The organism is Symbiopectobacterium purcellii (assembly GCF_019797845.1).
Lineage (GTDB): Bacteria > Pseudomonadota > Gammaproteobacteria > Enterobacterales > Enterobacteriaceae > Symbiopectobacterium > Symbiopectobacterium purcellii.
The window spans coordinates 3510263-3567507 of record NZ_CP081864.1 but is presented as its reverse complement, the minus strand read 5'-3'; the positions used below and the strand labels follow the sequence as shown (position 1 = coordinate 3567507).

53 protein-coding genes, 1 tRNA gene and 1 pseudogene (1 of these 55 cut by a window edge) are annotated in these 57245 nt (G+C 54.4%); 28 read left to right on the top strand and 27 right to left on the bottom strand.

The annotated features are described in order from the left end of the window. The first annotated feature begins 287 nt into the window (after nucleotides 1–287). Nucleotides 288–1694, top strand: coding sequence for a tRNA/rRNA methyltransferase (locus tag K6K13_RS16725; protein WP_222157997.1), 1407 nt, complete (start codon nucleotides 288–290; stop codon nucleotides 1692–1694). A gap of 347 nt (nucleotides 1695–2041) precedes the next feature. On the opposite strand, the pseudogene emrB reads toward K6K13_RS16725, so the two are convergent. From emrB to hpxX, 12 genes and pseudogenes are all read right to left on the bottom strand, one after another. After that, nucleotides 2042–3584: pseudogene (gene emrB, locus K6K13_RS16720) on the bottom strand (multidrug efflux MFS transporter permease subunit EmrB). Nucleotides 3585–3595: 11 nt separating this feature from the next. Next, nucleotides 3596–4771, bottom strand: a complete 1176-nt coding sequence (gene emrA / locus K6K13_RS16715) for a multidrug efflux MFS transporter periplasmic adaptor subunit EmrA (protein ID WP_222157995.1) — start codon at nucleotides 4769–4771, stop codon at nucleotides 3596–3598. 336 nt (nucleotides 4772–5107) lie between these two features. After that, the gene (locus K6K13_RS16710; protein WP_222157231.1) at nucleotides 5108–6031 is read right to left on the bottom strand and encodes an IS5 family transposase; all 924 of its coding nucleotides are present in this window, start codon (nucleotides 6029–6031) and stop codon (nucleotides 5108–5110) included. A 100-nt stretch (nucleotides 6032–6131) separates the two neighbouring features. Continuing rightward, nucleotides 6132–6617, bottom strand: coding sequence for a transcriptional repressor MprA (gene mprA / locus K6K13_RS16705; protein WP_244665038.1), 486 nt, complete (start codon nucleotides 6615–6617; stop codon nucleotides 6132–6134). A 264-nt stretch (nucleotides 6618–6881) separates the two neighbouring features. Then, nucleotides 6882–7226, bottom strand: coding sequence for an L-valine transporter subunit YgaH (gene ygaH, locus K6K13_RS16700; protein WP_222157993.1), 345 nt, complete (start codon nucleotides 7224–7226; stop codon nucleotides 6882–6884). Next, on the bottom strand, nucleotides 7223–7981 hold the full coding sequence (locus K6K13_RS16695; protein WP_222157992.1) for an AzlC family ABC transporter permease: 759 nt from the start codon (nucleotides 7979–7981) through the stop codon (nucleotides 7223–7225). The genes ygaH and K6K13_RS16695 overlap by 4 nt, the downstream gene beginning before the upstream one ends. A 96-nt stretch (nucleotides 7982–8077) precedes the next feature. Beyond that, the gene (locus K6K13_RS16690) at nucleotides 8078–9256 is read right to left on the bottom strand and encodes an MFS transporter (RefSeq protein ID WP_222157991.1); all 1179 of its coding nucleotides are present in this window, start codon (nucleotides 9254–9256) and stop codon (nucleotides 8078–8080) included. A gap of 139 nt (nucleotides 9257–9395) precedes the next feature. Beyond that, nucleotides 9396–10394, bottom strand: coding sequence for a glycine betaine/L-proline ABC transporter substrate-binding protein ProX (gene proX, locus K6K13_RS16685; protein ID WP_222161148.1), 999 nt, complete (start codon nucleotides 10392–10394; stop codon nucleotides 9396–9398). Between the two features lie 31 nt (nucleotides 10395–10425). After that, on the bottom strand, nucleotides 10426–11568 hold the full coding sequence (gene proW / locus K6K13_RS16680; RefSeq protein WP_222157990.1) for a glycine betaine/L-proline ABC transporter permease ProW: 1143 nt from the start codon (nucleotides 11566–11568) through the stop codon (nucleotides 10426–10428). Next, the gene (gene proV / locus K6K13_RS16675; protein ID WP_222157989.1) at nucleotides 11561–12763 is read right to left on the bottom strand and encodes a glycine betaine/L-proline ABC transporter ATP-binding protein ProV; all 1203 of its coding nucleotides are present in this window, start codon (nucleotides 12761–12763) and stop codon (nucleotides 11561–11563) included. Before proV ends, proW begins: the two co-directional genes overlap by 8 nt. Before the next feature lie 699 nt (nucleotides 12764–13462). Further along, nucleotides 13463–14854, bottom strand: coding sequence for an AtzE family amidohydrolase (locus K6K13_RS16670; protein ID WP_222161147.1), 1392 nt, complete (start codon nucleotides 14852–14854; stop codon nucleotides 13463–13465). A 14-nt stretch (nucleotides 14855–14868) separates the two neighbouring features. Continuing rightward, entirely contained in the window at nucleotides 14869–15060 is a 192-nt protein-coding gene (gene hpxX / locus K6K13_RS16665; protein WP_222157988.1) for an oxalurate catabolism protein HpxX, read from the bottom strand. Between the two features lie 180 nt (nucleotides 15061–15240). On the opposite strand from hpxX, the gene K6K13_RS16660 reads away from it, so the two are divergent. The 7 genes from K6K13_RS16660 to hpxK all read left to right on the top strand — a co-directional run bounded on the left by K6K13_RS16660 (nucleotide 15241) and on the right by hpxK (nucleotide 21739). Further along, nucleotides 15241–16080 carry a MurR/RpiR family transcriptional regulator gene (locus K6K13_RS16660; protein ID WP_222157987.1) on the top strand — a complete coding sequence of 280 codons (840 nt, stop codon included), beginning with the start codon at nucleotides 15241–15243 and terminating at the stop codon, nucleotides 16078–16080. A 220-nt stretch (nucleotides 16081–16300) separates the two neighbouring features. After that, a complete protein-coding gene (locus K6K13_RS16655) occupies nucleotides 16301–17095 on the top strand; it encodes a transporter substrate-binding domain-containing protein (protein WP_222157986.1) in 795 nt (264 codons plus the stop codon). 24 nt (nucleotides 17096–17119) lie between these two features. Beyond that, nucleotides 17120–17788, top strand: coding sequence for an amino acid ABC transporter permease (locus K6K13_RS16650; RefSeq protein WP_222157985.1), 669 nt, complete (start codon nucleotides 17120–17122; stop codon nucleotides 17786–17788). Continuing rightward, nucleotides 17788–18441 (top strand): amino acid ABC transporter permease, encoded by a 654-nt coding sequence (locus K6K13_RS16645; RefSeq protein WP_222161146.1) that lies wholly within the window; start codon nucleotides 17788–17790, stop codon nucleotides 18439–18441. Before K6K13_RS16650 ends, K6K13_RS16645 begins: the two co-directional genes overlap by 1 nt. Next, on the top strand, nucleotides 18422–19165 hold the full coding sequence (locus K6K13_RS16640) for an amino acid ABC transporter ATP-binding protein (RefSeq protein ID WP_222157984.1): 744 nt from the start codon (nucleotides 18422–18424) through the stop codon (nucleotides 19163–19165). Before K6K13_RS16645 ends, K6K13_RS16640 begins: the two co-directional genes overlap by 20 nt. Before the next feature lie 49 nt (nucleotides 19166–19214). Further along, on the top strand, nucleotides 19215–20462 hold the full coding sequence (locus K6K13_RS16635) for a pyridoxal-phosphate-dependent aminotransferase family protein (protein ID WP_222161145.1): 1248 nt from the start codon (nucleotides 19215–19217) through the stop codon (nucleotides 20460–20462). Further along, nucleotides 20459–21739: an allantoate amidohydrolase gene (gene hpxK / locus K6K13_RS16630; protein ID WP_222157983.1), complete on the top strand. Its 1281-nt coding sequence runs from the start codon at nucleotides 20459–20461 to the stop codon at nucleotides 21737–21739. The genes K6K13_RS16635 and hpxK overlap by 4 nt, the downstream gene beginning before the upstream one ends. 332 nt (nucleotides 21740–22071) lie before the next feature. Here the strand turns inward: hpxK and K6K13_RS16625 are convergent, their stop codons facing one another. Both K6K13_RS16625 and K6K13_RS16620 read right to left on the bottom strand, forming a co-directional pair. Next, entirely contained in the window at nucleotides 22072–22839 is a 768-nt protein-coding gene (locus K6K13_RS16625) for an amidohydrolase (protein ID WP_222157982.1), read from the bottom strand. After that, nucleotides 22827–23984, bottom strand: coding sequence for a pyridoxal phosphate-dependent aminotransferase (locus K6K13_RS16620; RefSeq protein ID WP_222157981.1), 1158 nt, complete (start codon nucleotides 23982–23984; stop codon nucleotides 22827–22829). Before K6K13_RS16620 ends, K6K13_RS16625 begins: the two co-directional genes overlap by 13 nt. A 183-nt stretch (nucleotides 23985–24167) precedes the next feature. Between K6K13_RS16620 and K6K13_RS16615 the strand changes: the two genes are divergently transcribed. The 3 genes from K6K13_RS16615 to K6K13_RS16605 are packed head-to-tail and all read left to right on the top strand — an operon-like array spanning nucleotide 24168 to nucleotide 26028. Continuing rightward, complete coding sequence (locus K6K13_RS16615; RefSeq protein WP_222157980.1) at nucleotides 24168–24782, top strand: methylthioribulose 1-phosphate dehydratase; 615 nt, start codon at nucleotides 24168–24170, stop codon at nucleotides 24780–24782. After that, a complete protein-coding gene (gene mtnC / locus K6K13_RS16610) occupies nucleotides 24779–25474 on the top strand; it encodes an acireductone synthase (protein ID WP_222157979.1) in 696 nt (231 codons plus the stop codon). The genes K6K13_RS16615 and mtnC overlap by 4 nt, the downstream gene beginning before the upstream one ends. Before the next feature lie 11 nt (nucleotides 25475–25485). Further along, nucleotides 25486–26028 (top strand): 1,2-dihydroxy-3-keto-5-methylthiopentene dioxygenase, encoded by a 543-nt coding sequence (locus tag K6K13_RS16605; RefSeq protein WP_222157978.1) that lies wholly within the window; start codon nucleotides 25486–25488, stop codon nucleotides 26026–26028. 42 nt (nucleotides 26029–26070) lie between these two features. On the opposite strand, the gene mtnA is transcribed toward K6K13_RS16605, so the two are convergent. Continuing rightward, nucleotides 26071–27099: an S-methyl-5-thioribose-1-phosphate isomerase gene (gene mtnA / locus K6K13_RS16600; RefSeq protein WP_222157977.1), complete on the bottom strand. Its 1029-nt coding sequence runs from the start codon at nucleotides 27097–27099 to the stop codon at nucleotides 26071–26073. A 149-nt stretch (nucleotides 27100–27248) separates the two neighbouring features. Here mtnA and mtnK point away from each other — a divergent pair, with 149 nt between their 5' ends. Beyond that, nucleotides 27249–28451 carry an S-methyl-5-thioribose kinase gene (mtnK, locus tag K6K13_RS16595; protein WP_222161144.1) on the top strand — a complete coding sequence of 401 codons (1203 nt, stop codon included), beginning with the start codon at nucleotides 27249–27251 and terminating at the stop codon, nucleotides 28449–28451. Between the two features lie 80 nt (nucleotides 28452–28531). Here mtnK and K6K13_RS16590 read toward each other — a convergent pair whose 3' ends face one another. The 7 genes from K6K13_RS16590 to fadE form a co-directional block, all read right to left on the bottom strand. Then, nucleotides 28532–29716 carry an acetyl-CoA C-acetyltransferase gene (locus K6K13_RS16590; RefSeq protein ID WP_222157976.1) on the bottom strand — a complete coding sequence of 395 codons (1185 nt, stop codon included), beginning with the start codon at nucleotides 29714–29716 and terminating at the stop codon, nucleotides 28532–28534. Between the two features lie 30 nt (nucleotides 29717–29746). Next, entirely contained in the window at nucleotides 29747–31069 is a 1323-nt protein-coding gene (locus tag K6K13_RS16585) for a TIGR00366 family protein (RefSeq protein ID WP_222157975.1), read from the bottom strand. Next, the gene (locus tag K6K13_RS16580; RefSeq protein WP_222157974.1) at nucleotides 31066–31731 is read right to left on the bottom strand and encodes a 3-oxoacid CoA-transferase subunit B; all 666 of its coding nucleotides are present in this window, start codon (nucleotides 31729–31731) and stop codon (nucleotides 31066–31068) included. Before K6K13_RS16580 ends, K6K13_RS16585 begins: the two co-directional genes overlap by 4 nt. 2 nt (nucleotides 31732–31733) lie before the next feature. Next, nucleotides 31734–32393, bottom strand: a complete 660-nt coding sequence (atoD, locus tag K6K13_RS16575) for an acetate CoA-transferase subunit alpha (protein WP_222157973.1) — start codon at nucleotides 32391–32393, stop codon at nucleotides 31734–31736. Nucleotides 32394–32601: 208 nt separating this feature from the next. Continuing rightward, on the bottom strand, nucleotides 32602–34008 hold the full coding sequence (atoC, locus tag K6K13_RS16570) for an acetoacetate metabolism transcriptional regulator AtoC (protein WP_222157972.1): 1407 nt from the start codon (nucleotides 34006–34008) through the stop codon (nucleotides 32602–32604). After that, the gene (gene atoS, locus K6K13_RS16565; RefSeq protein ID WP_222157971.1) at nucleotides 34005–35855 is read right to left on the bottom strand and encodes a two-component system sensor histidine kinase AtoS; all 1851 of its coding nucleotides are present in this window, start codon (nucleotides 35853–35855) and stop codon (nucleotides 34005–34007) included. Before atoS ends, atoC begins: the two co-directional genes overlap by 4 nt. Nucleotides 35856–36031: 176 nt before the next feature. After that, nucleotides 36032–38470, bottom strand: coding sequence for an acyl-CoA dehydrogenase FadE (gene fadE, locus K6K13_RS16560; RefSeq protein WP_222157970.1), 2439 nt, complete (start codon nucleotides 38468–38470; stop codon nucleotides 36032–36034). A 359-nt stretch (nucleotides 38471–38829) separates the two neighbouring features. Here fadE and lpcA point away from each other — a divergent pair, with 359 nt between their 5' ends. Next, entirely contained in the window at nucleotides 38830–39414 is a 585-nt protein-coding gene (gene lpcA / locus K6K13_RS16555; protein ID WP_222157969.1) for a D-sedoheptulose 7-phosphate isomerase, read from the top strand. A gap of 38 nt (nucleotides 39415–39452) precedes the next feature. Continuing rightward, nucleotides 39453–40220 (top strand): class II glutamine amidotransferase, encoded by a 768-nt coding sequence (locus K6K13_RS16550; RefSeq protein ID WP_222157968.1) that lies wholly within the window; start codon nucleotides 39453–39455, stop codon nucleotides 40218–40220. Here K6K13_RS16550 and dpaA read toward each other — a convergent pair. Beyond that, complete coding sequence (dpaA, locus tag K6K13_RS16545; protein WP_222157967.1) at nucleotides 40191–40913, bottom strand: peptidoglycan meso-diaminopimelic acid protein amidase; 723 nt, start codon at nucleotides 40911–40913, stop codon at nucleotides 40191–40193. The genes K6K13_RS16550 and dpaA overlap by 30 nt on opposite strands. Nucleotides 40914–41137: 224 nt before the next feature. After that, the gene (locus K6K13_RS16540) at nucleotides 41138–41908 is read right to left on the bottom strand and encodes a class I SAM-dependent methyltransferase (protein WP_222157966.1); all 771 of its coding nucleotides are present in this window, start codon (nucleotides 41906–41908) and stop codon (nucleotides 41138–41140) included. A 191-nt stretch (nucleotides 41909–42099) separates the two neighbouring features. On the opposite strand from K6K13_RS16540, the gene K6K13_RS16535 reads away from it, so the two are divergent. Together K6K13_RS16535 and dinB are read left to right on the top strand one after the other, a co-directional pair. Further along, nucleotides 42100–42909, top strand: coding sequence for a helix-turn-helix transcriptional regulator (locus tag K6K13_RS16535; protein WP_222157965.1), 810 nt, complete (start codon nucleotides 42100–42102; stop codon nucleotides 42907–42909). A 56-nt stretch (nucleotides 42910–42965) separates the two neighbouring features. Continuing rightward, a complete protein-coding gene (gene dinB / locus K6K13_RS16530) occupies nucleotides 42966–44012 on the top strand; it encodes a DNA polymerase IV (RefSeq protein ID WP_222157964.1) in 1047 nt (348 codons plus the stop codon). A 55-nt stretch (nucleotides 44013–44067) separates the two neighbouring features. Here the strand turns inward: dinB and pepD are convergent, their stop codons facing one another. Next, the gene (gene pepD, locus K6K13_RS16525) at nucleotides 44068–45528 is read right to left on the bottom strand and encodes a beta-Ala-His dipeptidase (RefSeq protein ID WP_222157963.1); all 1461 of its coding nucleotides are present in this window, start codon (nucleotides 45526–45528) and stop codon (nucleotides 44068–44070) included. Nucleotides 45529–45945: 417 nt separating this feature from the next. Here pepD and gpt point away from each other — a divergent pair, with 417 nt between their 5' ends. From gpt to K6K13_RS16480, 9 genes are all read left to right on the top strand, one after another. Continuing rightward, nucleotides 45946–46404, top strand: coding sequence for a xanthine phosphoribosyltransferase (gene gpt, locus K6K13_RS16520; RefSeq protein ID WP_222157962.1), 459 nt, complete (start codon nucleotides 45946–45948; stop codon nucleotides 46402–46404). A 170-nt stretch (nucleotides 46405–46574) separates the two neighbouring features. Next, a complete protein-coding gene (gene frsA / locus K6K13_RS16515) occupies nucleotides 46575–47825 on the top strand; it encodes an esterase FrsA (protein ID WP_222157961.1) in 1251 nt (416 codons plus the stop codon). 97 nt (nucleotides 47826–47922) lie between these two features. Further along, the gene (crl, locus tag K6K13_RS16510; protein ID WP_222157960.1) at nucleotides 47923–48297 is read left to right on the top strand and encodes a sigma factor-binding protein Crl; all 375 of its coding nucleotides are present in this window, start codon (nucleotides 47923–47925) and stop codon (nucleotides 48295–48297) included. A 141-nt stretch (nucleotides 48298–48438) separates the two neighbouring features. Continuing rightward, complete coding sequence (gene proB, locus K6K13_RS16505; RefSeq protein WP_222157959.1) at nucleotides 48439–49542, top strand: glutamate 5-kinase; 1104 nt, start codon at nucleotides 48439–48441, stop codon at nucleotides 49540–49542. Nucleotides 49543–49552: 10 nt separating this feature from the next. Next, on the top strand, nucleotides 49553–50806 hold the full coding sequence (gene proA, locus K6K13_RS16500; protein ID WP_222157958.1) for a glutamate-5-semialdehyde dehydrogenase: 1254 nt from the start codon (nucleotides 49553–49555) through the stop codon (nucleotides 50804–50806). A gap of 188 nt (nucleotides 50807–50994) precedes the next feature. Continuing rightward, nucleotides 50995–51070 (top strand) — tRNA-Thr (locus tag K6K13_RS16495). A gap of 330 nt (nucleotides 51071–51400) precedes the next feature. Further along, nucleotides 51401–52000, top strand: coding sequence for a GNAT family N-acetyltransferase (locus K6K13_RS16490; RefSeq protein ID WP_252120329.1), 600 nt, complete (start codon nucleotides 51401–51403; stop codon nucleotides 51998–52000). An 84-nt stretch (nucleotides 52001–52084) separates the two neighbouring features. Beyond that, the gene (locus K6K13_RS16485; protein WP_222157957.1) at nucleotides 52085–52537 is read left to right on the top strand and encodes an NUDIX hydrolase; all 453 of its coding nucleotides are present in this window, start codon (nucleotides 52085–52087) and stop codon (nucleotides 52535–52537) included. Nucleotides 52538–52667: 130 nt separating this feature from the next. After that, nucleotides 52668–53483 (top strand): isocitrate lyase/PEP mutase family protein, encoded by an 816-nt coding sequence (locus tag K6K13_RS16480; protein ID WP_222157956.1) that lies wholly within the window; start codon nucleotides 52668–52670, stop codon nucleotides 53481–53483. 1006 nt (nucleotides 53484–54489) lie between these two features. On the opposite strand, the gene K6K13_RS16475 is transcribed toward K6K13_RS16480, so the two are convergent. Then, entirely contained in the window at nucleotides 54490–55392 is a 903-nt protein-coding gene (locus K6K13_RS16475) for a LysR family transcriptional regulator (protein WP_222157955.1), read from the bottom strand. Between the two features lie 138 nt (nucleotides 55393–55530). On the opposite strand from K6K13_RS16475, the gene K6K13_RS16470 reads away from it, so the two are divergent. From K6K13_RS16470 to K6K13_RS16460, 3 genes are all read left to right on the top strand, one after another. Continuing rightward, a complete protein-coding gene (locus K6K13_RS16470) occupies nucleotides 55531–56106 on the top strand; it encodes an NAD(P)H-dependent oxidoreductase (protein ID WP_222157954.1) in 576 nt (191 codons plus the stop codon). Between the two features lie 14 nt (nucleotides 56107–56120). Continuing rightward, nucleotides 56121–56363: a YciI family protein gene (locus K6K13_RS16465; protein ID WP_222157953.1), complete on the top strand. Its 243-nt coding sequence runs from the start codon at nucleotides 56121–56123 to the stop codon at nucleotides 56361–56363. 132 nt (nucleotides 56364–56495) lie between these two features. Further along, nucleotides 56496–57098: an NAD(P)H-dependent oxidoreductase gene (locus K6K13_RS16460; RefSeq protein ID WP_222157952.1), complete on the top strand. Its 603-nt coding sequence runs from the start codon at nucleotides 56496–56498 to the stop codon at nucleotides 57096–57098. Nucleotides 57099–57186: 88 nt separating this feature from the next. Here the strand turns inward: K6K13_RS16460 and K6K13_RS16455 are convergent, their stop codons facing one another. Then, a protein-coding gene (locus K6K13_RS16455; RefSeq protein ID WP_222161142.1) for an acyl carrier protein crosses the window boundary here: on the bottom strand, nucleotides 57187–57245 show its end. It continues 163 nt past the right edge of the window; 59 of the gene's 222 nt are visible here — the last part of the coding sequence; the start codon falls outside the window, past its right edge; its stop codon occupies nucleotides 57187–57189.

Genomic DNA, 57245 nt, shown 5'->3' with positions numbered 1-57245 from the left:
CATAAAAAGGCTAAAATAGATGTGCTGTAGTCAACGCTGTGCCGAAACCCTAGGGCAGGCTGAAAAACCACAGCATGTTACATAAGTGTAAAGGTATTATGGTTATGGCTTACAGGGGAAACAACGTGGTTTCCTCAATGATTACAATAGCCATCACCGTTGTGATTCAGGTTTCGGTGTCATCGTTTGCCGAGGTGTCACGGAAACTCCGCTTTTATGCCCGAAGTCGGTAGCGTCGCGGGTGTACATCAGGTAATCTTCGCGCCAGCGCGTTGGTGGAGAAAATAATGAGCGATTCAGCGGGTAGTAAGAGCGGAAAGGTCCGCGTGATGTACGTCCGTAATGAGGACGAAAAGAAAAATTCGCGTACCGGAGACGGTGCACGCGATCGCCGTAATGATAACGAAAAAACCGGGCGGCGCGACAACCGGGACAAAGATGGGCGCAGCAAAGGACCCTATGAGTCCCGTGACAACCGGGATAAAGAAGGGCGCAGCAAAGGACCCTATGAGTCCCGTGACAACCGGGATAAAGAAGGGCGCAGCAAAGGACCCTATGAATCCCGTGACAACCGGGATAAAGAGGGGCGTAGCAAAGGGCCCTATGAGTCTCGCGACAACCGGGATAAAGACGGGCGCAGTAAAGGACCGTATGCGTCTCGCGATAGCCGTGACAAAGACGGGCGTGGCAAGCCACGTGATAATCGCGATAACCGCGATAAAGATGGCCGCACCAAGCCGCGCGATCCGCGCGACATGAACCCGCGCTATGTGCGTGAAAATCCGCACCGCAACAATGACAACGCTGGGCGCGACGATCGTGCAGATTATGGTCGCGGCAGTGATTCGCCGTGGAAAACCGTGTCGCGCGCACCGGATGCCGCCGAGACGCCAGACCACGGCGGAATTGTGGGTAAGAGTCACCTCGATCCCGAGCAGATTCGCCGTCAGCGTCAGGAAGAGACGCGGGTTTATGGTGAGAACGCCTGTCAGGCGCTGTTTACCAACCGTCCGGACGCCATTGTGCGCGCCTGGTTCCTGCAAGAGGTGACACCGCGTTTCCGTGAAGCGTTACGCTGGATGGCGGCGAACCGTAAAGCCTACCATGTGGTGGATGATGAAGAACTCACCAAGGCGTCTGGCACCGATCATCACGGTGGCGTGTGCTTCCTGATCAAGAAACGTCAGGGCTCTGATGTGAATGATTATCTGGCACAGGTACAGACAAAGGAAACAGACTGCGTGCTGGCGCTGGAAAATGTGGGTAACCCGCATAATCTGGGTGGTATCGTGCGTTCCTGCGCGCACTTTGGTGTTGAAGGTGTGCTGATTCACGATCCCTCGTTGCTGGAATCCGGCGCAGCAGTGCGCACGGCAGAAGGCGGTGCAGAGCATGTGAATGCCATTCAAACCGACAGTTTCCCTTCCGCGCTGGATGCGTTCCGTGCCGCAGGCTATACCATCGCAACCACCTCCAGCCACAAAGGGCAGCCGCTGGCACAAACCGCATTGCCTAAGAAAGTGGTATTGGTGGTAGGGCATGAAGGTGATGGCCTGACGGACAGCACCTGGCAGCAGGGCGATTTGCCACTGTCTATCGGTGGCACGGGTAAAGTGGAAAGCCTGAATATCTCCGTTGCGACGGGGATTCTGCTGTCGGAATGGTGGCGGCAACATAGCATCACTGAAGCGTGATGCATTAGAGAATGAACTGGCAGACTGGGGGGGGGGTGACCTCCCGCGTCCAATGGCGCTGAGGAAAAAGATGGGGCCAGGATGAGCAGCATGGATGCTGCGAAAGTCCCCGCCGCGTCTGGAACGCGTCGGGGACGGTCCGTCCGGCACCAGCTGTTTCCGAAGGTATCGCGAAGCGACGACATTGCGCAAAGAGCCTGGGGTCGAGGGGAATGGGTGATTGCATTCCCCTCGTCGGGCGCGTGCCATGCAAGTGGCAGATAGACACGGGTGCGATCGCGCACGAAACCTTACTCAGTTATAAACATAACCTACGCTGTTATGTTTTAGCCTGCAGGCTAATGCTCTCAGTGGGCACCGCCACCACCCCCCCCCGGTAGTAAACGGAGGCCGCGCAAACCATACCAATATCATCAGCACCAGAAAGACTGCCGCCGCTGCCCAAAAGATCTCATTGGCCGAAATGATCAACCCTTGATTGGTGATCTGTTGGGCGATATAGGCGGAAGCCTGCTTCTCACTCATCCCCATCTCCATCAACTGCTGATAGGATCCCTGCGCTATGGGGTTGTAAGGGGTCACCGATTCAGTGAGATGCGCGTGGTGCAGTGATTCTCGCTGTGTCCACAGTGTCGTCGTGATCGAGGTACCGATGGAGCCAGCCAGCGTACGCGCAAAGTTCGAAAGGCTCGATGCCGCCGCCAGTCGCTCTGGGGGTAACCCGGAGAGGGTAATGGTAGTGAGCGGCATAAAGAAGCAGGCGACGGCGAACCCTTGCACAAATTGCGGCCAGGCCGACGCGCCGAAATCCATCCCCGGTTCAAAAGTATACGCACGCCAATAAAAGCACACGGCATACATGATGAAGCTGAATGTCACCAGCTTGCGCATATCCAAACGTGGTGCAAAGCGCCCAATGATCGGGGAGAGCAGCACGGGCATCAAACCGACTGGCGCCGAGGCAAACCCTGCCCAGGTTGCGGTGTAGCCATAGACGGTTTGCAACAGCTGCGGTAACAGCACGATGGAGCCGAAATAGAACATGTAGGCCAGGCTGATACACAAGCAGCCAATGGTGAAGTTGCGTGATTTAAACAGCGATAAATCCACCACCGGATGGTCGTCGGTCAGCTCCCAGACAATCAGGAAGGCAATGGCGACCACCGCCACCACGGTCAAGATGATAATCTCGTTGGAGCTGAACCAGTCCAGCTCTTTACCGAGGTCCAGCATCATTTGCAGGCTGCCGATCCCGACAATCAACAGTGCCAGACCGATGGTATCGATCGGTCGGATTTCAGTTTTGGTTTCGCGTCCCTTCAGGGTTTGCATCGCGATGACCACCACCAAAATGCCTAACGGCACGTTGATAAAGAAGATCCAACCCCAGTGATAATTATCGCTGATCCAGCCGCCAAGAATCGGACCACAAATGGGTGCCACTACCACTGTCATCGACCAGAGCGCGAGTGCAATACTGCGTCGGGCGGGCGGGTAGTTGCTCAGTAACAAGCTTTGCGACAGGGGGATCAACGGACCTGCCACGATCCCCTGAAGCACACGGGCGAAAATCAGCATTTCCAGGCTGGTGGACACGCCGCACAGCCATGAGGTGAAAGCAAACAATCCCGTTGACCATAAAAACAGGCGCACCTCACCAATACGTTTGGCAAGCCAACCGGTAATCGGAATGGAAATCGCATTGGCTACCCCGAAGGACGTGATAACCCAAGTACCCTGAGAGTTTGAGGCTCCCAGGTTACCGGCAATGGTGGGGATGGCCACGTTGGCGATGGTCGAATCCAGCACCTGCATAAAGGTCGCCAATGACAGCGCGACGGTCATCCAGGCCAGGGCCGAGCCTTCAAGCGGTTTTCTCTGCACGCTCATCTCCTGCGAGGTTATTCCGCATTAGCTCGAATGATGGTGTCGATCAGGGTATTGACCGGGGCCAGATCCAGCGTCAACGCATCGCTTTGATATGCCGGTGCGCTGCGCGGTGCATCGGAAAGCACTTTTCCGTCTACATTGGCCGTATCGACTTTCACCAGCGTGGAAAGGCCAATACGCAATGGGTGTTCCGCCAATTGCTGCGCATCCAGCTCAATACGTACGGGTAAACGCTGCACGACCTTGATCCAGTTACCGGTAGCATTTTGCGCCGGTAACAGGGAGAACGCGCTGCCTGTCCCCATGTCGAGGCCGACGACCTTGCCCTGGTACACCACATCGTCACCGTAGATATCACTGACCACCGTGACGGGTTGGCCGATACGCATATTGGCAAGCTGCGTTTCTTTAAAGTTGGCATCCACCCACAAATGGTGGGCGGACACCACGGCCATCAGTGCAGAAGCGGGGGTGATACGTGCCCCCACCTGTACGCTGCGACGAGAAATATAGCCATCCACCGGGCTGACAATGCGGGTTCTTTGCAGTGCCAACCAGGCGTCGCGCAGATCGGTCGCGGCCTGTTGTACGCCGGGTTGTTGCTCAAGCGGTGTATCGAGGATCATGGCGCGATTGGCCTGATATTGCTGCTTGGCGACTTCCAGTGAAGCACGCGCGCTGGCGACGGCATCGCGGGCGTGCTGCACATCTTCACGGCCGATGGCATTGACGTTGCCCAGCGCTTCACGGCGCGCAAGGTCGCCCGTGGCTTTATTGAGCTCCGTTTGATACAGATCGATGTTGGCCTGATATTGTTTGCTGTTGATCATCAACTGGTGCGTCTGGCGCACGCTGTTGGCCAGCGCGGTCTGCGCACGTTCGAAAGCCAGTTGCGCATCTGTCGCATCCAGTTCGACCAGAACCGCCCCCTGCTTGACGAAATCGGTGTTGTCCACGTTAACGCGGGTGACGCTGCCGCTCACCTGGGACATCAATTGCACCTGATTGCCTGCCACATAAGCATCGTCAGTTTCCTGATGGTGCCTGAGCACCTGATACCAGTAAACGAACCAGATGCAGCCAGCCAGTAAAAACAGCATGGTCAACAGGGTAAGTACCCGTTTGCGCTTGTATTTTTTATTCTTAGTAGGAGCCTGCGGCGTTGGGTTTTCCACGCTTGAACTCATGGTGTTTTCCTCTGCTTCAAATGTCATTTTTTCGTTATTTTTTATCGGAATACGGCGGATAACGATGGCCGATTCTTACACATGCACTGCGCGGCAGAGAAGCGGCCAACGCAGCCTTTACCCATGATGCAACTTATCGCTCCGGCTGCCGTGAGGCAGCGGAACGTGGTCCGTTTAATGAACGGTCATGATACGAACGGGTATTGATCTAAAAACACCAGGCATCTGGCAAACACGCCAGTGCGTGTGAAGATGTATTTAAGGTAAGACAGTATTGTTATGGCTTTGTTGAATAAATCAGAACTTGTGACTACAGCTCCCCTAGCAGATCGATTGTTATGCGATCCGGATGCTGTTCGGCATGCCTAACAGCGTCATTTTGTTAAGCGCTTTGACCATCGCCATTGCCTCACCTACCTGCGCATCATAGTCACGTAGACTTAGATGATCGCCCAGAAGCGTTTTGAACCGGAATATCGCTGTTTCAGCCACTGAGCGTCTATGATAGCCCACTTTCTTTTTCCAGACATCGTTACTGCCGCTTAGACGCTGATCCGCAACCGCGTGATTACGCTCATGGTATCGGTCTGGCCAATATTGCGCACCACGTCGTGGAGGAATAAGAGGCTTTATCCTCTTCCTCAGCAGCACATCATGACAGTAGCGGGTATCGTAAGCGCCGTCAGCCGACGCTTCCCTGATTTTCCGGTGGGTCTGGTTTATCAGGCCCGGTAGAGCCTGAGCATCAGTCGTGCCGCTGAGTGACAAATCAGCACAGATAATTTCATGCGTCACACTGTCTGTGGCCAGATGCAGCTTACGCCACACCCGCCGTCTTTCTGCACCATGCTGCCGGACTTTCCATTCGCCTTCGCCAAAGACCTTCAGGCCGGTTGCGTCAATGACCAGATGGGAGATTTCACCACGGGTCGGCGTTTTTATGCTGATTTTAACGGTCTTTGCTCGCTTGCTGAGCAGCGAGTAGTCTGGGCATCTTAGCGGCAGCCCCATCAGTTTAAAAATGGAGTCAACGAAGCCCTGTAAAGCCCTTAGCGAAAGGCCAAACACGCGTTTCATCATCAGAACAGTGGTGATAGCCATATCTGAGTAGTGACGCGGCCGGCCACGCCGTTCAGGCGTTGTTTTCTCCGTCCATGCAGAAACGGACGACTCATCCAGCCATATTGTCAGAGACCCGCGCAGCTTGAGAGCTTTGTTGTACGTAGACCAGTTGGTGATTTTAAATTTTTGCTTTGCCATGGGGTGCAGATGTTGAAATGACGGTAGTGATCTGAGCAGATGCTCACCTAAAAGTTCTATTTATTCAACAAAGCCTATTGTTATTATCGGTCTGACGAGATCATGGATTATCGATCTTGTCCATTTCGTCCAGTCGCACCAGCAATTTACGCATCAATACTTCCAACTGCTTCTGCTCATCTTTTTCCAATGCCGACCAGAGGAAATGCAAACTCTGGTGCTGCGGTGGCAACAGACGATCGAGAAACGCTTTGCCTTCATCGGTCATATGCAGGTGTAAGCAGCGACGATCGCTATCGCTTTCACGGCGTTCAATCCAACCGCGCTTTTCTAACTCATCGGCAATGCGGGTGGCATTGGTCCGCGAAGAGCCCAGTGCGGCGCTCAATTCTGATGGTTGAATGCTACGTGATTCCTGAGATTCCAGCGTAATCAGTGCCATAAACAACGTTTCGTTGATGCCCTGTTCCCGCAAAATCTTGTTGCGGTGCTCCAGAATCTTGTTCTGCATATGCATGCACAAACGCACCAGCAAAATTTCCTGTTGAGGAAACTCTGGATTGCGCGATGCGCGCAGATTGATCATTTGTTCGATGGGGGAGAAGGAACTGTTTTTATCGAACTCAGGTTTTTTGTCACGCGCGCCACTTTCAGTGAGCCCGCGCTTATGTACAGATGGACTATCCATTTTTTATGTGAACCTCATTAATCACGATCAGTATAATAACTAAAGTTACTAATCGGGTAAACGATATTTAGTCGCATTGTGTCGTCGACTTTGTGACAGAACGTAAGTGACCTTGTGTTAGCTAACGTGAACCACTAATAACGCACTGCTAACACAATGATATTAAATAATTCCCAATGAAAGGTATTTAAAAGCAATACCGTAACAAAACGCGCCCAACAATGTGGAGATGACAATGCTGCGTGTCCGGTAGAAACAGAGCGTGAGCGTCAGGCAACCGATGAGTGTGGGCAACAACTTGTTAGTATGCTGTTGAATCTCAGGGACGCTGGAAACGATCAGCAGGGCGCAGATAGACGCGATACCAATGCTGTCGAGTACCGCGCCTACTTTGCCGCGCTTGAGTGAGCCGGAGGCTCGGCTGGCTCCGAGACGCAGTGGCAGGTAGCGGAATAAAAAGTTCACCATGCCAACCAGCACACCAATCAGTAAAATTTGGCTACTCATGAGGATTTTTCCCCCTGTTGAGTCATGACGGGCGGTGTGAGAAACAGTGCGGCGGCACAGCCGCTGCCGATGCCGACTAAGATCGCGGCCGGAATGGAGAACAGCAGTAAGCCAAGTAGGGCGCCCCCCAGCGCGCACACCACGACCCCACTTTGCCGCTTTTTAAAAGAGGCCAGCAGAAAACTGAGGAACAGTGCCGGCAACATAAAGGTCAGCGCCGCCTCGACGGCGGGATACGCTTTCAGTGGCCCATTACCGAATAACGCGCCGATCACTGTGCCGCAGGCCCAGGAAATCCACGAGGCGGCAGCAACGCCCAGCATCCAGTTTTCACTCCAGCGGCGATTGTTTTGTGCCAGCCGCGCTGTCGCCGCGGCGAAGACTTCATCGGTCAGCCCAAACGCCCACAACGGTGTTTTGCGTGTTGGCAGGCGCTGCAAAATACGGTGCCGCAGCGCAGGGCCATACAGCACATGGCGCACATCCATGGCCATGACGGTAAACGCCGCCACCCAAATAGACATCCCGGCACTGAGCAGGGCGGTAATCACAAACTGACTGGCACCGGCGTAAATCACGCACGACATAAAGACGGCTTCCCACGGCGAATACCCGAGTTTGACCGCATTCAGGCCAAAAGCGAAGGCGACGGGAAGATAACCGATCACAATCGGCAGGCTACTGATCACCCCTTCGGCAAAGGTGGCGTGCGGAGAAGCGTGTTCAATGTGCTTCTCCTGCTGTTGGCTTATCATTGGCTAACGTGTCGTTTAATAGAATGGGTGGTCAATACCCTACCGATAAAACGGCGGATGTGCCAGAGATGTGACACATCCTTATTGACGGCCCTGTCAGCCGTGTTTTCGGCCGGGAATCCAGATAAGCAGCGTCAGCAGGCTCACTGCGGCACCCGCATAGCAAACGCCTGCCCAGCCTGCAACCTGATAGGTAGCCGCAGACAGCAAAGAGCCCGCCGCGCCGCCGATAAAGTAGCTGGTCATGTATCCGGCGGTGAGCCGGTTACGCGCTTCCGGCATCATCTGGTAGATCACGCTTTGGTTAGTGACGTGCAAGCCCTGCACGGCAAGATCGAGCACCACAATGCCGACAATCAGCGGTAGCAGCGCCGTGGCACCCATGGCGATCATGCCCCAAGACAGCAACAGCAGCACCAGACCCACCGTGGTGGTTACTGTGGCTTTTCCCTTATCGACCAGACGACCGGCGCGGGTGGCCGCCAGTGCGCCTGCCGCCCCAACTAAACCAAACAGCCCGATAATCCCCTCTGAATAGTGATAAGGCGGTGCCGACAGCAGAAACGCCATCGAGGTCCAAAGAATGCTGAAATTGGCGAAAGAGAGACACCCAAGCAGTGCACGCACCCGCAGCACGGGCGTGGTGGTAAACAGCCGAAAAATGGAGACGATCAACTGCTCGTATTGCAGGTTATTGCTGGGTGGTAAACGCGGCAGCGCACGCCACAGTACCAACGCCATGATGACCATCAGTGCGCTGGCTACCCAATACACGGTGCGCCATCCTCCCAGCGTGGCGAGTGCACCGGCAATGGTGCGTGCAAGCAGAATGCCGAGCAGCAGGCCGCTCATTATCGTGCCGACCACCTTGCCACGCGTTTCGGGGGTTGCCAGCGTTGCCGCGAGCGGCACCAACAGTTGGGCTACCACGGAGCACAACCCTGCGACCCCAATGCCCGCAAGCATCAGCGGTAATGTCGGAGCCAGTGCGGTAATCACCAGCCCCAGCGCGGTTAACAGCGTCATGGTGACAATCAGCGCACGCCGTTCAAACATATCGCCCATCGGCACCAGAAACATCAAACCTACCGCATAGCCCACCTGCGCGGCGGTGACAATAAGCCCTGCCTGATTAACCGAAAGCGCAAAGGCTCTGGCGATGGTGTCTAACAGCGGCTGAGCGTAGTAATTACTGGCAACGGCTAATCCGGTTGCCGTTGACATGATAAGTGTTAAAGGAAGGCTGAGGCCGGTCTGGGCCTGTTGAGAAGACATGAATACTCACTAGCGTTCTGAAAGGTGTGGGCGTGATTGTAGCAAATCCGTTAAGCGTGAGGGCGTTTACCGGGAACGCAATCTGAAAAACAGGCCCGAATGGGCCTGTGAGTAGTGAATAACAACGTGCGGCTATAGGTTACCTTGCCGCGTCAGCGGCGGTTTTTACCCAACCATCAAACTGTGCCTGATGTGCTTTGATCCAGCCATCCACATGGCGTTCGATATCTTTCTGGCTGCTCTCTCCGCTGCGCATCCGCATATTCTGCGCGTTGATGTCAGCCAACGGCAGTTTCATGATGGCAAACAGCTTGGCCGCTGCCGGATTTTTCTCGGCCCACGCTTTGTTCGCTGCGATGCGGATATTATTCACGGGGAAGCCGTAGTCGTTGCCGTTAGCAAGCTTGGTGCTGGAGCCTTTCATTTCTCCCGGTTGAGAAGAGAAAGGCACCTGTAGCCAGACAACATCGCGCCCCGGTACCAGAACATCACTGACCCAGTAGGGTGTCCACGTGTAATAGAAAACCGGCTTGCCTTCTTTATAGCGGGTAATGGCATCCGCGATCATCGCGGCGTAGTTACCCTGATTGTGCTCGACCGTATTGCTTAATCCGTAAGCCTGAAGGTGATGATTGATGGCGGCTTCACAACCCCAACCCGGCGCACAGCCGATCAGGTCCGCTTTGCCATCACCGTTGGTATCAAACAGCTTGGCGATCTCCGGATCTTTCAATTGCTCAACGTTGGTTATCTGGTACTTTTCCGCGGTCTTTTTGTCGATCAGATAGCCCTGCGCTGCGCCGCCAACGTAGACGCCGTCGCGATAAAATTTGACATCACCGCCCGCCGCTTTGTACATGTCTGCTTGAAGCGGATCCCAGTTGGCTGCGGTGAAGGTGGCATCGCCGGAGGCGATGGACATATAGGCGACGTTGTAATCCACTTCGCGGATCGGTTGCACGTCGTAGCCCAGTTTCTCCAGCGCGCGGCTGACCAGCAGCGTCTGGAAGGTTTCTTCCGAAATGGTGCTCTGCACGGGCTGAACACGGATACCTTTGCCCGGCTGATCGGCGGCATAGAGCGGCGAGCCTGTCAGCGCGGCAATCAGGGCAACAGCCCCGAATCCGGTTTTCTGCATCATGGTTTATCCCTCTTTATGTGTAATGTGATTAACGCGTGAACGGGCGCAAGATCAGCCCCAACGGACCGGTGCGATACCAGGATTGATTGCCACGGCTACGGCGGTCACGTCCCAGAGACTGAGTCAATCGGTCCAGAATGATGGCAAGAATAACGATCCCGACGCCGCCCACGGCGGCCAGTCCCATATCCAGACGCCCGATACCGCGCAGCACCATCTGCCCCAATCCGCCCACGGCGATCATCGAAGCAATCACCACCATGGAGAGCGCGAGCATCAGCGTCTGGTTAACCCCCGCCATGATGGTGGGCATTGCCAACGGTAACTGTACTTTGAACAGCATCTGGCGCGGACTGGCGCCAAAGGACTCCGCGGCCTCTACCAGATCGGCGGGCACCTGCCGGATACCGAGGATGGTCAAACGCACAATCGGCGGCAGTGCAAAGATAATGGTGACCACCACACCGGGGACATTCCCGATACCAAACAGCATGACAATCGGCACCAGATACACAAACGCCGGTGTGGTTTGCATGGCGTCGAGCAACGGGCGCACCACTTTTGCTGCACGCTCACTGCGCGCCAGCCAGATGCCGAGCGGCAGACCAAGCAGCATGCAAAAGAACAGGGCGGTTAATACCAGCGCCAGCGTGACCATGGCCTGTGACCAGGCACCGATAGCACCGATGGCGACCAACGATATCAACGTTGCGGCCCCCATACCCAGTGATGACATCTGCCAGGCGATAAGGGAGAACACCACAATGGCAATCGGTGCTGGCATACCTAACAGCGCCTGCTGGAAACCGTTGAGAATGATGTCAACCGGCACGCGAATGCCTTGAAACAGCGGACGGAAATGCAGCACCAGCCAGTCGATCCCTCCGGTGACCCAATGATCCAACGGAATCAACGTGTCTTTGAACGGATCTAACAGCGAAAAGTGTTCCTGAGCCGGTGCCGGGGCGCTGTTCAGCCAATCAGCGCCAGACTGGGCGGCATCCTGAGCGGGCGCACCCCAGGCATCTGCGCTGTTAGTCGCGGCGTCACCCGAAGCCGATGCACTCTGTGCTGCCGATGACCAGGGATCGCCATTGCTGCTGGTGGCTGCCTGTTCGGCAGCATTGACCGGTGTTTGCGTGGTGTCCCACGGATTGGTTGCGTTAGTCATTGTTGCTGCCCTCCTTGTCTAATGCCTGTAACAGCATGCCCTTGGAAATAATGCCGATATATTCACTGTTCTCACCGATGACCGGTACGGCGCAGGGGGCCTGCGCAACCTGTGAAATCAGCTCGTTAAGTGACATATCTGCGGGCACGGGGGCAGGGTCGGGCAGCAAAGCCTGTTCCAGCGGTTGTTGCGCGTGTAGTGCTTTTTTCAGCGAATCGATAGACACCACGCCGATAAATTTTTTGCCTTTTTCCAGCACGTAGCCATATTCACGGTCATCATCCTGTAGGATCTTGAGCGCCGAGCGCGGCCCAACGCCGGGCGTTTTGCGGATCAAAGTGACGGGACGACGACGCGCAATATCTTTGGCACTGAACACGTGGCTGATATCCACGCCGCGGAAGAAGGTACGCACATAGTCATTAGCCGGGTTGTTGAGAATTTCATCCGGCGTGCCTACCTGGATCACTTCACCACCGTGCATAATGGCGATGCGATCGCCGATGCGCATGGCTTCGTCCAGATCGTGGGAAATAAATACGATGGTGCGCTGGTGGCGCGATTGCAGTTTCACCAACTCATCTTGCATTTCAGTGCGGATCAGCGGATCGAGCGCTGAAAACGCTTCGTCCATCAGCAGGATATCGGGATCGTTTGCCAGTGCACGCGCCAGACCGACGCGTTGACGCATCCCGCCGGAAAGCTCATCCGGATACGTGTTGGCATAGGCTTCAAGACCCACCTGTTGCAGCGCTTCGAGCGCTTTCTGTTCGCGCTGTGCTTTATCGACGCCCGCCAACTCCATGCCAAACGCCGTGTTAGCCAACACGCTCAGGTGCGGCATCAAGGCGAATGACTGGAACACCATGCTGATTTTTTTGCGGCGCAGGGCGCGCAGTTCCGTGTCTGATACCTCAGCGATGTTTTCGCCGTCGATCAGTACCTGACCGCGAGTCGGTTCAATCAGACGATTGAGAAGGCGTACCAGTGTGGATTTACCCGAGCCGGATAATCCCATGATGACGAATATCTCGCCTTCTTCAATGGCCAGATTGGCGTCTTTCACGCCGACAGTGAGCCCGGTTTTTTCAAAGATCTGATCTTTGTTTAGCCCTTTGTCTATCAGTTTAAATGCCCTGTCAGGGTGCTCGCCAAATATTTTATAGAGATGCTTAACTTCGAGTTTTATTGCCATGAAATGATAAAATTCCTCTGTGATTTATCGTTCTATATTTCGTCCTGATGAAGGTGAAAACACGCCATACCCTACCATACTCAGATTCTGAGGCAACCCTTGATGCCGAGGATGGTGCTATGAGGATATTCATTTTCATGCCGTCTGATAGGCCATTATCCATTATTTTATGCTGTCTGGTTTTTATATTATTTGTTGGTGTTTTTTATTAATTTTTTCATGTATTTAAATTTTTTGTGTGTTTTGAAAATCGGTGTTTTAAATGGTTTTTACGTTTAGGTATATTGTGGGTAATAATGGGTGTGAATGATGTTTTGATTTTTTTTGAAATTACTTATGCCATTGCAGTGATAAAGGTGATTTATATCGCTATTTGGTGATGGTTATTTTCGGATTACACTGAAAATGATTACCCCATCGAAAGGGGAAAAATGCCACTGTCAATACTTTATATTTCCCCGTTACACGCATTGAAATAGAGGATGCCAACAGGCATCCCCCGATATACCCGTCATACTTCAAGCTGCAGGTGCGTTGGCGGCGTTCTCTCACCCGAATCACTTACCTGAGTAAGCTCATCGGGATTAATGAATCTCATCCCTGAGATTCACCCTGTGGGCCAGCGCAAGCGCTGTTCAAAACGTAAACGTTTTGTCCTGCAACTCGAATTATTTAGGGTATAAGACTCTTTCACCGTCTTTACTGGCAGGAAATGGCGCTGACCACGCCGGATTGTTCCAGTGCCCAGGCGGCACGCAGACAAATATCTTCCCGCCATGGGGCAGCAATAAGTTGCACGCCAATCGGTAACCCTTTTGTGGTCATCAACGGCACGGTGACGACGGGAAGCCCGACAAACGAAATAGGCTGGGTCAACATGCCCATACTGGCGCGTACGGGCAGATCGGTGTGATTGATTCGCATCGTTTCCTGGCCGATAAGGGTGGCGCAGCACGGCGTCGCCGGGGCAATCAGCAGGTCCACGTGTTCAAACAGCGGTAATACCTGACGGCGAAAGACGTCACGAAAGCGCTGAGCCTGTAGATACCAGGCCGAAGGCAACATGGCGCCCGCCGTCAGGCGTTCACGTGAATGCGGCTCAAATTTTTCAGGCGCGTGGCTTAGGGCGGAGAGATAACGGTTGCCCCCTTCGCTGGCCGAGAGAATAAAGGCGGCGGTGCGAGCCAGCTCGGCCTGGGCGATGATCCTTTCTTCGCTGGTCGCCAGCGCGTGTGCCACACGTTGCACGGCAGCGCGCGCATCATCATCGCAGGCCTCACTAAAGTAACCAGAAAGCACGGCACTGCGCAGGCCGTGGGCGCCCTCCTGCAAGCGGGATGCGCTAGAAAGGAGCGGCTGCGGGCACTGAAAGCGATCGTCACTATCCATGCCCTGTAAGGCATCGAACACCTGGGCCAAATCCTCCGTGCGACGTGCCATTGGGCCGATATGATCGAGGCTGGCAACAAACGGGTGGCTACCTTCACGCGATAAGCGGCCAAACGTCGGCTTCAGACCAAAAATGCCGCACAGCGACGCGGGCACCCGAATCGAACCATTGGTATCGCTGCCCAGTGAAAAGTGCACCAGTCCCGCGCCGACCGCAGCGGCGGAGCCACCGGAAGAACCTCCCGCGATGCGGGTTGGATCGAGTGGATGGCGAGTCGGTCCGTAGTGACTGTTTTCGGTGGTGAAACCGTAGGCGTAAGCATCCATATTCAGCATGCCGTAAAGCAGAGCACCGCTGGCGCTTAACTGGCGCAGCGCAAACGCATCGCGCTTGGCGGGAGGCTGGTCGGCAAACAGCTGTGCGCCTGCCAGCGTGGTTTCTCCGGCAACGTCAAACAGGTTCTTTACCGCATAAGGCACACCTGCCAACGCTGGCAAAACGTCGCCGCGCAGTCGCCTCGCATCCAGCGCATCGGCCTCTTGTTGCATACGTTGGCCTGTGACCTGGGTATAGGCATTTAACGTTGGGTGTCGCTGCGCGATGGCATCCAGCGTAATGTCGGCGATCTCACGGGCGGCAAGTTCTCCACGTTGCAGATGTTGTTGCAGTTGGGTGATGGATAATGCGGTGAGTTCCGCCATCGACAACGGGAGGGTCATAATTGATAAACCCCCGCGATCTCTTCCCGCATCTCCAGCGGATAGTCCATCAGCGGCTGCGCCATCTCTGCGATGCGCTGTAACTGGAGCAGCACCGCGTCATGGCGCTCCGGGGGGAGTGGCAGATTCAGCAGGGTTTCCATCTGTTGCAGATACGCGCTTAGGGTTTCAGGGGTATGAGAGGTCATCGGTTCTCCTGTTATTTCACGATGCAGAGGCGTTAGCGTGAAACGTGTGTTGCAAGAGTTGTTCCAGAATGGTGTCGAGACAGAGCGGGCAGACGTTTTTTCCTATTGTATGTCGGTGATGGGCTTGTGTTAGTGTGATTGCAACGAAAGTTGCAGTGACACAGAGAAAACGGAATCACCATGACACAAATTGATGAGCGGCTACGCAGTCGTTACAGCACACTCTCTGGGCAGGAACAGCGCATTGCCGATTTTATCTTTACCCATTTCGACGACGTGATTGGTTATAACAGTGCCGAACTGGCGCGGCTGAGCGGCGTGTCGAAAGCGACCGTCAGTCGCTTGTTCAAGCGGTTGGGGTATGCCAGCTACCGTGATGTGCGTGAAGAGCTAAGAACCTTGCGCCAAAGCGGGATGCCGCTGGCTGAGAGCCGTGATGCGGTTCAGGGCAATACGCTGCTGGCGCGCCACTGTAAACAGGAAATGGCGAATCTGGCGCAATGGATCAACCGTATCGATCCGGCACAGTTTGGTGCCATTATCGATGCGTTGCTGCGGGCCCGACAGGTCGCGATCGTCGGTCTGCGCAATAGCTATCCGGTGGCGCTTCATCTGCGCCAACAATTGATGCAGGTGCGTGCGCAGGTGGCGCTGCTGGCCCAACCGGGGCAGACGCTGTCGGAGGAGATTGCTGACCTGGGACCGCAGGATGTTGCGGTGATCGTGGCGTTTCGCTGCCGTCCGCGCGTTATCCAGCCGCTACTGGCACAGTTGCAGGCGCGTCAGGTGCCCGTGGTACTGATCTGTGAACCGCAGGCCAATGGCTTATTTCCGTTTGCCACCTGGTCACTATGTCTGCCATTGGACAGCGTTTCCGCCTTTGATAGCTATAGCGCGGCCATGAGTCTGGCCGGGTTGCTCAGCAATGCGTTACTGCATGAAATGTTGCAACAGGGCCGTCAACGTATTCATCAAATCGCCGATCTTTATACCCACCTGGATGAATTAGAGCAGCGCTAAGCGAGCGCCAAAAGAGTGCTTTTGCACTTTTTTGGTGCTCGCTTAGCGCTGCATTTTTTGCGCGTTTCAACCCCGGCTCGCTCAACTTCCCCCTTGCTACGCCTGATTAGCACACTTTTTAAGAGTGGCATGCCCTTTGCTTAGTGAATGAAACGATAGTTTCACTTATCGCTTGTTAAGAACTTTTGGTTTCATCTGACTCTCAACCAGGAGATACGCAATGGGCATCAAAAAACACTTTATCGCGCTGGCTGGCGCACTGCTGTTAGTCGCACAAGCGGGCAACGCGGTTGCCGATCAGCTTCAGGACATTGAACAGCGTGGTGTGTTACGCGTGGCAGTACCGCAAGACTTCCCGCCGTTTGGATCAGTCGGCACCGATCTGCAACCGCAAGGGTATGACATCGACGTCGCTCGCTATCTGGCACAGGAGATGAAACTAAAGTTGCAATTGGTGCCAGTGACCAGCGCCAACCGTGTGCCTTATCTGCAAACCAATAAAGTGGATCTGGTGATCTCCAGTCTGGGTAAAAACGCTGAACGTGAAAAAGTGATCGATTTCAGCCGCGCTTATGCACCGTTCTTTCTCGGCGTGTTTGGTCCGCAGGCTGGTACGGTGAGCGATGCGCAGCAACTGGCAGACAAAAGCGTCGGCGTAACGCGTGGTGCCGTAGAAGACATGGTGCTGAGTGAAATCGCCCCGAAAGCGGCGCAGATAAAACGCTATGAAGATAACAACACCACGCTGTCGGCGTATCTGTCCGGGCAGGTGGAGTACATCGCTACCGGTAACCTGGTGGTGGCAGCCATTGCGGCGCAAAACCCTGCCAAGGCACCGGTTGCCAAATTTATGCTGAAAGACTCACCGTGCTATATCGGCATCAAGAAAGGGGAAGCGGCGCTGCAAGCTAAGGTGGATACGCTGATTGCCCAGGCGTTGGCGGATAACACCCTGAATTCGCTCTCTGAAAAGTGGCTGAAAGCGCCATTGCCCGCCAGCCTGCTGACTGAATAACCGGGTGCTTAAGGGAGACATGCCATGACCTATCAACTGAATTTTGCCGCGCTGTGGCCTTATTGGCCCGAACTGCTCGCGGGGCTGTGGGTGACGGTCCAGTTGACGGCCATGGCGACCTTTGGCGGTATTGCCATCGGCATCTGTGGCGCGGCATTACGCAGTGGCCGCCCCTCGCTGCCAAGCCGCCTGTGGGGGCTGTACGTTGAACTGATCCGCAATACGCCGTTTGTTGTGCAGCTGTTTTTCATTGTTTTTGGCCTGCCAACGCTCGGCTGGAAACTGACGGCGGGTGAAGCCGCGCTGCTGGCGATGCTGATTAACCTCGGGGCCTACAGCACGGAAATTATCCGTGCGGGCATTCAGGTTACGCCGAAAGGGCAGTGGGAAGCCGCGCGCGTGCTGGGGCTGACGCGCATGCAAACCTTTGTGCGCGTTATTTTGCCACCGGCCATGCAGCGCATTTATCCGGCGCTGGTGAGCCAGTGCATTATCGTGATGCTCGGCTCCTCCGTGGTGTCGCAGGTCTCTTATGAAGAGCTAACCTTTGCCGCCAACCTGATTCAATCGCGCACCTTTCTCAGCTTTGAGGTGTATCTGGTCACCACGCTGTTTTATCTGGTGCTGTCGTTGTTGATGCGACAACTGCTGATGATGGCGGGCCGTCGTTTACTCGGGAGAACGCACGGGTGATGAACTTTACCGATTGGGATATCGTGCGCAACCTGCTGCTGGCGGCGCGTTGGACACTGCTGCTCTCGCTGACGGCCTTTTTCGGCGGTGCGTTGGTGACATTGCCACTGCTGTTGGTGCGGCTAAGCCAGCGCCGTTGGGCGGTACGTTTTACGCATTTCTATGCCGGTGTGTTTCAGGGAACGCCGCTGTTGATGCAGCTGTTTCTGGCCTTTTTCGGCCTTGGCCTGTTTGGCATTGATGTCAGTCCCTGGACCGCGGCGGCACTGGCACTGACGCTGTTTACCAGCGCATTTCTGGTGGATATCTGGCACGGCAGCATCGTGGCATTGCCAAAAGGGCAGTGGGAAGCGTCGCGCTGTCTCGGGCTGAGCTTTGGTCAAACGCTGTGCCGGGTGGTTGCGCCGCAAGCCATGCGCATCGCGATCGCACCCACGGTGGGGTTTTCGGTGCAGGTGATTAAAGGGACGGCGTTGGCATCGATCATCGGTTTTATCGAACTGACCAAGGCCGGCACCATGCTGAACAACGTCACCTATCAACCTTTCAAGGTCTTTGGCCTGGTCGCACTGGGCTACTTCCTGATGTGTTATCCGCTGTCCTACTACAGCCGCTATCTGGAGAAGAAATTCAATGCCGCTCATCACCATTAATCAGGTGCAGAAATACTACGGCCAGAATCACGTCCTGAAAGGCGTCGATCTGGATATCGATATGGGCGAGGTCGTTTCCATTATCGGGCGCAGCGGCTCGGGAAAAAGCACGCTGTTGCGCTGCATTAACGGCCTGGAAGGCTATCAGGAAGGCAGCATTAAACTCGGTGGCGTAACCGTGACCAATCGCGATTCACAAGCGCGTGAAATCAGCCGTTCCGTGGGCATTGTGTTTCAGAACTTTAACCTGTTCCCGCACATGAGCGCGCTGGAAAACGTGATGCTGGCCCCCCGTTTGGTACTGAAAAAAAGCGAAGCGGAGTGCCGTGCTTTGGGGGAGCAGATGCTGGCGAAAGTCGGGTTGAGTGAACGCCTGCACTACTCACCGGCCAACCTGTCTGGCGGCCAGCAGCAGCGCGTGGCGATTGCCCGCGCGCTGGCGATGAACCCCAAAGTGCTGCTGTGCGATGAAATCACCTCTGCGCTCGATCCTGAACTGGTGGGCGAAGTGCTGAAGGTGCTGGAGCAACTGGCAGCAGAAGGCATGACGCTGATTTTGGTCACACACGAAATGAACTTTGCCCGGGAAGTGGGCGATCGGGTGGTGTTTATGCATGAAGGCACCGTGTGGGAACAAGGCGACAGCCGCGCGCTGTTCGCGAACCCACAGACCCCCGAACTCAAACAATTTATTGCGTCGGTGCGTGGTTTGACGGAGGCCTGAGCCCCGTTGCTGGCAGCGAACGTTCCTGATTTTTTTGGAGTTGTGCATGATGAATAACGACTTATACGCGCAGATCAATCCGCCTCACCGTTTACTGATGGGACCCGGTCCGATCAATGCGGATCCCCGTGTACTGCGCGCCATGGCATGTCAGTTGATTGGTCAATACGATCCGGCCATGACGGAATACATGAACCAGACCATGGCCCTTTATCGTCAACTGTTCCGCACGGAAAACCGCTGGACCATGCTGGTGGATGGCACCTCGCGCGCGGGTATTGAGGCCATTTTACTCTCGGCGATCCGCCCCGGCGATCGGGTTTTGGTGCCGGTGTTTGGGCGTTTCGGGCATCTGTTATGTGAAATTGCGCGCCGCTGTCGCGCTGACGTTCATACCATCGAAGTGCCCTGGGGGGAAGTCTTTACCCCGGATAAAATTGAATATGCTATCCAACGGTTACGCCCACGTGCCTTGCTGACGGTGCAAGGCGATACCTCCACCACCATGTTGCAGCCGCTGGCCGAACTCGGGGATATCTGCCGTCGCCATGATGTGCTGTTTTATACCGATGCGACCGCCTCGTTCGGTGGTAACGCGCTGGAGACCGACGCCTGGGGATTGGATGCCGTTTCTGCCGGGTTGCAGAAGTGTCTGGGTGGCCCTTCAGGTAGCGCGCCAATCACCCTCAGTCCGAAGATGGAAGCGGCCATACGCCGTCGTCGCTGCGTGGAGCAGGGGATTCGTACGGCGGAACATCGCGACGGTGAAGAGGAGATGATCTACTCCAACTATTTCGATCTCGGCATGGTGATGGACTATTGGGGCCCCGAGCGCCTGAACCACCATACCGAAGCCACCAGCATGCTGTTCGCCGCACGGGAGTGTGCCCGAGTGATGCTCGAAGAGGGATTGGATAAAGGCATCGCGCGTCATGCGCTGCACGGTGAGGCGCTGGTCGCCGGTCTGGAAGGCATGGGGTTGCGCATTTACGGTGACAAGCAACACAAAATGAATAACGTGACCGGTGTGGTTATCCCTGAGGGCATACAGGGTGAGCAAATTCGCCACTGCTTGCTGAATGATTTTGCCATTGAAATCGGCACCTCATTTGGTCCGCTACAGGGGAAAATCTGGCGTATCGGCACCATGGGGTATAACGCCCGCAAAGATTGTGTGATGCAAACCCTGAGCGCGCTGGAAGCGGTGCTCAACCGCCACGGTTTCCGCACGGTGCAGGGCGCGGCATTGCAGGCGGCATGGGATCGTTATGACGCCAGTGCCGGAGTTACGCGATGAGTTCGCCGTGGTTATCGCACTTTACGGCGCAATCGGCTGCCGAGCGGGTCATGTGGCGCTGCGATACTTTGGCAGAGATCAGCGAAGACAGCGATCAGCTAACGCGGGTTTATCTGTCGCCACAGCATTTGCGCGCCAATACCTGCGTGGGTGAATGGATGCGGGAAGCGGGAATGCAGGTATGGCAGGATGCGGTCGGCAATATCTGTGGTCGCTATGAAGGCAATCTGCCCGATGTGCCTGCGGTAGTGTTAGGTTCGCACCTTGATACGGTGCGCAACGCCGGGCGCTACGATGGCATGCTGGGCGTTTTGGCGTCCATTGAAGTGGTGCGCTTTCTGCATCAGCAACAGATTCGCCTGCCAGTGGCGCTGGAAATTGTGGGATTTGGTGACGAAGAGGGCACGCGGTTTGGTATTACGCTGCTGGGCAGCCGAGGGCTGACCGGTACCTGGCCTGAAAGCTGGTTATCCTGTCAGGATGCGCAAGGTATAAGCGTGTCACAAGCGTTGACGCAGGCAGGATTATGCCCGGAAGGCATTGGGCGTGCGGCGCGCACGCCACAAAGCATCGCTGCCTATCTGGAAATGCATATTGAGCAAGGCCCTTGTCTGGAGCACGACGACGCCGCATTGGGCGTGGTGACAGCGATCAACGGTGCACGCCGGTTAAACTGTGTTTTTCAGGGAACGGCGGGTCACGCCGGTACGGTGCCGATGACGCAACGTCAGGATGCGTTGGCGGCAGCGGCACAATGGATGGTTGCGGTTGAACAACTGACACAAGAGCAGGGGGCCGGTTTGGTGGCAACCATCGGCACGTTGCAATGTGCGCCGGGGGCGGCGAATGTGATACCGGGCGAGGTCCGTTTAACACTGGACGTGCGCGGACCGGAGGAGCAGGCTCTGACCACGTTGCTGGCGAACTTATTGTCTCATGGCGAGCAGATTGTGCAGGCGCGCGGCTGCCGCTTTGCGGCTGAAGAGTATTACCGCATTGCGCCAACGCGCTGTGATGATGGATTACAGCGGTTGCTGCGTGAGGCGGTTACACAGGTGCAAGGGCGTGCTCCCGCTCTGCCGAGCGGTGCCGGTCATGATGCGATTGCGATAGCAGAGCGTTGGCCGGTCGGTATGCTGTTTGTGCGCTGCAAAGGGGGGATTAGCCACCACCCGGATGAGTCGATCACCACGGCGGATGTGGGGCAGGCGCTGCGCGCGTGGCTGGCGGTGGTGCTTAATTTTGGTGAAAATAGTGACTTGCGAGTCGGCGTTTAAAGCATCAGGGGCTTTTATGCTACGTCTGCGTAGAGTTTCGTGCGCGAAAATGTGTGGTTTATCTCTGCCACTTGCGTAGCACGCGCGCGACGAGGGGAATGCAATCGCCCATTCCCCTCGACCCCAAGCTATTTGCGTAATGCCGTCGCTACGCGATACCTTCGGAAAACGCTGCCGCCGGACGGACCGCCAGCGACGCGTTCCAGACGCGGCGCTGACTTTCGCAGCATCCATGCAGCTCATCCTGGCGTCATCCTTTTCCTCAGCGCCATTCAACGCGGGGGGAAACCCCAAATACCTATGAGAAATAGCGGCCTGAGCCGTCTCACCTACTACAGAGTGAACCTGTCCGCGTCATGCCATGCCGGAAACGCTTCACGGTAGCTTTGCAGGGCTTCCAGAGACAGTTCTGCGCTGATGTGCGCGGACTGATTCTCCGGCGCTCGCGCGACGATCTCACCCAGCGGGTTGATTATCTGACTGTCCCCCTGATAACTGTGATCGTTGCCATCCGCGCCGACACGGTTGCATCCAGCTACATAGGCCTGATTTTCAATGGCGCGTGCTGCGAGCAGCGTACGCCAATGGTGCGCGCGCGGGGCGGGCCAGTTCGCCACGTACAGCGCCAGATCGTAGTCCTGGCGGTTGCGTGACCACACCGGGAAACGCAGGTCATAGCAAATCTGCGGCAATATCCACCAGCCACGCCATTCGATAATCAGGCGCCCTTGTCCGGCTTCAAAATGGTGATGCTCGTTGGCCATGCGAAACAGGTGGCGTTTGTCATAGTGGTAAACGTCGCCCAACGGTGAAACCAGCACAAAGCGGTTTACCGCGCCCTTGGGCGTGGAAACCGCAATGCTGCCGCCGATGAGCGCATTGGTCTCTTTGGCCCATTCTTGCAGCCAGGTTTCCACCACTGATTTTGACAGCCCCTTGCCCGCGGCATTCATGGCGAATCCGGTGGTAAACATTTCTGGCAACACGATAAGATCGCTGCCGCGCACCGTTTCCAACTCGGCATCGAAATGGCTCAGGTTGGCTGGCCCATCGAGCCATACCAAGGGCTGTTGTAGTAGCGTGATAGTTAAAGTCGACATAAGCGCTCCGCTGCTGCTTGCAAGGTAGATTCCTGTTTAGCAAAGCATAGCCGAATCAATTTGTGTGGGAAGGGATCGGCGCAGAAAACCGAGAGCGGAATCGCCGCCACGCCAGCGTGTTCCGTTAGCCAGCGACAGAAAGTGACATCATCGAGATCAGAAATGGCACTGTAATCCGCCAGCAGGAAGTAGGTCCCTTCACAGGGCAGCACTTCAAAACGGCTGGCGGAGAGCGCATTGACCAGAAAATCACGGCGTGCCCGATAGAATTCCGGCAGTTCCTGCCAGTGCTCTGGTGCATGGCGCAGCATATCGGCAATGGCTAATTGTGCCGGCGTATTGACGGAGAACGTGAGGTACTGGTGTACCTTGCGAATTTCTGCGCTGATGGCGTCAGGCGCAATGCAATAACCCACTTTCCAACCGGTCATGTGGTAGGTCTTGCCGAAGGAAGAGACTGCGATAGCGCGCTGGCGCAGTTCGCTGTGGCGCAGCACGCTGGCGTGTCCTTCCGGTGCAAAGCAGATGTGTTCATAGACTTCATCGCTCAACACGTAGATTTCCTGGTTGGCTATCGCCTGCCATAAATGCTCGAAATCGCTCTGACGCCACACGGTGGCAGACGGATTGTGTGGCGTGTTGAGGATCACCAGACGAGTACGGACGCTTAACAGCGCGCGAAACGCCGCCCAGTCCACGCTAAACAGCGGTGGCTGTAGCGCTACGCGTTTAACCACACCGCCCGCCAGCTCAATAGCTGGCGCATAGCTGTCATAGCTGGGATCAAAACAGATAACTTCATCACCGGGCCGTACCAGCGCAGCGATGGCGGCAAACAGTGCTTCGGTGGCCCCAGCCGTGACTGTGATTTCCTTGTCGGCATCGGGCTGCCAGCCATATTGTGCCGCAGTTTTTTCGCCGATCGCGCTGCGCAGCGGTGCAGCACCGGTCATCGGTGCATATTGGTTTGCCCCTTGGGCAACGTGATAGGCCAGACGTTGTTGCAGGTAATCGGGTCCGCTGAAATCCGGGAACCCCTGCGACAGGTTGATCGCCTGATGCTGCTGCGCCAACGCGCTCATTTGAGTAAAGATGGTGGTGCCCAATGCGGGCAGTTTGCTTTCGGGAAAAAGTGCGGCACTCATGGTAGAAATGAACTCCTGCAAACCTGCTGTATTGCGAGCCAATATAACACGATGCTAGTATTTGGCAATCAAGACGCATAGACGTTTAAACGGCTAAATTCCATTGACGTCTAACCTATAACAAAACGTACTAACCACGGTGCGAAACGCTGTGGTGAAGAGCACACCTGCACAGGATGAACGATGAGTGAAAACCCAGAACTGGCGGCGTTAGTCGCGGCCTGTCATTGGATTGGGCAAAAAGGATGGTGTCCGGCAACCGGCGGTAATATGTCGGTGCGTCTGGATGAAGACCGTTGCCTGATCTCTGAATCCGGTAAGGACAAAGGCAGTTTGCATCAGGATGATTTTTTACGGGTGAATATTGCCGATAACCATGTCCCCAGCGGGCGCACGCCGTCGGCTGAAACCGGTTTGCACACCTTGCTCTATCGCCGCTTTGCGTCAGTCGGAGCCGTGTTGCATACCCATTCCGTGAACGCGACAGTGCTCTCCCGCGTCGAGAAAAGCGATGCGCTGGTGCTGGAAGGGTATGAGATGCAGAAATCTCTGCAAGGGCAACATACCCATCTTGACCGCGTTGCCATTCCCATTTTCGCCAACGATCAGGATATTCCCGCACTGGCAGCTCGCGTGGCGGCGTACGCCGATACTCAGGCGCTGCGCTACGGTTTTTTAGTGCGTGGTCATGGGCTTTACTGCTGGGGAGACGATGTTGCACAGGCGCGCCGTCATCTGGAAGGGCTCGAGTTTCTGTTTCAGTGTGAACTGCAACGACGTCTGCTGGAGGCTAAATGATCAAGGCCATCGTGACGGATATTGAAGGCACCACCAGCGATATCCGTTTTGTGCATAACATCCTGTTCCCCTACGCGCGGGCGCGTTTAGCCGAGACCGTCGCGCAGGCTGACACGCAGCCAGAAATCGCCGAAACGCTGGCGTTGTTACGCGAAGAGCTCGGTCAGCCGCAGGCGCACGCGTTCACCTTGCTGGAAGCTCTAAATCAATTTATGGAGCAGGATCGCAAATCAACGGCATTAAAACGTCTGCAAGGCATTATCTGGCGCAATGGCTATCTCAACGGCGATTTCCGTGGCCATGTCTATGACGACGTTGCGCCGCAGTTGCGCAGATGGCGCGAGCAGGGTATCGTGCTCTACGTCTACTCATCGGGGTCGGTGGAAGCACAGCAACTGCTGTTCGGTTACAGCGATGCAGGGGACTTACGTCCGTTGTTCAGTGGTTACTTTGACACCCGCGTTGGGGCCAAGCGCGAAGCGGGCTCATACCACCATATTGCACAGGCAATTGGGCTGCCGGGAGAACAACTGCTGTTTTTGTCTGATATTCATCAAGAGCTGGATGCTGCTGCCGAGGCTGGTTGGCAAACGTGTCAGTTGATCCGTGATGAAGCTGATGTAGAAAGCTTCCATCGTCAGGTGGTACGTTTCGACCAGATTGACCCATCCCAGGCCACTCGCGCCGTTTAAGGAGCCTTGCCATGAGTGCATTAACCATTTTTAACGACAATGACGCCAGCCAATCGGTATGGGACAGCCGCGATGCGGAGGCCATCCAAACGGCGCTTGCCGCGATTGGGGTGCGTTTTGAACGCTGGCAGGCCGATCGTACGCTGAGCGTCTCTCCGTCAGCGGAAGAAGTGCTGGCGGCGTATCAGCATGAGATTGATAAACTGGTGGCAGAGAAGGGCTACCAAAGCTGGGATGTGATCAGTCTGCGTGCCGACAACCCGCAGAAAGAGGCATTGCGCACCAAATTTCTGTCTGAGCATACACACAGCGAAGATGAAGTGCGCTTTTTCGTCGAAGGTGCCGGGCTATTCTGCCTGCACCTGAACGGCAAGATTTACCAGATATTGTGTGAGAAGAACGATCTGCTGTCGGTACCCGCGGGTACCGCACACTGGTTCGATATGGGCGCCGAGCCGCATTTTACCGCAATTCGCCTGTTCGATAATCCCGACGGTTGGGTGGCGCATTTTACCGGTGATGCCATTGCCGATGCTTATCCAAAACTGGCATAGTCGTGCTGATTTTTCCTCCAGCCATTGGCTGGAGGAAGGGCATTACCGTAATGCCTGAGTGAAGATCCCTGCTTGCACCTGTTCGGGTGTGATCACGCCGCTATCCAGCACCCAACCGCTAATCAGCGAAGCGGGTGTGACATCAAAAGCCGGGTTATAGACCTGTACGTCTTGCGGTGCCCACTGACAAATGCCAAAGCTGCCCGCCACGCCGGTCACCTCGCTGGCGGCGCGTTGCTCAATGGGGATCGCCTTGCCATCCGGGCAGGCTGCATCGTGCGTCGTGTGCGGTGCGGCGACATAGAACGGGATACCATGATAATGGGCCAGCACCGCCAGGCTGTAAGTGCCAATTTTGTTGGCAATATCACCGTTTGCGGCAATGCGATCGGCGCCGACCCAGACGGCATCGACTTGACCCTGTGCCATCAGGGTGGCGGCCATCGAATCACAAATCAAACGATAGGGAATGTTTAATTCCCCCAACTCCCAGGCGGTTAGCCGCCCCCCTTGTAATAAGGGGCGCGTTTCATCCACCCAGACCCGCTCCACATGCCCTTGGCGGTGCGCATGGTGAATCACCCCGATGGCGGTGCCGACGCCCGCGGTGGCTAATCCTCCGGTATTGCAGTGGGTAAGCAGACGGCTGCCGGGTTTGACCAATGTCGCTCCGTGCTGAGCAATCTGTTCACACAGTGCGCGATCCTCCTCGATCAGACGCAATGCTTCCTGTACCAGTGCGGGAACATGCTGAGGCTGCTCCAGTGCCCGTTTCATACGATCCAGATTGTTCATCAGATTGACGGCAGTTGGGCGCGTGGCACGCAGGGTTTCCAATGCGTGCTCGAGTGCGGTTACTGGCATGCCATTTTCTGCCAGCAGCGCTAACAGCACGCTGGCGGAAAGCCCGATCAGCGGTGCGCCGCGCACCCGCAAAGTACGAATATGTTCAACCAGCGCCGCCACATCCGGGCTAGGGTGCCACACCGTTTCCTGGGGTAAAGCCTGTTGGTCGAGGATCCAAAGTTGATTATTCGTCACCTTCAGGCTCAGTGTGTTAAAGCTCTGCATGGGTCGTTAAATTCCTGTTGCGTATTGCGTTGATTTTCTTATTCTGCCAATATGAAAAACAGAAGTATAGACGTCCAAACGCTTTTATGTCTAAAACCGGATGGCGGATAGCGAATTAATCGATGGTCGAGTTACAAGAAGAGGTGGTGATGTCCCTATATCGTACCTTTAGCGCGGTAGATGCCGTTGAATATGCCCGTCAATTTGGTGCGGTGCCGGACCCGCATACGCTGGTGGTCGCCGATGAAATTGGTGATGGCAACCTTAATCTGGTGTTTAAAATCCGCGATACGCAGGGCGTGAGCCGTGTCATTGTGAAACAGGCGTTGCCTTATGTGCGCTGCGTTGGGGAATCCTGGCCGTTAACCCTCGACAGAGCGCGTATTGAAGCGGAAACCCTGCTGGTGCATGCGCAATATTGCCCACAGCACACGGTCAAGGTGCTGCATCATGATGCGGCGTTGGCAGTGATGGTGCAGGAGGATCTTTCTCATCTGCATATTTGGCGGCGCGAGTTGGTGGATGGTCAGGCCTATCCGCAGGCGGCGGCGCAGGTGGGGGAGTATCTGGCGCAGGTGTTGTTCCACACCTCTGATTTTTATCAGCATCCGCATGAGAAAAAAGCGGCGGTTTCACGTTTTATCAACCCTGAACTGTGTCAGATCACCGAAGATCTGTTTTTTACCGACCCCTATCGCGACCATGAGCGTAACCGCTTTGATACCGCGTTGCGCCCAACGGTGGAAGCGCTGTGGCGTGACGCGGCACTAAAGCGCGCCGTGGCGGCGCTCAAGCACCGTTTTCTGGCGAACGCAGAGGCACTGTTGCACGGGGACATTCACAGCGGTTCGATTTTTGTCGGGCCAACGACGCTGAAAGTGATTGATGCAGAATTCGGTTTCTATGGGCCCATCGGGTTTGATATTGGCACCGTGCTGGGCAACCTGTTACTGAATTTCTGTGGCCTGCCAGGGCTGCTGGCCCCGCGAGACGCCGCCGCTGCGCGCGATAACCGTTTACAGGATATCACCGCGCTGTGGCACGCCTTTTCCGTACGTTTTAGCGCGTTGATTGAGGTGTACGGCCGCGATCCGGCGCTGGTGGAATCAGGGTATGCAGAGCAGTTCCTCAAACACGTGTGGCAGGACACCCTGGGTTACGCCGGTACAGAATTGATTCGGCGCGCGATAGGCTTCTCGCACGTTGCCGATTTGGCAAACATCGTGGAGCCGCAGGCGCGCCACGCCTGCCAGCGTCACGCCGTTGAATTGGGTAAAACGTTGATTCTGACTGCAAGTGATATTCCCGATGCCGCTGCGCTGTTGGCGCGGGTGCGACAGAGCGGCGCGTAATGTAAAGGCACAGGCGGTAAACCGACGCATGGGCTGCCGCCGGTTTACCGCTGCGTTATCCCTGATGTGACAACATAAAATCAGTCAAGACGTTCAATGGCCAGTGCCACGCCCTGGCCGCCTCCGATGCACAGCGTTGCCAGCCCCAGCGTCTCATCACGCGCCCGCAGCGCATGCAGCAGCGTCACCAGAATGCGCGCGCCGCTGGCACCAATCGGGTGGCCGAGCGCCATCGCTCCGCCGTTGACGTTAACTTTTTCCCGATCGAATTTCAGCGTGTTGCCGACCGCCAGGAACTGGGCGGCAAAGGCTTCGTTGGCTTCGATCAGATCAAAATCGTCAATCTGCAATCCTGTCTGTTGCAGGACTTTTTGCGTGGCGGGCACGGGCCCCATCCCCATCAGCGCGGGGGCGACACCGCCGCTGGCATAACCGCGGATACGTGCCAGTGGCGTCAACCCGGCAGCCCGCGCAGCGTCTTCTTCCATTATCACCAGCGCGGCGGCACCGTCGTTGATGCCTGAGGCATTCCCGGCGGTCACGGTGCCCGCTTTGTCAAAGGCCGGACGCAAAGCTGCCAGCCCTTCCAGCGTAGAGTCCGCTTTGGGAAACTCATCGGTGTGGAACACGACCTCTTTTTTGCGCAGCTTGACGGTGACGGGGACGATCTCTGCATCGAACGCGCCGGATTGAATCGCCGCAACCGCCCGTTGCTGGGAGATGAGGGCTGCTTCATCCTGCATGGCGCGGCTGATGTCATAGGCTTTGGCGACGTTTTCCGCGGTGATGCCCATATGATAACCGTGGGTGGCGCAGACCAGGCCATCGCGCAGGATAACGTCTGACAACTGCCCATCGCCGAGGCGGTAGCCCCAGCGCGCTTTGGCATCAAGCAGGTAGGGGGCCTGGCTCATGTTTTCCATACCACCTGCCACCAGCGTTGTGGCCTGACCAGATTCAATCGCCTGCGCGGCTAACGCTACGCTTTTCAGCCCCGATCCGCACACCATGTTGACGGTGTAGCCGCACACCGTGTCTGCCAGGCCGCTTTTCAGCAACGCCTGACGCGCCGGGTTTTGCCCGAGGCCTGCTTGTAACACGTTGCCCATGATCACTTCATCGACACATTCCGCATCAAGGTTGGCGCGCGCGAGTGCCGCCTTGATAACGGTAGCCCCCAAATCGACAGCACTTACACCAGCAAGCGATCCGTTGAAACTGCCGATGGCGGTACGTACTGCACTCACGATAACGACGTTTTTCATGTTGTTTTCCTCTGTTTCATCACCGCGACGTTAAAAGAACGTCAAACCCACGACAAAAATCACCCCGGAGAACAGCAGCGCGGTGATGCAATACCCCATGATGTCGCGCACGCCCAGTCCAGCGATGGCAAGCGCAGGCAGCGCCCAGAAGGGCTGTGCCATGTTCATCCACTGCTCGCCATAGGCGATGGCCATCACTGATTTGCCCAAATCGGCACCTAACGCCTGTGCCGCCGGCATCACGAATGGCCCCTGGATAACCCAGTGGCCGCCGCCGGAAGGCACGGCGAAGTTGATCAGCGCAGAGCTGAAGAAGGTCATGACGGGGAAAGTGTCTTTATTGGCGACGTTGATGAAAAATTCGGTGATCAGACCGCCCAGCCCGGAATGTTCCATCATGAGCTGAATACCGGCGTAGAACGGGAACTGCACCAGAATACCGGCGGTACTGCGTGCCGCCGCGCTGATAGCCCGCATATAGGCCATAGGCGTTTTATGCAGCAGCAGACCGGCAATCATGAACATCATGTTGACGGTGTTAATGGTGATGTTGAACCCTTTCTCCGCAAAGTAGATGCCCAGATAAACGACACCCAGAGCGCCGATAATCAGTGCCAGAATGCGGCTCTCTTCCAAACGCTCAGAGGGTGGCGCATCGGCAGGCAAGGTTTTCTGGAAGTCGGTATCGTCCTTTAACAGCGCAGGATCGATGGAGATGACATCGCTGGGTCGCGGCGTCATCATGCGGGTCACAAACGGCATGACGACGATCAGGCCGAGCGTGATAAACAGGTTAAAACCGGTAAACAGGGTGTGAGACACTGGCACCAGACCGGCGATGTGCTCTACCGGGTTGCCGGGCGTTGCCGCCAGCAGAGGCATTGAGCCGGAGAAACCGCCACCCCAGGTGAGAAAGCCAATATAAGCGCAGGCGATCAGGAGCGGATAGTCCGATCCGGGCACACGGCGCGCCACTTCGCGTGCAAACATCGCGCCGACGATCAAACCGAAGCCCCAGTTGATCACGCAGGCGACAGAGCCGAAGAATGTCACCAGCATCACGCCCTGTGCCGGCGTTTTGGCGGCGGAAGCCGCCAGACGCAGCAGGCGTTTGACCGGTGGTGAGCTTGCCAACGCATGGCCGGTGACAATGATCAGCGCCATCTGCATGCCGAATGCCAGCAGATTCCAGAAACCATCGCCCCACAGTTTCACCATGCTGAGCGGCGTTTGTGGCGTGAGCCACAACGCCACGCCGAAGGTAATCAGCGTTAACAACATGGCAAAAATCAGCGGATCGGGCAGATAACGGCTGACGACGCGCGTCATAAAACGCGAGATACGCCCTATCATGCATCACCCCCGACAGTGGCTTGCCACATCGGTTGCAGCGGTTCTGCCACGTCGAAGTGCGCGTCGGTTTTGGCGCGAATGCTGTCCACGCCATGGCCCGGTGCGATTTCGGTGAGCCACATGGCACCGTTAATAAAACGGAACACCGCCAATTCAGTAACCAGCATATGGACGGCATGCTGTGCGGTCAGCGGCATGGTGCAGCGTTTAAGGATTTTGGCGGTGCCGTCTTTGGCGCAGTGTTCCATGGCGATGATCACTTTCTTCGCACCGGTAACCAAATCCATCGCACCGCCCATGCCGGGCACCATCTTGCCGGGAACGACCCAGTTAGCCAGATTGGCCTCTTCATCCACTTGCAGGCCACCCAGCACGCAGGCATCCACGTGGCCGCCACGGATCAGGGCAAAGGAGAACGCGCTGTCGAACATCGCGGCGCCGGGCAGAATGCCGCAGGGTTGCCCACCGGCGTTGACCAGATCGGGATGCGGCTCGGTTATCGGGCCAAGGCCAAGAAAACCATTTTCTGATTGCAGCGTGATATCAATGCCTTCTGGCAGATAGTTAGCCACCTGCGTCGGCAGGCCAATCCCCAGATTGACCACATCGCCGTCTTGCAGCTCTTGCGCCACGCGGCGCGCAATACGTTGTTTGGCATCCATGATTAACGCTCCTCGGGGGTAATGATGTAATCAACCAGGGCTCCGGGCGTGACCACCCGATCTGGCGCGATGTCGCCGATAGCGACCAGTTCATCCGGTTCGACCAAGGTGATATCTGCGGCGAGAGCCAGCAGCGGATTGAAGTTTCTGGCGCTGAGTTGGTAGGTCAGATTGCCGAGCGCATCGGCCTGATGGGCGCGAATCAGTGCCAAATCTGCGCGCAGTGGCCGTTCCAGCAGATAGGTGACTTTATCCAGCGTGATGCGCTGTTTGCCTTCTTCCACCACGGTGCCGACGCCGGTTGGGGTAAGCGCGCCGCCCAGTCCGGCACCGCCGCAGCGGATCTGTTCGATGAGGGTTCCCTGCGGCACCAGTTGCACTTCCATTTCGCCGTTAATCATGCGGCGACCGGTTTCCGGGTTAGTGCCGATGTGTGAGGCGATCACTTTCTTCACCCTGCCGTTGACGATCAGCGGGCCAATACCGGTATCGACGAACGCGGTGTCGTTGGCGATAAGCGTCAAGTCGCGCACGCCGGAATCGAGTAACGCGTTAACCAGACGGGGGGGCGTGCCAATTCCCATAAAACCGCCCACCATGATGGTCATGCCATCACGGAACAAGCGGCTAGCCTGCGGTAAGGTAAGATGTTTATCTTTCATTATTTTTCCCTTGGTATACGCCGAAGTGGGTACGGGCAGGGAATAGCAAGGCGGGTGCCAGCTGTGTTTTTCAGGCAATAAAATTTTTATTTATGATGTTTTTCAATTGGTTGTTTTTGTTGCTTTGGCTGTGAACGGTGTCTGGCAGGCGGTGGGAGGTGAGAAGGAATTTGCACAGTGCGCAAATTTCTTCTCAGGCAAAAGCGGGTCAGGTATCCGTTTTCGGAAGGAGGGTATCGATGCCGTATTCTTGCAGTTTATACATCAGCGCCCGGCGGCTGATACCCAACTGCAATGCGCTGTGGGTGCGATTGCCCTGGTGTTTTTCCAGCGTGGAGATAATCACCTGTTTTTCATAGCGCTTGATCGCTTCTTTCAGGCTGGATTCACCCTGGGTAAATGACAGCGGCGGTTTTTCTCCATCGGCGTTGCTGGTGGCGCAGTGCAGCTGTGTGGGCAGATCGTCGGCAAAAATCACCACGCCGGTGCTCATGATCACCGCACGCTCAATCACGTTCGATAATTCGCGAATATTGCCAGGCCAGTGCCAGGCTTGTAGAACCGCCAGCGCGGCCGGATCGATATCGATAATTTCACGCCGGTTTTCCGCACAGAACTTTTGCAGAAAATGGTTGGCCAGCAGCGGAATATCTTGCTGACGTTCGCGTAGCGGGGGGATTTCCAGATGGATCACGTTGAGGCGATAAAACAGATCCTGACGGAAATCGCCGCTATCGACCATGGCGACGAGGTTGCGGTTAGTGGCGGCAATGATACGAATATCCACTTTCACCGTGTTGTGCCCGCCCACCCGTTCAAACTCGCGTTCTTGTAACACGCGCAGCAGTTTTACCTGTAAATTGAGCGGCATTTCACCCACTTCATCCAGCAGCAGGGTTCCCTGATGAGCGCGCTCAAACAGCCCTTGCCGTTGCACCTGAGCGCCGGTAAAAGCACCTTTCTCATGGCCGAACAGTTCGCTTTCCAGTAACGATTCTGGCAGCGCCGCGCAGTTGATTTTGATAAAGGGGCCGTTAGCGCGCCGGCTGTTGTAGTGAATGGCGCGGGCGATCAGTTCTTTGCCGGTGCCGCTTTCACCGCTGATCAACACACTGGCCTGACTGAGCGCAATCTTGGCCGTGTCGCGGCAGATCTCCATCATCCGTGGGCTGTTGGTCAGTATATGCCCCCATTGCCAACTGTCGCTCAGCGCCTGATGCAAATGGCGAATCTCCTGCTTCATCGCCTGAAGTTGCAGCGCACGCTGAATGATGAGCGTCAGTTCATCGAGATCAAAGGGTTTGATCACGTAATCGAACGCGCCGTGGCGCAACGCTTCAACGGCGGTTTCCACGGCCGCGTAGGCTGTCATCAGGATGATGGGCGTTTTAGGGTGATGCTGGCGCATCTGTTGCAGCGCTTCGATGCCGTTGAGTCGCGGCATACGGATGTCCATCAATACCACGTCCGGCGTGTGATCGATAAAGGTTCGCACCGCTTCGCGGCCATCGCTGGCGCAAAATGTTTGCTGACCGGCAAGCGAAAACGCCGTGGTGAGCATACGGCGCACATTCTCTTCATCATCGGCGATCAGGATACTGTAGGTCTGTTTCATCGCGGCGTATTTCCCTGATGGTGAATCGGTAGCAAAAGGGTAAAGGCGGTGCCGTGTTCAGGGTCGCTACTAAGCTGAATGTCTCCCTGATGCGCATTGATGATGCGCTGGCTGAGCGCTAACCCGAGGCCGGTGCCCGACGCTTTGGTGGTGAAAAAGGGATCGAAAATCTTGTTTTTGTGTTGCTCGGGAATACCGCAGCCGGTGTCGCGGATGGTGACCGCCTGGCGCGCATCATCCACTTGCCAGGTTCGAATATGAATTTGCCCTCGCGCACTGATGGCTTGTACCGCATTGATCAAAATGTTGAGGATCACTTGCCGCAGCAGTTCGCCGTCGGCTTCGACCTCTTCGAGGTCTGGCGCTAAATCTTTGCTCACGTCAATGCGGGCTTGCAGTCCGGTGGTTTGGATCAATACCAGACACTCTTCGATAAGCTGGTTCAGGCTGACCAACTGCCAATAGCCCTGTCGCGGTCGGGCGAAATCGAGCAGTTGCTGAATTACCCGGTTAATGGAGTGGGTTTCTTTCAGGATGATGGCAATATATTCCTGATGGATTGGGTCGGTGTCCTGCTGCTTGAGGATCTGCACGTAGCCTTTGATGGCGGTCAGCGGGTTACGCACCTCATGGGCGACGCCCGCCATCAGTTCGCCCAGTGTTGCCAGACGCTCCGTTTGCGCCAGCCGCCGTTGCACTTCTTTACGCGCCGTGAGATCGGAGAAGATCACCAACGCGCCGACCAGTTCATTATGGGCATTATGGATCTGGCTGGTGGTCACACTCAGTTCAATGGTGCGATTCCGGGCGGGAAAACTGACTTCCAGCGCCACGTGTTCGGTGCCTTTTTGCAGCGTATCCAGCACCGGGCTGTCGAAATGCGTGTTGGAGAATATTTTGGCATACGGCTGGCCCAGTAGCTCATCCTGCCGGTAGCCGGTGATCTCCTGAGCAGCAGGGTTGATCGTAGTGACATTGCCGTGTTTATCCACGGCGATCACGCCGTCGGCGGCACTCTCGATGATCAAATCGTTGAGGGTTTTGGTTTCGCGTAACGCCTGCGCCAATGCATTGACACTGAGCGAGATCTTCCCCAAATCTCCCGATAAGGGCGGCAATCGGGTATTCAGATTCTGCGCCAGATCCTCCAGCCCGTGGGCGATCACGTCAATGCTGGTACTGAAACGGCGAGAGAGCAGAATGATCAGGCACAGGCTCACCAGCAAACCCAGCGCCAGCACCGAGACAATATTGATATCCATGCGCCGTGCCTGCTGGCTGATATCTTCCGATAACTCGTTGGCCCAGATATAACCAATGACATTGCCATCGCGGGTGATAGGCTGCATGGAATTCATGATGTTGCCACGCACCTGCTTGCCGGAATAGACCTTGGGCTGATTGCTGGACATCACTTCTCTGCCTGGGTGGTCGGCGTTGATCGTGACACCGACGTTGGACTGGAACTGTGCCGAAGGGGCATAGGTGATGATGGCATCCAGCGCGCGGTGGTAATAGCCAGCGCCAACACCGTTAAAGGCGCGCGTGATCCTCTCGGTGATCGGGGCTAATTCCTGATTGAGTGCCTGAATACGCTCAGCATGGGGGAGGGTGGCAAAATGCGTGAACCTGTCCCCCAGTGCTTCATCCAGCAGATGGGTAATGGCAGAGAGTTTTTTCTCTTTCTCTTGCAGCAGTGCCGCCCGGCCCTCGGTTTCTACCACGTAGCCAATAGTGAGGGTGGGGATCGTGACCATGAACACCGCAATCATAATGAGCTGGTTGCGTAGACGGCGCGGGTACATCCAACTGAGGCCTTTACGTAACCCACTGAAACGGGTGCTCATCGATCCTTTCCTCTCAGCTAAAAGAGGAATTATCCGGGCAATGGCCTTGGGCTTCTCGGAGGCGCTTCAAACTCCGCGCAGATACTGAGCAGGATAATGATATGTTCAGTGCGGTAATGTAGCGTTGAGAATGAAGAACGGAAAACGCCGGACTGCGCGGGCAGTCCGGCGGGTTATCAGGCGACAGCCACGGATTTCTTGGTTGCCGGTTTGGCCTGCGGTGCTTGAGCCGCCAGTGCCTCAGGTGCAAAATCATCCACATTGATGGCGCGCAATCGGCTCGCTTCGGCACGGATCAATATCTGTGCCTCTTCCGCGGTGATATCGCCTTCTGCCAAGGCTTGCTCTGCCAACTGATCGAGCCGCATGAACGGCAGGGATTTACCTAACGCTTTCGACAGCCGCTGGTGGATTGGTTCGGCGGCCATCACCTCCAGCAACGACTGTTCCAGCAGACCCACCGGGTTGTGCTCGCTGGCCGTCAGGTATTGACCGCGTCCTAAACGGCTGCGCGTGGCGCTTGGCGTTTGCAGCAGCTTGGCGACTTGATGATCCAGACGGTCGCTCGGCGCCGGGCTGACCTGACCCAGCGGGAATAGCGCGATGCGCATGATTGCCGCCACCGCACGGTTCGGGAAGTTGCGCAGCAGATCGTTTAAGGCCACTTCGGCCTGATGCAGGCTATCTTGCACGCCCCAGTGCACCAGCGGCAGATCGGCCTGCTGGCGGCCTTCGTCGTCAAAGCGTTTCAGCGTCGCCGAGGCGAGATAGAGTTGACTCAACACATCGCCCAGTCGAGCGGAGATACGCTCCCGACGTTTTAAGTCACCGCCCAGCACCGCCATCGACACATCCGCCAGCAGAGCCAGGTTGGCACTGAGGCGATTCATCCGCTGATAGTAGTGGCGGGTGGCATCTTTGGTCGGTGCATGACTCAAATGCCCATTACTGAGCCCCAGCCATAGGCTACGAGCCAGATTGCTGCCGACATGCCCGATATGGCCAAACAGTGCACGATCGAAGCTGTGCAGGTTATCGTCCTGTGCTGCCGCCATCTCTTTGAGCACGTAGGGATGGCAGCGAATCGCACCCTGGCCGAAGATAATCATGCTGCGCGTCAGGATGTTAGCCCCTTCCACGGTGATCGCGATGGGGGAGCCTTGATAGCTGCGCGCCACGAAGTTGGAAGGGCCAAGACAGATACCTTTACCGCCGGTGATATCCATGGCATCCAGCGCGGCGCGCTGGGTGCAATGATATTTCACGATAGCGGAGAGCACCGCCGGTTTGGCACCTTGCATAATGCCGACGGTCACCAGCGTCGCGGCAGCATCCATAACGTAGGTATTGCCTGCGATACGCGCCAGCGGCTCTTCAATCCCTTCCATTTTGCCGATGGAGATTTTGAACTGGCGGCGCAGGTGGGCATAAGCCCCGGTTGCCAGTGCAATGGATTTCATGCCCCCGGTCGAGTTGGACGGCAGCGTAATACCGCGCCCCACCGACAGACATTCCATCAGCATGCGCCAGCCCTGACCGGCCATTTTCGATCCGCCGATAATGTAATCGAGCGGTACGAAAATGTTTTCTCCTTGCGTCGGGCCGTTTTGGAACGGCACGTTAAGCGGGAAGTGGCGACGACCAATCTGGACGCCGGGCGTGCTGGTCGGGATCAGTGCACAGGTAATACCGATATCGTCTTCGTCACCCAGCAGGTGATCGGGATCGTGCAGCTTAAACGCTAACCCAAGCACGGTGGCAATCGGTGCCAACGTGATATAGCGTTTGTTCCAGGTTAAACGCATACCCAGCACCTGCTCGCCTTGCCATTCCCCGTAGCACACAATGCCGATATCTGGGATCGAGCCCGCATCGGAGCCAGCTTCCGGGCTGGTGAGTGCGAAGCAGGGAATTTCCTGACCGCGTGCCAGACGTGGCAGGTAGTGATCTTTCTGATCTTCAGTGCCGTAATGTTGCAACAGTTCGCCGGGGCCGAGCGAGTTAGGCACGCCAACGGTGATCGCCAGAATGCTGGAGACACCCGCCAGTTTTTGCAGTACCTGAGACTGCGCATAGGCGGAGAATTCCAGCCCGCCGTACTGCTTTTTGATGATCATGGCGAAGAAGCGGTGCTGCTTGAGGAATGCCCACAGCTCCGGCGGCAGATCGGCCAACTCATGGGTTATCTGGAAATCATTTGCCATGCGGCAGGCCTCTTCCACTGGGCCATTGAGAAACGCCTGCTCTTCTTCTGTCAATGTCGGCTGCGGGTAGTTATGCAGCATCTTCCAGTCCGGTGCACCGCGAAACAGTTCGCCTTCCCACCAGGTGGTCCCGGCGTTGATGGCCTCTTTCTCGGTGTTTGACATGGCGGGCATCACTTTCTTAAACACCCGCAGGGCCGGAGCCGACAGTGCCTTTTGGCGCAACGCGTTCACGACTAATGGCGCGAGCACCACCAGTAACGGCAACAACGACCAGTAGGACCACAGCCCACCAGCACCCATCAACGCGAAGTAGGCCACGAGCAACGCGGCGCTGAGCGGCAGATTCACCCGATGATAAAACAGGGCTCCCACCATTATCAGCAAAACAAGAATACTGACTGCGACCATAGTTCGTCTCCAGAGTTGTCATCGGCCGTTAATCCGATCCGTTCACGTGCGCCTGCGCGCATCCCACTCAATCCTGTTATCACTACGGCAAACATCTGCTAAGAGGTCTGACCTGTATGTGTATAGTGTGTAGTGCATCGCGTCTTTTTTATCAATTTATTTACAACGCAATTACAACTTAACTCACAAACTGGTGCGTTTTTACCCCGCTAGTGATAAACATCAGCAATTGTCTTGATTGCGGCATAGCATACTTCTCGCGGTTTCCACGATCCGTTACACTGCCAGCATTCCCTCTGCGCGTGCCTTCGGTGCGATGCAGAGTTATCGCCTGTTACCGAACAAAACGAGAGGATCCTATGTATCAGGACTTAATCCGTAGTGAACTGAAAGAGGCTGCGGCTACGCTGGACGCTTTTCTGAGTGACGACGCGAACATTCAGTCGATCCAGAATGCGGCAGTGCTGCTGGCTGATGCGTTCAAGGCGGGTGGCAAAGTGATTTCCTGCGGCAATGGCGGTTCACACTGCGATGCGATGCATTTTGCCGAAGAATTGACCGGTCGTTATCGTGAGAATCGTCCTGGTTACCCGGCGATTGCTATCTCCGATCCCAGCCATCTCTCCTGCGTGAGCAATGATTTTGGCTACGATTTCGTGTTTTCTCGCTACGTAGAATCGCTGGGGCGTGAAGGGGATGTGCTGCTCGGGATTTCCACTTCGGGCAATTCCGGTAATATCATCAAGGCCATTGATGCCGCGCGCGCCAAAGGGATGAAGGTCATCACCCTGACCGGCAAAGACGGCGGTAAAATGGCGGACACGGCGGATGTTGAAATTAGTGTACCGCACTTCGGTTACGCTGACCGTATTCAGGAAGTGCACATCAAAGCGATTCATATCCTGATCCAGTTAGTTGAAAAAGAAATGGCAAAAGGGCAGTAATCTCGCCAGGTTGCTAGCAGTAGGGGGTAGGAGGGGACATGTGTGAACTGCTTGGGATGAGCGCAAACGTTCCGACGGATATCTGTTTTAGCTTTACCGGGCTTATACAGCGCGGCGGCGGCACCGGGCCACACAAAGATGGCTGGGGCATTACCTTCTATGAAGGCAATGGTTGTCGCACGTTCAAAGATCCGTTGCCGAGTTTCAACTCTCCTATCGCCCGCTTGGTGCAGGAGTATCCGATTAAATCCTGCGCCGTGGTGTCGCACATTCGTCAGGCGAATCGCGGCGCGGTCACGCTGGAAAATACCCACCCGTTTACTCGCGAGCTGTGGGGGCGTAACTGGACGTTCGCCCATAACGGTCAGTTGAAGGGGTATCGCGGTTTGAAAACCGGCCATTTCCGCCCCGTGGGACAAACGGACAGCGAGTACGCCTTCTGCTGGTTGCTCAATCAGTTGGCGCAGCGTTATCCACGCTCGCCTACCCGTTGGCCTGCGGTGTTGCGTTTTATCGCATCGCAAGCTGACGTGCTGAGAAGTAAAGGCGTGTTCAACATGCTGCTTTCTGACGGACGCTTTGTGATGGGGTACTGCTCCACCAAGCTGTACTGGATCACGCGGCGTGCGCCCTTTGGCAAGGCCACGTTATTGGATCAGGATGTGGAAATCGATTTTCAGCAGCAAACGACACCCAACGATGTGGTGACCGTGCTGGCGACGCAGCCGCTGACGGGGAATGAAACCTGGCATCAAATTATGCCAGGTGAGTTCGTGCTATTTTGTTTGGGTGAACGCATAGCGTGATGGTTTTTCACTGCTGATAACGGATGGGTTAACCACATACTGTCCGTTATTTACTGTGATTAACGGTGGCTGATAATTCTGGTTGAAATACGCATAGCCCGGCTGAAGTTGACGCCAGAAACTGTTATACGTGGAATTACGGTGGCGCTGCATGTTGGTTTCCGTCATACGGAAAGGATATATCGCCAAATCAATTTTGGTTTGCCCATTACGCAACGCTGCTTCGGCATAACGGTAAATTTCGTCGATATAGTTGTTGGTCATGGCATAACAGCCAACAGAGACGCATTCACCGTGAATCATCAAATAGCGACCAGAATAGCCCTGCGCCCGGTCGTATTCATTAGGAAAACCAATGTTGATCGCTTTGTAGTAGTGGCTATCGGGTTTTAACTGCCGCAGATCAACCTGATAGAAGCCTTCCGGGCTTTTCAGATCGCCCTCGACACGCTTGGGCCCTAATCCGCCGGAATATTTGCAGATGGGGTAGTGGTCCAGCAGGCGATATTCATTTCCTACCTTGGCGTACAGTTCCAGTATCCGCTCTTCTTTGAAGATCTGAATATAGATCGGCGAACCTAATAATTGTTGTTTTAATTCTTTTGCTATGGGAGCCGGTTCACTGGCGACACTGGTAACAACGACGGATGGCAAAAAAAACAACATCGCAATAGACAGCGCGATTTTTTGCATTATTAATCCTGATGGTAAAAGCTGTGTGACAAACGATAGCCGCTGCCCTGCTCATCTTTTATGAGACAGGCGCAGTCACATTATCATTGCGTTTATTTTTATCAAGCGAGAAAAGCAGCAAAACGGCATTTTTACGTTAAGAAAACGGTGACACTGCTTTTTCTCTGCGTTTCTACAAGCGTATTGACAGGAAAAAACATTGTCACCTGATGTGTCAGTCCTATTTATGCGCGTTGCGCTTCAATGGTCATGATATCCGTGCTGAATGAGCCATCGGCTTGAATCGCAAAATAGTCGATGACCTCGGCGGACAAGGTTTTTTGCAGCGCCAGAATGGCGGTGGAGAAATGTGGCGGTGTACGCATAGGCGCAATCCAACTGCTGAACTCCAGCGGCAGCTTGTCTGCCTGAAGCTGACGTATGGCAAAACCGGACTCGGTCAGCAACGTCATCCACTCACCCGGCGCGTAGTTACGCACATGTGAGGTGTCACGTAGCATTTCCACCGTTTGCAGGTAGATATCCAGCACCGGATGGCCTGGCGAAACCACATCCATCAGAATCACCGTGCCTCCCGGCTTCAACACGCGTTGGATTTCACGTAAGGCCCGCCCGACGTCGTGCCAGTGATGTGCCGAATAGCGGCTAATGATCACATCGGCGCTGGCGTTGGCAAAGGGCAGAGACTCCGCAGGACCCTGTTGGGTGTGGATGTTGTTCAGCCCCTTCTGCTGGGCCGCCTGCGCCACGACGCTCAGCATCTCCGTTGAGAGATCGTAAGCCGTTACGCGGGCGACGTGCTGCGCGGCAACAAAGCTGGCATGGCCTGCGCCACACCCCACATCGATGATGTGGGCATCGGGAAACGCGGCAAGGCGCTGTGCCAGCCAGGTGAGATCTTTGCCTTGTGCGTGTACCGCGCTGTTTAAATAGTGTTGCGCCTGTGCGCCAAATTGTTCAACGACGTGCTGATGGTGATTCGGTGTAGTTTTCATGATTGCTCTCATGCTGTTGACGGAGGTAAGACGCAGCGCTACGTCGACCTGAATGACCCGAGTTATTGTTACTATAGAGAGCGCCTAATACGGGTAAAATATGAACATTTATACTGGTGTAGAATAGTGATGGTTTGATTAACACGATTCGCGTTAACCAACATAGTGCTCACCAACACGGTCAAGAGAACATGAGTAATGGCTCACTGAGTGGTCCAAAGGCGTTGGGCGCTTTTTTGCGTGCACAGCGTGAAATGCTTGCGCCGGAGAAAGTCGGGCTACCCGCAGCGGGGCGGCGATGTACCAGCGGTTTGCGCCGTGAAGAGTTAGCGCAGCTGAGCCGCATCAGCACCACCAGGTACACCTGGATAGAACAGGGGCGTGAGGTCTCCGTCTCTCCTGCCGCGCTGTCACGGTTGGCACAAGCGCTACAGCTTGCACCCGCCGCACGCGAGTATTTGTTTAACCTGGCAAATGTTAAAGATCCGGACAAACAATCTGAGGCTTTGCCTTTGGGCACACAGGTGACGGCGGCGTTACGGTATATGGATTGTCCGGCTTATCTGCTGGATGGCATGTGGAATGTGCTGGATTGGAACGGGCAGGCACAGGGACTGTTTCGTGGCTGGTTAGGTGAGGATCCGCAACCTAACCTGCTGCGTTTCATGTTTGTTCATCCGCTGGCAAAGCAGCTGGTGGTGGACTGGCCCGAGCGTGCTCGCCGTGTGGTGGCGGAATTTCGTGCCGAATCGAGCCATTATTCCCATGAGCGGATGCGTGAATTAATTATGCAATTGTGTCGTGATAGCCGTGAGTTCGAACGCTGGTGGACGCAACAAGCGGTGATGGCGCGTGAAGGTGGCGAGCGGCGCTTTCACCACGCCACCACAGGCCAGGCGATCGCTTATCAGCAGCAGACTTTTCATCCGGCATTGCACCAGGAATTCAAACTGGTGATGTTGATTCCTGCTGAAAGTGGCGATGGGCCCATAGCGCGTTAATCTCACTTGCATACTGTTTTTTATTACTGTATTTTTGTACAGTAATTGGAGGGCGTATGCGTAAAATTATTCATGTCGATATGGATTGCTTCTATGCCGCCATTGAAATGCGCGATATTCCTCTGGCGATTGGCGGCAGTGCGGATCGACGGGGCGTGATCAGCACCGCCAACTATCCCGCCCGCCGCTATGGCGTACACAGCGCCATGGCGACGGCGACGGCGACGGCGTTGCGTTTGTGCCCTCAGCTTAAGCTCCTGCCGGGGCGTATGGAGGTGTACAAAGCCACCTCGCGCCTGATTCGAGATATCTTTTCCCGCTACACCACGCTGATCGAACCCCTTTCGCTGGATGAAGCCTACCTGGATGTGACGGATAGCCCGTTGTGTAACGGTTCTGCGACACTGATTGCGCAGGACATTCGCCAGACAATCGCCAATGAGTTACAACTCACGGCATCCGCGGGCGTGGCGCCCATCAAGTTCCTTGCCAAGGTGGCATCGGAACAGAATAAACCTAACGGCCAGTTTGTGATTACCCCCAACAACATGGACGCTTTTCTGCTGGCGCTGCCGCTGGAAAAAATCCCCGGTGTAGGTAAGGTGACCGCAAAACGGTTGGAAGAGAAGGGGTTGCACACCTGCGCAGATGTGAGGCAGTACGATTTGGCCGAATTGCTGCGCCAGTTTGGCAAATTTGGCCGTGTGTTATGGGAGCGTTGCCACGGCATTGACGAGCGTGCGGTGTCTCCCGATCGTCTGCGTAAATCGGTGGGGGTGGAAAAGACGCTGGCTACCGATATCCACCACTGGCATGAGTGTGAGGGGCTGGTGGAACAACTCTATCAGGAGCTGGAATTGCGCCTGCGGCGCGTGAAACCGGATCTGCATATCGCCCGTCAGGGCGTAAAACTGAAGTTTGATGATTTTTGCCAGACCACGCAGGAACACGTATGGCCTGAGCTGAATAAGCAGGATCTGCTGCGGTTGGCACGGCAAACCTGGGAAGAACGGCGTCAGACGCGAGGTGTCAGGCTGGTTGGGTTGCACGTTACGTTGCTCGATCCGCAAATGGAACGCCAACTGCTGCTGAATTTGGAGTAACGGGGCGTGAAGTGAAAAACGCGCCGGTGGCAGTAAATACCCCGGCGCGCCTTGATTACGCTTTTTCTGGGATAGCTGCCAGCAGCGCTGTCAGCAGTTGCCAGTAACGGCCTACGCTTGCGATATGCACCTGTTCATCAGGTGAATGCGGTCCGGTGATGGTGGGCCCAATAGAAACCATGTCCATGTTCGGGTAGGGCTTTTTAAATAAACCACACTCAAGCCCGGCGTGAATAACCATGACGTTCGGCGTGGTGTCGAACAGTTTCTGGTACGTTTCCCGCACCAGTTGCATCACCGGTGAATGGGCATCCGGCTTCCAGCCCGGGTAGCCGCCTTTCGGTGCGGTGTGAGCGCCCGCTAACTGACCTAAAGCCGTCAACGTTCCGACCACAGCATCTTTACCGCTGTCAATCAGCGAACGGATCAAGCAGACGATTTCTGCCTGTTCTGCGTTCATGGTGACCACGCCCAGGTTGAGCGACGTTTCCACCACGCCTTTGACTTCATCACTCATTCGAATGACGCCATTCGGGGTGGAATTCAGTAAGGCCAACAGGCGATCGCGCGATTCGGCGGTGAGCGGCAGGGCATCGCTGGTGGTTTCTTCAAGAACCTGCGTCAGATTTTTCTCCACGGCAGCCAGTTCGTGTTGCAGCGTTGCCAGATACTGTTCTGCCAGCGTTTTCAGCGTGGCGACGTTGTCCGCCGGAACGGCCAGCGTGGCGAAGGCCTCACGCGGAATGGCGTTACGCAGGGTGCCGCCGTTTAAATCCAATACGCGAATATCCGTTTTCGCAGCATGCTGGAACAGAAAACGTGCCAGCAGCTTATTGGCGTTACCCAGACCCAAATGAATATCGCAGCCGGAGTGGCCGCCTTTTAACCCTTTCAACGTCAGTTTGAAGGTGGAAAAGCCGGTGGGCAGCGCTTCGCGCGTCAGCGGCAGACGGGTGATAAAATCGATCCCGCCGGCGCAGCCCATATACACTTCACCTTCTTCTTCTGAATCGGTGTTGATCAGAATGTCGCCCTGTAACCAGTTAGGCTGCAAGCCGAAAGCGCCATCCATACCGGATTCTTCTGTCATGGTCAGCAGCACTTCCAGCGGACCATGTTTCACGCGATCGTCGGCCAGCACCGCCAGTGCAGAGGCCATGCCAATACCGTTATCGGCGCCTAGCGTGGTACCGCGCGCTTTGATCCAGTCGCCGTCCACATAAGGTTGGATCGGGTCAGTGGTAAAATCGTGTACGGTGTCATTGTTTTTCTGCGGCACCATATCCAGGTGCGCCTGCAATACCACCGCTTTGCGGTTTTCCAGCCCCGGCGTTGCGGCTTTACGCAGCAGGATATTGCCCACTGCATCGCGCTCGGCGTCAATATTACGCCCTTTGGCCCAGGCTAAAATGTGCTGCGCCAACGCCTCTTCATGATAAGAAGGATGGGGAATGGAACAGATGGTGGCAAAAATATCCCACAAAGGCTGGGGAGCAAGTTGAGACAGTTCAGACACGATTAGCGTCTCCTCGTTAGCAGACCCGTCTGCGCATCAGGTGCGTAAGGACTGCAAGTTAAACGTTTCGGGGTGTGCCGCCGCAATCGGCACGTCAGTGACAGAATATCACTTTCCTTATCTTTTGATGCATCTTCAATTTGTATTACCGATGGTCATGGTGTTTTATGCTGTCAAAGATGGAAAAGTCAGCGCATTACATCGATACTTTGCGCTAAGTAACCAGTATGGTCGTTATTTTCCGCTTTGTGCTAGGGTGTCTTTACCCGGCAATTTGGGGGTGAAAGCAAGAAGTATGCAGCGATTACGTGGATAAATACTGGTTTTTATGCTGGCGGCTATCTATAATCTCGCGCAACCTTTTTTCCCCCTCAGACTCGAATTAAGCCAATTTAACGTTGGTCAGGATAGATTTTTATGAGCGAAAAGTACGTCGTCACCTGGGATATGTTGCAAATTCATGCCCGTAAACTGGCGCAGCGTTTGCTGCCAGCCGAACAATGGAAAGGCATTATTGCCGTTAGCCGTTGCGGGTTGGTTCCCGGTGCGCTGCTGGCGCGTGAATTAGGCATCCGTCATGTGGATACCGTGTGTATCTCCAGCTATGACCACGACAACCAGCGTGAGCTGACTGTCCTGAAACGTGCCGAGGGAGACGGTGAAGGCTTTATCGTGATCGACGATCTGGTGGATACCGGGGGAACGGCGAAAGCGATTCGCGATATGTACCCGAAAGCGCATTTTATCACCATCTTCGCCAAGCCAGCCGGACGTCCGCTGGTTGATGATTACGTGGTTGATATCCCGCAGGACACCTGGATTGAGCAACCGTGGGACATGGGCGTGGTGTTTATACCGCCCTTGGTTGGACGGTAATTGCCTTCCGGCATAGCGTTCAGACGCTGACTAATGTTATGTTAATTGCCCGGCTTTGTGCCGGGCAATTTTTTTTAAAGGCTCCAAGAAGCCTGTGCAGCACGTTCATTCCGAAACGCATCTACCGTGCGTTTTCGTGTTCTCAATCATGCCGTATCTAGGAGACTGCCGTGGTTAAAGCCAATCTCTCTGAGACACTGTTTAAACCCTCGTTCAAACATCAAGAGACATCAACGTTGGTCAGGCGCGCTCGCCACCATGAAGACGTTGAACGCCATTCCGCGCTGGAGGGGCACTATTCCAAGCATTGGTACCGTACGCTGAACCGCCTGATGTGGATCTGGCGCGGTGTCGATCCACGTGAGATTGAAGAAGTGCTGGCACGGATTACGGTCAGCACGGCGCAACGCAGCAATGAACATTTTCTGGATACCGTGGTGGGCTATCGCAGCGGCAACTGGATCTATGAGTGGGCCAAGCAGGGTGCCGCCTGGCAAACCAAAGCGATGGAAAGCGAAGAGACCCAGCACGATGGTCACTATTGGCTGAATGCGGCCAACCTCTACAGCATTGCGGCTTATCCCTATATCAAAGGGGACGAACTGGCAGAGCAGGCACAAACGCTGGCTAACCGCGCCTATGAAGAAGCGGCTAACTACCTGCCGTATCAACTGAAAGCGCTGGATTTTCCCATCGAGGGTGGCGGCAACCTGCGCGGCTTTTTGCATTTGCCTGAGCAGGGCGCTGCACCGTTCCCAACGGTGCTGATGTGTGGCACGCTGGATATGTTGCAAAGCGACTATTATCGCCTGTTTCGTGACTATCTGGCACCGGCAGGCATGGCCATGCTAACCATTGATGTGCCGTCGGTTGGCTTTTCGTCGCGCTGGAAGTTAAGCGAAGACAGCAGTTTCCTGCACCGGCAGGTGCTGCGCGCACTGCCTGATATTCCTTGGGTTGATCACTGCCGCGTTGGTGCCTTTGGTTTTCGTTTCGGTGCCAATATCGCGGTACGACTGGCCTATCTGGATCCGGGCCGTTTGCGTGGTGTCGCTACGCTTGGCCCCATTGTGCACCATTTGCTGTGTGATACGCAGCGCCAGCATCAGGTGCCGGATATGTATATGGACGTGCTGGCCAGCCGACTTGGTATGGCGAATGCCACCGATGCAGCGCTGAAAACGGAACTGGGCCGCTACTCGCTCAAAACGCAGGGGCTGTTGGGCCACCGTTGCCCGACGCCGATGCTGGCGGGCTATTGGGATAACGACCTGCTGTGCCCGAAAGAAGAAGCGAACCTGATCGTCAATTCATCCACCAACGGTAAATTGTTGCCCATCAAGGCGGCGCCGATATACCGTAATTTTCATCAGGCATTGGGTCATATTAGCGATTGGTTAAAGGGCGCGCTGAACGCCTAAGCATCGGACTCACAAAGCAAGAATAACCTGAAGCGTAGCGGTTTAATTTATTGTTGCCATCTGTTAAAAGAGAAGCTTCAACCTGAGGAGTAAACCGATGACATTACCGAGTGGACACCCGAAAGCCCGGCTCATGAAAAGTTTTGCCTCATTGGGGCCCTATCTACGCGAGAATCAGTGCGACAACGAACGTTTTTTCTTTGATTGCCTGGCGGTATGCGTTAGTGTGAAACCTGTGCCGGAAAAACGGGAATTCTGGGGATGGTGGCTTCAGTTGGAAGCCCAGGAACAGACGCTCGTTTATTCCTACCATACTGGCTTGTACGATAAAACGGGCCGTTGGCAAGAAGAGAACATTAAGGATACTGAAGTGCTGACCAAAGTGCAGGAGACGCAACAGCAGTTTCATACGCGTCTGGCAAAGTTATTACACTCTTTGGAACCCGCCTTGACGCTCACCGAGCGACCGTGAAGCCTCTCTTTTGAGTCTGCGCCGCGTTACCGTTTGCGGGAGCGGGGCAGATTCGCGTAATCTCTGTTGCCATTATGAACGTGCTCTGTGGCAACGTTTTCACTATTTCGTGTTTTGACCAACATTAACGGCAGATTAATCATGAGTGGCAGCCAGACTTTGGTTGTGAAATTGGGTACCAGCGTGTTGACCGGCGGATCGCGCCGCTTGAACCGTGCCCATATTGTTGAATTGGTTCGCCAGTGTGCGCAGCAGCACGCGGCCGGACACCGTATTGTGATTGTGACGTCTGGGGCGATTGCCGCTGGGCGCGAACATTTGGGCTATCCGGAATTGCCTGCCACCATCGCCACCAAACAGCTGTTGGCTGCGGTCGGACAGAGCCGTTTGATTCAGTTGTGGGAACAACTGTTTTCTATTTATGGCATCCATATTGGTCAAATGTTGCTGACGCGCGCAGATCTGGAAGACAGAGAGCGTTTTCTCAACGCCCGCGACACGCTGCGTGCCTTGCTGGATAACCGTATTGTTCCGGTCATTAATGAGAACGATGCGGTAGCCACTGCCGAAATCAAGGTTGGCGATAACGACAACCTGTCGGCGCTCGCCGCGATATTGGCGGATGCGGACAAACTGCTGTTGCTGACCGATCAGGCTGGCCTGTTTACCGCCGATCCGCGTTCCAACCCGGAGGCCGAATTGATCCGGGAAGTGGAAGGCATTACCGACGAACTGCGCCTGATTGCCGGTGGCAGCGTTTCTAGCCTGGGCACGGGCGGTATGTCGACCAAATTGCAGGCCGCCGACGTGGCCTGCCGTGCTGGGATTGATGTGATCATTGCCGCAGGCAACCGCGCTGACGTGATTGGTGATGTGATCGGCAACGTGTCGGTCGGCACCCGTTTTCACGCCGTGGAAGCACCGCTGGAAAGCCGCAAACACTGGATCTTCGGTGCACCACCGGCGGGGGAAATCACCATTGATGACGGTGCGCTTTCCGCGATCGTTGAGCGTGGCAGCTCGCTGTTGCCAAAAGGCATTCGCGAGGTGAAGGGTAACTTTTCGCGCGGTGAGGTCATCCGCGTCTGTACCCTTTCCGGACGCGATTTGGCGCATGCGGTAACCCGTTACAACAGTGATGCGCTGCGCATGATTGCCGGGCATCACTCGCAGCAGATTGCCGATATTCTGGGGTATGAATATGGCCCGGTGGCCGTTCATCGCGACGACATGATTATCAATTAAGGAGCTCGCCATGCTGGAAAAAATGGGCAAAGCGGCTAAACAAGCCTCCTATCACCTGTCGGTGCTGAGTACGGTGCAGAAGAACCAGGCGCTGAACGTGATTGCTGACCTGCTGGAGGCAGAAAGCGCAGAGATTCTGGCCGCTAACGCGCTGGACCTGGCAGATGCACGGCAAAACGGCATGAGCGCCGCGTTACAAGACCGGTTGCTGCTCACGCCGCAGCGTCTGAGCGCTATTGCTGACGATGTGCGCCAGGTCTGCCGCCTGAATGACCCGGTGGGTGAGGTGATTGATGGCCGCCTGCTGGATAATGGATTGAAACTGGAACGCCGTCGCGTGCCATTGGGCGTAGTGGGCGTTATCTATGAAGCGCGCCCAAATGTGACGGTCGACGTCGCCAGCCTGTGCCTGAAAACCGGTAACGCGGTAATTCTGCGCGGTGGCAAAGAGACTTATCGCACCAATGCAGCCACCGTGAGCGTGATTCAACGCGCATTGGCACAAAGCGGGCTGCCAGCTGCTGCGGTTCAGGCGATTGAAAGCCCTGACAGAGATCTGGTCAATCAACTGCTTAAACTGGATCGTTACGTGGATATGCTGATCCCGCGCGGTGGTGCCGGACTGCATAAACTGTGCCGTGAGCAATCGACTATTCCGGTGATCACGGGCGGAATTGGCGTGTGCCATATTTTTGCCGATGAGAGCATTGATTTTGCCAAAGCGCTGACCGTGATTGAAAGCGCCAAGGTACAGCGTCCGAGCGCGTGCAACAGCCTGGAAACGCTGTTGATTCACCGCGCCATTGCCGCGCAGTTCCTGCCTGCACTGAGCGAGAAAATGGCACAAGCAGGGGTGACGCTGCACGCCAGCCCGGAAGCCTTGAACACGCTGCAAAGTGGGTCTGCCAACGTGGTTGCGGTGGAAGCCAAGGACTACGATGACGAATGGCTTTCTAACGACCTCAACGTGGCGCTGGTGGACGATATGGATGCGGCCATTGCTCATGTTCGTGAACACGGCACGCAGCACTCCGATGCCATTTTGACGCGCTCCATCAGCAATGCGGAACGCTTTGTGCGCGAGGTGGATTCTTCGGCGGTGTACGTCAATGCCAGCACCCGCTTTACCGATGGCGGCCAGTTTGGCTTGGGTGCCGAAGTGGCGGTAAGCACGCAGAAATTGCACGCGCGCGGCCCGATGGGACTGGAAGCGTTGACCACCTACAAGTGGATTGGCTACGGCGAAGATTTAATCCGCGCCTGACCGCTGCCTTAAGCCTGAAAGTTATAGGATTCTCCGTTATTAGCAGTGAAAATAATGAGAGAATCCTGTTATTCCTCCGGTCGTTTACAAAACCAGCAAACGGACGGCAAAACTATTGACTTGCTGCGGTGATTTCACTACTTTGTCACCCCGTAGTCCACCGTCAGTGCTCACTGACGTGTCTCAGGGCCGATATAGCTCAGTTGGTAGAGCAGCGCATTCGTAATGCGAAGGTCGTAGGTTCGACTCCTATTATCGGCACCATTGTATATCGCATTGATTTTATCGACTTTAATTGCAATCCCAATGGGATTGTCACCGTTGTTGTAGCAGCAATACTTATCTTGCCTGTGTTGCCGTTCATCCCCGGGGCCATCTCAACATGAGACTGCATCAGATTCACGCTCCAACAGAAAAAAACCACCTTAGAAATGCGTGAGCGGCTGCCGCTGATCTCTTGTTGGTTTGGCCGCGATATCTTAGTGAGTATCAAAAGAGCCAAAATGTTGGTAGCGCAATTAGGTCAAATGATAAAATAAAACATTGTATTGAATCACCTTTTGGTAATATATTTCTTCGTATCATGTTAATACCGTGGTCGATAGTTTTTTTATGAAAATGTCAGCCCCTCTTCTGAATAGCCATTCATCCAGTAACAAACTCCATCTTATCCCTTTCACTGAACAACATTTTTCAATATTGATTGGGTGGTTTTTTAGTGAAAAGGACATTGTTCAATGGGGTGGGCCAGATTTATCTTATCCTCTAAATGAAGAACACGTTAATTCGATGTTGAGTAAAACCAAGACCATTCCCTCTGACTCTTTTTGTTGGATGGCTGAAGATGATGCCGGCGAATTATGCGGTCATTGCCAACTGGTGTTTGACTGGCGGAATGGGATAGCAAAAATTTGTAGAGTTGTCATTTCGCCTCAACATCGGGGGCGTGGCTTTTCCCTTCCAATGGTTAGCATGGTTTTAGAAAAAGCATTTTCATATGCCGAAATAGAGCGCGTGGAGCTTAACGTGTACGCTTGGAATGAAATAGCCATCAAAACCTATTCCCGCGTGGGATTCATTGGTGAGGGTGTTCGCCGATCCTCCGTGAAAGTGGGCGATGAACGCTGGGATACTGCCATAATGAGTATGTTACGTGATGAGTGGGTAGCGTCTTCAGTTAGTGTTATTAAGTAGGGTGGGGTATTTAATTTTTATTAAATAGCTTATGTATGAAAAAGTGTGATGGTTAATATTTAATGTTGTAAGTATGGAGTATTGATGCGCCAACCTAAACAAGTGTTAGTTGTTCCTTATGCAATTTATGAGAGTGAGTTGTATTTGTATCTTCTGAAAAGAAAAGATATGGATTATTGGCAATGGGTAGCGGGAGGGGTAGAGGAAAATGAAACCCTATTACGTGCAGCGATGCGAGAATCATCTGAAGAATTGGGGATCATGCTTAAAACATCAGATCTTATACCACTTGAATCTCTGTGTTCTATCCCAAGATGTTATTTCAACAGTGATAAGGAATGGGGGCATGATTTTTATACCGTTACAGAATATTCCTTTGCGGTTAGGTTACCTATGAATTCTCAATTGAATTTTAGTGATGAACATAGCGAGGTGAGTTTGATAAAGTATTCGCAGTTGAGTAAATATCACACATGGGACAGTAATCGAACGGCAGCGTGGGAGCTAAATGAACGGTTTTTGAAGGGTACTCTTTGAATAATAGTGCATTTATTCGCGGTAGAAACCTCCTGATACCCTGTTTGGGTTCTGAATGGCGTTGGATTTTATGGTAGTTTCAACTAAACGTAGTGCGCTTTCTGTTTGACAATGATGCATGGGGTTACACATGGAAGACAAAGGAAAGATTTTCCGCAGGCTGCATGAGCTTGATGATGTTTTCGTTATTCCTAACCCCTGGGATATCGGCACTGCCCGGATACTCGAAACCATGGGGTTTAAAGCGCTTGCGACAACCAGTGCGGGGCTTGCTTTTTCACTAGGGGTTCAGGAAGGAACTGTTCCGTGGGAGCAGACTCTGTTGCATTGTCAGTCTCTCGGGAATGCCACTTCCCTGCCGGTGTCCGCAGATCTTGAAAAAGGGATGGGGTATTGCCCTGAAAGTGCCGCACAGACGATCGACATCGCCGCAGGTATCGGGTTGGCGGGATGCTCTCTGGAAGATCATACCGGCATCGTCAGCAAGCCTATTTATGATTTTAGTCTGGCAGTGGAAAGAATTGAGGCCGCGGTTCAAGCACGGGATGCACTGGAACATGATTTTGTCATAACGGCCCGTGCCGAGAATTTCATGTGGGGAATCACCGATCTGGATGAAACCATCCTGAGATTACAGGCTTTTGAAAAAGCTGGGGCGGATGTGCTTTATGCGCCAGGTCTCAGAGATATCACAATGATTAAAACGGTATGTCAGTCGTTAACGAAACCCGTTAATGTTGTGATGGGATTGCCGGGAGAGATATTTAGCATGGCTGAATTGGCCGATGCAGGCGTAAGACGAATCAGTGTTGGTGCATCCATGGCGCGGTTTGCCTATGGCATGTTTGTACAGGCGGCTCAAGAGATCATGTCAAAGGGCACGTTTACTTATTCCAAAGATGCTATTGGATTTTCGGAACTGGCATCGTATTTCGAGGGAAAATAATCCAGGCGCATTGCCCACCAAGGCACTCTAACGCTGTAGCCACTGTGCTATCACAAAAATCGCGGGGTATGTTTGATACTACATCCCTTACCCTGGAAGAAACGGTCGCTCACTGCCGCGCTTACCGTCATACTGGTTGCATGGCGTACCTGCGGTTAACCGGTTGCCATGCTCACTCATGGGCATAACTCAGCGCCTATTTTTAGGGCTACTTCCCTCTGCTCATCGTCAGTATGCCGTTTATGTTCACCATGTTTAGAACATATCGTACATAAAATATAGATGTTGTTTCCCTTTAGCTATAAACAGCAAGAAACAGCCTTGAATTGTGCGTATTTTAACCCGTTGACAGTGGTGGTGATAATTATAACTCTATGGTTTTATGATGTTTTCAATTAAAAGCACGATGTCCTAATCATGTTGTCAATAACAATGTTGACACTACGGAAAAAGCATGTAAATTGTATTTTAACAGCAGAGGAAATTAGGTTGCTGTTTATTTGAAAAGTGTTTTTTCGTTCTTTAATAATTATGCGATAAAGGCCATGAAGTGTATTTTTTTTATGGGTTTTCCAAACTGAGAGTGGGTAATATTCTCTTTTGGTAATGCATTCAGGCCACGTAGTCAGTCTCTACAATCGCAGGGTGTGAACGAAAGCGCGATGATGTAAGGCCATGTTTTTGTTGTTTTAAGTTGCGAATGTGTCTGGTCGGTTTTAGGTGTTGAATATCGCAACGGTAGTAAGGCTACGCATCAAATACTTTATATCGCGATGGGCGATGTACTTATTTAGCCTGCCATAGCTTCGTAGGTTGGTGGAGCAGGCAGAACGTTTAACCGGTAACTATATGGGAGGAATTTGCTATCTTTTCAGTACCCAATATTATCGTCGTAACGTGTACATCAAGGTTGTACAAATAGCAGTACTAAGTATCTAAGTGTGTTAATGTTAAACCTTAAGTTAAGTGTAACCTAAAAGCCCTGGCGAATGTTGCTAGGGCTTTTTTATTGATACTCAGCCCTTTTGATTAAAAAATCAATCAAGGTTTTGACCCTTTTGGATTTACCTGCATTTTTGGGATAATAGAGATACACCGGTGGATAGGTTCTCCAGTATGGTTTCATCACCGGAATAAATTTTTCCTTATCAGACTGTAGTTGGTAAATAGGTTCAAAAAGTCTCCCAATCCCCAGTCCGTTACGTATACCATCAGCCATAACGTCAATGTCATTGCTAATTAATTGGCCCGGCATATCAACGGTGAGTTGCTCTCCCTTATCATTCAGTATCAGTGGGAGGATGCGATTATTGGTAATAAACCGGTAACCAATAAGCCTGTGCTGGCGAAGATCAACCGGTGATACCGGTGTGCCAAATTCTTGAAGATATTCCATTGAAGCATATAACCCTTCACGAAAGGGTTTCATCAGTTGACGAGCGACAACGCCCCCCTCAAGAATGTCTCCGAAGCGAATTCCCAGATCAAACCTTTCATCAATGATATTTAGGGTCCCGTCATAAACGGAAATCTCCAGTTGGATCCCAGGGTACTGCTGGCAGAACGCGGCCATAGCGGGTTTGAGTATCAGTAGGTAAGCAAAGCGCGAGAGTGTAATCCTGATAAGACCGGAAGGTTTTTGATTCTGTTCTTTGATGTTTTCAAGCGCTTTTTCCAGCGAATTTACGGCATCGGATGTTTGCTGTAATAACTGTTGGCCTGCATCAGTCAGCTCAACGCTACGAGTGGTGCGAACAAACAGCGGGTGCCCAATGTGTTGCTCAAGGAGCTTGAGCGCCTTGCTGACTGAGGGCGGCGTAATTTCCAGTTTCCTTGCAGCAGCGGAGATGCTGCCCTCACGCGCAATACTCTGAAAGATGCGTATTTGATTGTAAATCACGTTATTCATACCGTCATCCCGATGCAAAGGGGGCTTTGATTATTAGCTATTGTCTAAGAGTCTTTGATCTATTGATACCCTAAAAAACAGGATTGAGCTTGCTTATACTGTGCATCCATTGAATGACCCACGGTGAATGAACTGAAAATGCCTAATATATTGATGATTTCAGGGCACCCAAATCTTGCGGCGTCTGTTGGTAATATCACTATCCTGCGGGAGGTTGCCAGTGCCTTGCCTGACGTTGAGATCCGCTGTCTTGATACGCTTTACCCGGATTTTAAAATCAATGTTGCCGCAGAGCAGGACGCGTTGTTGAAGGCTGATGTGATTGTCTGGCAGTTTCCTTTTTCCTGGTATTCACTGCCTGGGATCATGAAGCTATGGCTGGATGAGGTTTTTCTCCACGGGTTTGCTCACGGTTCGGCAGCCAAACTGGGTGGTAAAAAGCTGGTTCTCTCTTTTACGACGGGAGCACCGCAGGCGCTATATTCTTCCGACGGCTTCTTTGGACACGATGTTGAAGATTACCTCATTCAGTTTGAAACCACCGCGGCGCTATGCAATCTGGCTATGCAGAAACCGGTTTACACCTGCGGCGTGAGCTATTCAGATCGCGACCAAATCAAAATAGCACAACAGAAAATCATGGCGAAAGAGCATGCTTCACGCCTGATTACTGTACTGCACGCGTTGTCATCTGAACCAGAAATGGCGGTATAAAAAGAGGCAGGTAAATGTTTCTTATCACTATCACGGTAAACGAAAATATTACGGCAGAGCAACACGCGTCTCTTTTTCCTCGTCATGCTCAATGGTTTAAAAAATATTTTGATGCCGGTAACTTTCTGATGATTGGACCTTACACCGATTGTGAAAGAGCCGGCGTTATTATTGCCAGTGCCAAAGATCGTGATGAACTTATGGCGCTCCTGGCTGAGGACGCCTATTTTTCCGATCTGGCAAAGTACGATATCTGAGAGTTTTCTCCCAAAATGATCGCGGAAAATCTGCATCAGTTTCAGGCATCCTGAAACAATCGCGCTACAGGTGTGTTGGACTGGCGGTAATCGGCAACGGTTGAAACCCTGAATTAATGAAGGATTGAAAAGATGAATTGGGTACACTTTTTCAGCGTGGTAAAAAGGGTATTTGCCGTTACTTTTCTTTTACTGTTACCGCTGCGTGAAGCGATGAGCAACGAGCAGAGTGTTGTGAAAACACTGGTTATTGTTTCTCATCCTTATCCGGAACGCTCTGTCCTGACGAAGGGATTGCAGGAGGCGGCGGAGCGCGTTGCGGGCGTAACGGTTCGTAATCTTGAGACGATCTATGGTTTTGACACCCGTAGTATCAATGGCGAAGAAGAACGCCGGATTATGCGCGAGCATTCACGCGTTGTTTTTATCTTTCCTACCCACTGGTTTAATATTACGCCCATGATGAAAGCCTGGTTGAACGACACCTGGGGCAGCGTGGGACCCGGCGTGTGGCAGGGTAAAGACATGCTTATTGTTAGCACCGCTGCTGGAGGATCGTCTACTTACGGAGAGGCGGGGAGAATTGGTGTTACGCTTGCGGATGTCTTTTTACCCATGAAAGCAAGCGCTCTGCATGCAGGTATGACGTATCTTACGCCGCTTGTGTTTCAGAATGCCAGCAGCAGCAAGCTGCCTGATTTTCAGCGCCAATTGATTGAGCGCCTGAAAAGGTAGCGGAGGCGATTCTCTCTCGCGCAACGCTCACCTCAGGTGATGCCACCTGAGGTGATTGCGGTGAGCAAAATTTTTCACTGTTTGAAGATTAGCCACGATTCTCTTCAATGTAACGCGCCAAATCCGCCGGGGTTTTCAGCACGGTCG

What these genes read in the sequence shown, in the direction of transcription:
- dinB (WP_222157964.1), top strand. Translation starts at nt 42,966, where the DNA reads ATGCGTAAAATTATTCATGTCGATATGGATTGCTTCTATGCCGCCATT.
- proB (WP_222157959.1), top strand. Translation starts at nt 48,439, where the DNA reads ATGAGTGGCAGCCAGACTTTGGTTGTGAAATTGGGTACCAGCGTGTTG.
- mtnK (WP_222161144.1), top strand. Translation starts at nt 27,249, where the DNA reads ATGTCCCTATATCGTACCTTTAGCGCGGTAGATGCCGTTGAATATGCC.
- K6K13_RS16660 (WP_222157987.1), top strand. Translation starts at nt 15,241, where the DNA reads ATGACACAAATTGATGAGCGGCTACGCAGTCGTTACAGCACACTCTCT.
- mprA (WP_244665038.1), bottom strand. Translation starts at nt 6,617, where the DNA reads ATGATCAATCTGCGCGCATCGCGCAATCCAGAGTTTCCTCAACAGGAA.
- K6K13_RS16650 (WP_222157985.1), top strand. Translation starts at nt 17,120, where the DNA reads ATGACCTATCAACTGAATTTTGCCGCGCTGTGGCCTTATTGGCCCGAA.
- fadE (WP_222157970.1), bottom strand. Translation starts at nt 38,470, where the DNA reads ATGGTCGCAGTCAGTATTCTTGTTTTGCTGATAATGGTGGGAGCCCTG.
- gpt (WP_222157962.1), top strand. Translation starts at nt 45,946, where the DNA reads ATGAGCGAAAAGTACGTCGTCACCTGGGATATGTTGCAAATTCATGCC.
- K6K13_RS16585 (WP_222157975.1), bottom strand. Translation starts at nt 31,069, where the DNA reads ATGATAGGGCGTATCTCGCGTTTTATGACGCGCGTCGTCAGCCGTTAT.
- proA (WP_222157958.1), top strand. Translation starts at nt 49,553, where the DNA reads ATGCTGGAAAAAATGGGCAAAGCGGCTAAACAAGCCTCCTATCACCTG.
- K6K13_RS16590 (WP_222157976.1), bottom strand. Translation starts at nt 29,716, where the DNA reads ATGAAAAACGTCGTTATCGTGAGTGCAGTACGTACCGCCATCGGCAGT.
- proV (WP_222157989.1), bottom strand. Translation starts at nt 12,763, where the DNA reads ATGGCAATAAAACTCGAAGTTAAGCATCTCTATAAAATATTTGGCGAG.
- lpcA (WP_222157969.1), top strand. Translation starts at nt 38,830, where the DNA reads ATGTATCAGGACTTAATCCGTAGTGAACTGAAAGAGGCTGCGGCTACG.
- mtnC (WP_222157979.1), top strand. Translation starts at nt 24,779, where the DNA reads ATGATCAAGGCCATCGTGACGGATATTGAAGGCACCACCAGCGATATC.
- K6K13_RS16690 (WP_222157991.1), bottom strand. Translation starts at nt 9,256, where the DNA reads ATGTCTTCTCAACAGGCCCAGACCGGCCTCAGCCTTCCTTTAACACTT.
- emrA (WP_222157995.1), bottom strand. Translation starts at nt 4,771, where the DNA reads ATGAGTTCAAGCGTGGAAAACCCAACGCCGCAGGCTCCTACTAAGAAT.
- atoS (WP_222157971.1), bottom strand. Translation starts at nt 35,855, where the DNA reads ATGAGCACCCGTTTCAGTGGGTTACGTAAAGGCCTCAGTTGGATGTAC.
- K6K13_RS16480 (WP_222157956.1), top strand. Translation starts at nt 52,668, where the DNA reads ATGGAAGACAAAGGAAAGATTTTCCGCAGGCTGCATGAGCTTGATGAT.
- K6K13_RS16470 (WP_222157954.1), top strand. Translation starts at nt 55,531, where the DNA reads ATGCCTAATATATTGATGATTTCAGGGCACCCAAATCTTGCGGCGTCT.
- atoD (WP_222157973.1), bottom strand. Translation starts at nt 32,393, where the DNA reads ATGAAAGATAAACATCTTACCTTACCGCAGGCTAGCCGCTTGTTCCGT.
- K6K13_RS16640 (WP_222157984.1), top strand. Translation starts at nt 18,422, where the DNA reads ATGCCGCTCATCACCATTAATCAGGTGCAGAAATACTACGGCCAGAAT.
- ygaH (WP_222157993.1), bottom strand. Translation starts at nt 7,226, where the DNA reads ATGAGTAGCCAAATTTTACTGATTGGTGTGCTGGTTGGCATGGTGAAC.
- K6K13_RS16615 (WP_222157980.1), top strand. Translation starts at nt 24,168, where the DNA reads ATGAGTGAAAACCCAGAACTGGCGGCGTTAGTCGCGGCCTGTCATTGG.
- atoC (WP_222157972.1), bottom strand. Translation starts at nt 34,008, where the DNA reads ATGAAACAGACCTACAGTATCCTGATCGCCGATGATGAAGAGAATGTG.
- K6K13_RS16485 (WP_222157957.1), top strand. Translation starts at nt 52,085, where the DNA reads ATGCGCCAACCTAAACAAGTGTTAGTTGTTCCTTATGCAATTTATGAG.
- hpxX (WP_222157988.1), bottom strand. Translation starts at nt 15,060, where the DNA reads ATGACCTCTCATACCCCTGAAACCCTAAGCGCGTATCTGCAACAGATG.
- K6K13_RS16635 (WP_222161145.1), top strand. Translation starts at nt 19,215, where the DNA reads ATGAATAACGACTTATACGCGCAGATCAATCCGCCTCACCGTTTACTG.
- proX (WP_222161148.1), bottom strand. Translation starts at nt 10,394, where the DNA reads ATGCAGAAAACCGGATTCGGGGCTGTTGCCCTGATTGCCGCGCTGACA.
- K6K13_RS16645 (WP_222161146.1), top strand. Translation starts at nt 17,788, where the DNA reads ATGAACTTTACCGATTGGGATATCGTGCGCAACCTGCTGCTGGCGGCG.
- K6K13_RS16535 (WP_222157965.1), top strand. Translation starts at nt 42,100, where the DNA reads ATGAGTAATGGCTCACTGAGTGGTCCAAAGGCGTTGGGCGCTTTTTTG.
- crl (WP_222157960.1), top strand. Translation starts at nt 47,923, where the DNA reads ATGACATTACCGAGTGGACACCCGAAAGCCCGGCTCATGAAAAGTTTT.
- K6K13_RS16620 (WP_222157981.1), bottom strand. Translation starts at nt 23,984, where the DNA reads ATGAGTGCCGCACTTTTTCCCGAAAGCAAACTGCCCGCATTGGGCACC.
- proW (WP_222157990.1), bottom strand. Translation starts at nt 11,568, where the DNA reads ATGACTAACGCAACCAATCCGTGGGACACCACGCAAACACCGGTCAAT.
- mtnA (WP_222157977.1), bottom strand. Translation starts at nt 27,099, where the DNA reads ATGCAGAGCTTTAACACACTGAGCCTGAAGGTGACGAATAATCAACTT.
- dpaA (WP_222157967.1), bottom strand. Translation starts at nt 40,913, where the DNA reads ATGCAAAAAATCGCGCTGTCTATTGCGATGTTGTTTTTTTTGCCATCC.
- K6K13_RS16670 (WP_222161147.1), bottom strand. Translation starts at nt 14,854, where the DNA reads ATGGCGGAACTCACCGCATTATCCATCACCCAACTGCAACAACATCTG.
- K6K13_RS16725 (WP_222157997.1), top strand. Translation starts at nt 288, where the DNA reads ATGAGCGATTCAGCGGGTAGTAAGAGCGGAAAGGTCCGCGTGATGTAC.
- K6K13_RS16710 (WP_222157231.1), bottom strand. Translation starts at nt 6,031, where the DNA reads ATGGCAAAGCAAAAATTTAAAATCACCAACTGGTCTACGTACAACAAA.
- K6K13_RS16550 (WP_222157968.1), top strand. Translation starts at nt 39,453, where the DNA reads ATGTGTGAACTGCTTGGGATGAGCGCAAACGTTCCGACGGATATCTGT.
- K6K13_RS16540 (WP_222157966.1), bottom strand. Translation starts at nt 41,908, where the DNA reads ATGAAAACTACACCGAATCACCATCAGCACGTCGTTGAACAATTTGGC.
- K6K13_RS16465 (WP_222157953.1), top strand. Translation starts at nt 56,121, where the DNA reads ATGTTTCTTATCACTATCACGGTAAACGAAAATATTACGGCAGAGCAA.
- K6K13_RS16580 (WP_222157974.1), bottom strand. Translation starts at nt 31,731, where the DNA reads ATGGATGCCAAACAACGTATTGCGCGCCGCGTGGCGCAAGAGCTGCAA.
- K6K13_RS16625 (WP_222157982.1), bottom strand. Translation starts at nt 22,839, where the DNA reads ATGTCGACTTTAACTATCACGCTACTACAACAGCCCTTGGTATGGCTC.
- hpxK (WP_222157983.1), top strand. Translation starts at nt 20,459, where the DNA reads ATGAGTTCGCCGTGGTTATCGCACTTTACGGCGCAATCGGCTGCCGAG.
- K6K13_RS16695 (WP_222157992.1), bottom strand. Translation starts at nt 7,981, where the DNA reads ATGATAAGCCAACAGCAGGAGAAGCACATTGAACACGCTTCTCCGCAC.
- K6K13_RS16605 (WP_222157978.1), top strand. Translation starts at nt 25,486, where the DNA reads ATGAGTGCATTAACCATTTTTAACGACAATGACGCCAGCCAATCGGTA.
- K6K13_RS16460 (WP_222157952.1), top strand. Translation starts at nt 56,496, where the DNA reads ATGAATTGGGTACACTTTTTCAGCGTGGTAAAAAGGGTATTTGCCGTT.
- K6K13_RS16475 (WP_222157955.1), bottom strand. Translation starts at nt 55,392, where the DNA reads ATGAATAACGTGATTTACAATCAAATACGCATCTTTCAGAGTATTGCG.
- K6K13_RS16655 (WP_222157986.1), top strand. Translation starts at nt 16,301, where the DNA reads ATGGGCATCAAAAAACACTTTATCGCGCTGGCTGGCGCACTGCTGTTA.